Origin of the sequence: Thiohalocapsa marina (genome assembly GCF_008632335.1) — a bacterium.
GTDB lineage: Bacteria > Pseudomonadota > Gammaproteobacteria > Chromatiales > Chromatiaceae > Thiohalocapsa > Thiohalocapsa marina.
Map to the genome: position 1 here is coordinate 1 of NZ_VWXX01000019.1, position 57,671 is coordinate 57,671.

Genomic DNA, 57,671 nt, shown 5'->3' on the forward strand with positions numbered 1-57,671 from the left:
GCGGATAAGCGAAGCGCATCCGCCGTTGTGGCCTGTGGCGGATGCGCTTCGCTTATCCGCCCTACCGTGCATCCGTGTAGGTTATTTCTGAATCGTGCCTTTGGGCGACGCAGTATCGGCCTTTTGGGTCATGGCCTCGACCGCTGCGCGATCCGTTTCCGGCACCCTTGCCACCGCCTCGGCCTGGGTCTCGGCGACGGCGGCCTTGGCCTGGTCCAGGATGGGGCGGCAATGGCTGCTCAGGCAGACGTCGAGCTGATTCATCACGCAGCCGGCGGCCGGGATGTTGGCATCATCCGATGGAAAGGCCTGGGACAACTGGTTGACGTATTCGTCGTTGGACAGGTCTCCGCGGTAGAGTTGCGCGGTGAGGTCCCGCACCTGCGTGTCGGTGTCCAGCAGGGTGTCGAGGGGCGTGCCGCCGATGCTGTGGTCGGCGCAGTTCTGGCGCACCAGCGCGAAGAATCCGGCCTCCGTTGGCGACTTCAAGGCCGTCGACAGCCCCATTAGCGGGTTGCCGGCGGTGCCGTCGGAGGCGCAGCCGCCGATCAGCAGCAGGCCGCAGACGAGACCGGTGGTGGCGGCGAGGCGGGGCGTGGGCAGATGGAACATCGGTTGTCCTCGGTTACAGAACGGATTCGCCGTCCATTGTAGCGCCATCCCGCGGCTGCTGGCGGGCAATAGCCGTGGCAGACCATCGCCATTCCACAGCACAAGAGGCACCCATGAACCGGCTGACCATACTGTTCCCGCTCTGGGCGCTGCTATTTTCCGCGCTGGCGTTTTGGCGCCCGGAGTGGTTTGCGGGCGGCAAGCCGCTGATCGTGCCGCTGCTGGGGATGGTGATGTTCGGCATGGGCATGACGCTGACCTGGCAGCACTTTGCCGAGGTGTTGCGCCGTCCGGGCCGGATCGGCCTGGGGCTGGCGCTGCAATACCTGGTGATGCCGCTGGCTGCCCTGGGCATTGCACTGGCGTTGCAACTGCCGCCGGAACTGGTGGCGGGCCTGGTGCTGCTGGGCGCCAGCCCCGGCGGCACGGCGTCGAATGTGGTGTGCTATCTGGCCCGCGGCGATATCGCGCTGTCCATCACCCTGACCACCCTGTCCACGTTGCTGGCCATCGTTGCCACGCCGTTGCTCACCTGGCTGTACGTCGGCCAGCAGGTGCCGGTGCCGGTGGGCAGCATGCTCTGGTCCATCTTCAAGATCGTGCTGCTGCCGGTGGCCCTGGGGGTGGCGGTCAATGCCGCGCTTGGTCATCGGCTGGCGGCGGTCAAGTCGGCGTTTCCGCTGCTGTCGGTGGCAGCCATCGTGGCCATCATCGCCATCATCGTGGCGCTCAACCAGTCCAGCCTGGCGTCTGTCGGCATCCTGGTCGCCCTGGCGGTGGTGTTGCACAATGCGGTGGGGCTGGCGGCGGGGTACTGGGCAGGGCGGCTGCTGACCCGCGACGAGCGCACTGCCCGGACCCTGGCCATCGAGGTCGGCATGCAGAATTCCGGCCTTGCCGTGGCCTTGGCGGTGAAGTATTTCTCCGCCGCGGCGGCCCTGCCGGGTGCGCTGTTTTCCATCTGGCACAACCTGTCCGGCTCCACGTTGGCCGCGTTCTGGTCGCGCCGACCGGCGCCATCCGTCTCCAGGACCCGTGGCGGGTCGACTGGGCTACAATCCGGGTCTGGCCAGCGCGACTGATGCGCACAAGACACCACCTGCTGACGATGTCCAAGCCCATGCCCAAGTCCATCCCCAGGCAGATGCCAGCGTCCAGGCCGATGACCGGGCCCATGTCCGGGCCGATTTCGGGGCCGAAGCCCATTCTGGCCCGCTTTCGCCTGCTGGCCGCGCTCTGTGCCGGATTGCCGATCGCAGGCCCAGCCGCGGCAGAGCCGCTGTTCTGGACCTGTAACGGCTGCCACGGCCCCGACGGCATCAGCCGGGGGCCACACATCCCCACCATCGCGGGCCTGAACTTCCAGTACTTCTATGCCACGATGCAGGCGTTCCGCAAGGACCGTCGCCAGAGCTCGGTCATGGGGCGGATCGCCAAGGGCTACAAATCCGGCCAACTGCAGCGCATGGCGTTGCACTTCGGCAGCTATCCCTGGGTTGGCACGACGGAACCGGTCGACCCGGAGCGAGCGCAACGCGGGCGCGTGCTGCATGCCGAGCATTGCGAGGAGTGTCACGAACAGAACGGCCATTACCAGGACAAGGAAACACCCCCGCTGGCCGGACAGGCCGGGGGCTATCTCCTGCACCAGATGCAGGACTACCGCAAGGCCGGCAGCGGAATGCAGCAGCCTCCGCTGATGCAGGAGCGCCTGGAGAAGCTGTCGGATGCGGACCTGATGGCACTGGGCGCGTTCTACGCCAGTGATCTGACGCGGGAATCCGCGGAGCCGGCGCCGGCCGAGGAGACGGCCGGCACCGAGTAAGGGAGCCGCAGGGCCGGCGCGATTGCCGGTCCCGCGGACAACCGTCGGTCAGTCGAACGGCTGCGGTTGCGGCGTATTGGCGGCGGAAGGCGGCAGGATCGGCATCGCGAAGCTGGGCTGGTCGCCGGTCATGCTCTTCAGGAAGGCCACGATCTGAGCATTCTCTTCAGGCGTGAAGTTCTTGCCCAGCTGAATCCGGCCCATGGTGTTCACGGCCTCTTCCAGGCTCCAGGCGGCACCGTCGTGGAAGTACGGGTAGGTCAGCTCCACATTGCGCAGCGTCGGCACCTTGAAGCTGAACCGGTCCGCGTCCTTGCCGGTCACGGCATAGCGGCCCTCGGCCGGGTTGTCGGTCTGATACGGCTCCACCAGGCCCATCTTCTGGAAGGTGGTGCCACCGGCGGCGGCGCCGTTGTGACAGGCAACGCAGCCACTGTTCTTGAATAGTTCGTAGCCGGCCACCTCATCGGCGCTGAGCGCGTTCTGATCGCCCAGCAGCCACTTGTCGAAGCGGGAATTCGGCGTTACCAGGGTCTTCTCGAACTCGGCGATGGCCTCAGTGACCTTGTCGATGTCGATGCCGTCCTCACCGTAAACCAGCTTGAACTCGTTGACGTAACCGGGAATCGATTCTAGCACGCTGGTGGCCAGGGTGTGCGTAAAGGCCATCTCGCCGGGGTTGGCGATGGGGCCGCCGGCCTGTTCCTTCAGGTCCGCCGCGCGGCCGTCCCAGAACTGGGCGACGCTGAGGCTGGAGTTCAGTACGGTCGGCGAGTTGATCGGGCCCTCTTGCCAGTTGTGGCCAATGGAGGTCCGCAGGTTGTCGGAGCCGCCCATGCTCAGGTTGTGACAGGAGTTGCAGGAGATGAAGCCGGACTTGGACAGGCGTGGGTCGAAATACAGCTTCTTGCCCAGCTCCGCCTGAGCCAGGTTGATCTCCTGGGCCGGGCGGATCGGCTGGATCGGCTCGCTGGCGAAAACGGCGGTGCTGGGGGCCACGGCAACCAGTGCCGCGGCCAGGACTTTCAATTTCATGGTGTGCCTCCTGGGTATAACGGATGACGGGCGGTGGCGGCACATCGCCAACCCCCCGGGCCCGTGTCAGAGTAGACCAATCCGATCGGACACCAACTGAGCCAGGTCAAGGTAACTAGGGGAAAGCGCCAGTGGCCTCCCGAAAAACCTGTGTACTGCTTGCCGGTTTCCCTTATTTGCCGCGTGGTGCGGTTACCTGACGGAGAGCGTACCGCTGGGCGCCAGCCCGTCATCTAGCCAGAGCCTTGCATGGGCAGCGGCAGGCATCAGCCCGATGGTGGAAACCATTGTGCAACCATTCTGATGTCTTCCATGCCTGCGTTAACTATCAAGCACATCCCCGCCGGCCTCTGTGAACAACTCAAGGCCAATGCCGCCGCCCACCATCGCAGTCTCAACGGCGCGTTGATCGCCACCCTGGAGCAGGCCCTGTTGAGCCACCCCCTGGATGCCAAGGGGCAACTGGCTGAAAATCGCGCGCTGCGTGAGCAAATGGCGCTGCCTGCCCTGGATCCGGACGAGATCCGGGAAGCGATCGACGCGGGTCGGCCATGATTGTTGTCGACACCAACATCCTCGCTTACCTGCTGCTGCCCACGCCTCGTACGGATGAGGCGGAATCGCGCTATGCGCGTGATCCGCGCCGCCGCTTTGGCGCTCGGAATTTCGCAACGTCCTGCTGACCTATTTGCGGAAGGAACTGCTGGGTCTGCATGCGGCCTTGCGCGTGCAGGAGCAGGCTGAATGGGTGCTGGCCGGGCGCGAGTTTGGCATGCGTTCCACACACGTCCTGCCGTTGGCCGCCGCCAGCGGATGTTCCGCCTACGATTGCGAGTTCGTCGCCATTGCCGAGGGGCTGCAGGTGCCGCTCTTTACCGCGGACAAGCGCGTACTCAAGGCCTTTCCAGCGATTGCCCGGCCATTGAGCGCCGGCTCCGAGTTGGTTCCTGGCGACACAGCAACGCACTGACGGCGGGCCGAGCGCGGGGCGTGCAAGCGATGTCGACGGCGGATAACGGGCGGGCGACCGCGCGGGGAGACGCGGCGCAGGCGGACCATTCAGAGTGGGAAAGGGTGGTCTTCTGGGGGGCTGAATGGTGGATCGAGTTTGAGGCTGAAGGCGAAACTCAAATAACTTCAGTGGTTTGAGGTCATCAAATGGCGGAGAGGGTGGGATTCGAACCCACGGACCCCGTAAGGGGTCACTTGATTTCGAGTCAAGCCCGTTCGGCCACTCCGGCACCTCTCCGGCAAGCCGTGCAGTATACCGGGTCAGAGCGCTGCTGTGAACCGCTTTGCGAGGCGGTGTGTGGGCTGTGCTTAGCGGCGGGCGCGGAAGAAGGCGCGGAGCAGGTCGGCGCATTCGTCGGCCAGGACGCCGCCCTCGCAGGCGGTGCGATGGTTAAAGCGGTGGTCGGACGGCAGCAGGTCGAACACGCTGCCGCAGGCGCCACCCTTGGGGTCGTCGGTGCCGTAGACGACGCGGGCGATGCGGGCATGCACGATGGCGCTGGCACACATGGGGCAGGGTTCCAGCGTGACGTAGAGCTCGGCGCGCGGCAGGCGGTAATTGCCTACGCGTTGCCCGGCGTCGCGCAGGGCCTGGATCTCGGCGTGGGCGGTGGGATCGTGGGCGGCAATGGGGCGGTTGTAGCCCTGGCCGATGAGGCCGTCGTCCAGCACCACGACCGCACCTACCGGGACCTCGCCTTCGGCCGCCGCACGCTCGGCCATGTGCAACGCCTGGCGCATCCAGCGCGCGTCGCGTTCGCTCACTCCCACTCGATGGTGCCGGGGGGTTTGCCGGTGATGTCGTAAACCACGCGGGATACGCCGGGAATCTCGTTGACGATGCGCCGGCAGACCTGGTCAAGGAAGTCGTAGGGCAGGTGGGCCCAGCGCGCGGTCATGAAGTCGATGGTCTCGACGGCGCGCAGCGCGATCACGTGCGCATACTGGCGGTTGTCGCCCACCACGCCGACGGAGCGCACCGGCAGGAACACGGCAAAGGCCTGGGAGACCTTGTCGTAGAGGTCTGCCCGGTGCAGTTCCTCGATGAAGATGTGGTCCGCCAGGCGCAGGGTGTCGGCATAGGCCTTGTGCACCTCACCGAGGATGCGCACGCCTAGCCCGGGGCCCGGGAAGGGGTGGCGGTGGACCATCTCCGCGGGCAGGCCGAGCTCGATGCCGAGCTTGCGCACCTCGTCCTTGAACAGCTCGCGCAGCGGCTCCACCAGCTTCAGCGTCATGTGCTCTGGCAGGCCGCCGACGTTGTGGTGGGACTTGATCACCTTGGCCTTGCCGGTGCTGGCGCCGGCGGATTCGATGACGTCCGGGTAGATGGTGCCCTGGGCCAGCCACTTGACGCCGCTGGCGCCCTGCTTGAGCTTGGCGGCCTCTTCGTCGAACACGTCGATGAAGGTGTTGCCGATGCGCTTGCGCTTCTGCTCGGGGTCTTCGACGCCGGCCAGCCGGTCGAGAAAGCGCTTTTCGGCATCGACGCGGATCACCCGCACGCCCATGTGGCGGGCAAAGGTGGCCATGACCTGGTCGCCCTCGCCCAAGCGCAGCAGGCCGTTGTCGACGAAGACGCAGGTGAGCTGGTCGCCGATGGCACGATGCAGCAGGGCGGCGACCACCGACGAGTCGACGCCGCCGGAGAGCCCCAGCAATACCTGGTCGCCGCCCACCCGGGCGCGGATCTGGGCGATGGCGTCGTCGATGATGTTGGACGGTGTCCAGAGGTTGCCGCAGCCGCAGATGTCGTGGCAGAAGCGCTCCAGGATGCGCTTGCCCTGGCGGGTGTGGGTGACCTCGGGATGGAACTGCAGGCCGTAGAAACCGCGGGTCTCATCGGCGATGCCGGCGAACGGCGCGTTGTCGGTCTGGGCGATGGCGCTGAAGCCGGCTGGCAGGGTCTCGACGCGGTCGGCATGACTCATCCACACGTCCAGCAGGCCGTAGCCCTCGGCGCTGGTGTGGTCCTCGATGTCGCGCAGCAGGCGCGAGTGGCCGCGGGCGCGCACCTGGGCGTAGCCGTATTCGCGCTCGCTGGCGGCGGCCACCACACCGCCCAGCTGGGCGGCCATGGTCTGCATGCCGTAGCAGATGCCCAATACCGGCACGCCCAGCTCGAACACCACCGGATCCGCCCGCGGCGTCTCGGCCTCGTGCACCGACTGCGGGCCGCCGGACAGGATGATGCCGCTGGGGGCGAATTGCCGGATCGCCGCCGGCGCCATGTCCCAGGGGTGTAGTTCGCAGTAGACGCCGGCCTCGCGCACCCGCCGTGCGATCAGCTGGGTGTATTGCGAGCCGAAATCGAGGATCAGGATACGGTCGGCATGGATGTTGGCCATGGGGCAGGGCTCGGCGCTCAGTTTTCGATGCGGTAGTTGGGTGCTTCCTTGGTGATCTGCACGTCGTGCACATGCGACTCGCGCATGCCGGCGCCGCTGACCCGGACGAACTGCGGCTTGCTGCGCATCTCTTCGATGGTGCGGCAGCCGGTGTAGCCCATGCTTGAGGCCAGGCCGCCCATCAGCTGATGGATCACGTTGAGCAGGCTGCCCTTGTAGGGCACGCGGCCCTCGATGCCCTCGGGCACCAGCTTTTCCTTGTCGGCGCCTTCCTGGAAGTAACGGTCGCTGGAGCCTTCCTTGGCGCCCATGGCCCCAAGGGAGCCCATGCCGCGGTAGGACTTGTAGGAGCGGCCCTGGTAGATCTCCACTTCGCCGGGGGACTCGTCGGTGCCCGCAAACAGGCCGCCGATCATGACGCTGTTGGCGCCGGCGGCGATGACCTTGGCGATGTCGCCGGAGAAGCGCAGACCACCGTCGGCGATCAACGGCACGCCGGTGCCCCTCAGGGCCTCGCAGACATCGGACACGGCGGTGATCTGCGGCACGCCGACACCGGCAACGATGCGTGTGGTGCAGATGGAGCCGGGGCCGATGCCCACCTTGACCGCGTCGGCACCGGCCTCGACCAGGGCGCGGGCGGCGTCGCCGGTGGCGATGTTGCCACCGATGACCTGCACATCGGGAAAGTGCTGCTTGATCCAGCCGATGCGATGCAGCACGCCCTGGGAGTGCCCATGGGCGGTGTCCACCACCAACACGTCCACGCCGGCCTGCACTAGGGCGGTGACGCGCTCGTCGGTGCCCTTGCCGACGGAGACGGCGGCACCGACGCGCAGCCGTTCCTGTGGGTCGCGGGAGGCCTTGGGGAAATCCTTCGCCTTCTGGATGTCCTTCACGGTGATCATGCCGCGCAGCTCGAAGGCGTCGTTCACCACCAGCACCTTCTCGATGCGGTGCTTGTGCAGCAGGCCCAGCACCTCTTCGCGGCTGGCGCCCTCCTTGACGGTGACCAGGCGCTCGCGCGGGGTCATGATGGCCGACACCGGTGCGTCCATGCGGGTCTCGAAGCGCAGGTCGCGGCCGGTGACGATGCCGGCCAAGTGGCCGTTTTCGGTCACCGGCACGCCGGAGATGTTGTGCGCGCGGGTGATGGCCAGCACCTCGCCGATGCTCAGCCGCGAGTCGACAGTGATGGGGTCGCGGATGATGCCGCTCTCGTAGCGCTTGACCGACTGCACCTCGCGCGCCTGACGTTCGATGGACATGTTCTTGTGGATGATGCCGATGCCGCCTTCCAGGGCCATGGCAATGGCCAGTCGCGCCTCGGTCACCGTATCCATGGCCGCGGACACCAGCGGGATCTTCAGTTCGATGTCGCGGGTCAGTCGGCTGCTGAGGTCGACCTCGCTGGGAACCACCGTAGAGTGGGCCGGGACGAGCAAGACGTCATCGAAGGTGAGGGCTTCCCCGAGCATGCGCATATTGGGCCTCCGGTGCGTGGGAGAGAAGACGGCGGGTAACCGAGCATGATACTGCGGAAACGGCCTTGGGTAAATGACCGCCGCAACACCGGAGTGACGGCGGCGTGGTAGACTCGGAGCGCCAGCCGTCAGCCGTCAGCTTGCAAACTTCCAGCTTCCAACTTCTCAACTTCAGACTCATGGACTTCGCCCCCAGCGCAGAAACCGTCGTCGATTTCAGCCGTGACATCTGGAGCGTGTCGCGGCTTGCGTCCGAGGTGCGTGCGGTGCTCGAAGGCAGCTTCCCGTTGCTGTGGGTGCGCGGCGAGATTTCCAACCTGTCGCGGCCGGCATCGGGCCACATCTACTTCTCGCTCAAGGACGAAGGGGCGCAGGTGCGCTGCGCCATGTTCCGCCACAAGCGCCGCCTGCTGTCGTTCGAGCCCGCCAACGGCACCCAGGTGCTGTTGCGCGCCCGCGTCGGCCTGTACGAGCCCCGGGGCGATTTCCAGCTGGTGGTGGAGCACATGGAGGCGGCCGGCGAGGGGGCGCTGCGGCTGCAGCTGGAGCGGCTCAAGCAGCGCCTGGCCGCCGAGGGCCTGTTCAACGCCGCCCACAAGCGTCCGTTGCCGCCGTTTCCGCGCCAGGTGGGGCTGATCACCTCGGCCAGCGGCGCCGCCGTGCATGATCTGCTGACTGTACTGCGCCGGCGGTTGCCGCTGTTGCCGGTGCTGATCTATCCAGTGCCGGTGCAGGGCGACGACGCGGCCGGGGCCATGGTGGAGGCCCTGGGTCTGGCCAATCGGCGGGCGGACTGCGATCTGCTGATCCTGGCCCGGGGCGGTGGTGCGCTGGAGGACCTGATGGCCTTCAATGACGAGGCCCTGGTCCGCGCCATCCGCGCCTCCGCCATCCCCGTGCTCACCGGGATCGGGCACGAAGTGGACATCACCCTGGCCGATCTGGCCGCCGACCAGCGCGGCGCCACGCCCTCGGCGGCGGCGGAGCTGGCCGTGCCGTCCGCCGAGCAGCTGATGCAGCGGCTCGACGTGCTTCAAGCACGGCTGTTCGCGGCACAGCGCCGTCGGCTGGACGACGCCGGGCGCCGCATCGACCGCTCCATCCGCCATCTGCGGCTGCTGCACCCGATGGCGCGGCTGCAGCAGCTGGCCCAGCGGTTGGACCAGTGCGAGTTCCGCCTGAAGACGGCGACCCTGACGCGGCTGGGGGTGGCGACCGCCGCACTGGCGGCGTCGCGGGGGCGGCTGTTGCGGGCAACCCCGCGCTGGGCGGTGGAGTCATATCAGGCCCGGGTGCATACGCTGGACGAGCGCCTGCGCCATGCCGCCGCGCGCCTGCTGCCGGAGCGTGCGGAGCGCCTGTCTGCACTGGCGCATCGGCTGGACGCCCTCAGCCCGCTGTCCACGCTGGCGCGTGGCTATGCCATCGTGCGCCGGACAGACAGCGGCGAGGTGGTGCGCAATGCCGACGCGGTGCCTGACGGGGCGCATATCACGGTGACCTGTCAGCAGGGAGAATTGACCGCTCGGGTCGAGCGTGGCTGAACCGCCCGACGCGAAGCCCTGCGCCCCCAGCGACCGACCCGCAGCCAACGAGACCTGCCGCACCATGGACACCGCGCCCGACCTGTTCGGCTATCGCAAGCACTGGGCACACAAGCTCGGCACCGCGCCGGAGCTGCCCATGTCGCGCGACGAGATGGATCTGCTCGGCTGGGACAGTTGCGATGTCATCATCGTGACCGGGGACGCCTATGTGGACCATGCCTCCTTCGGCATGGCGCTGATCGGTCGGCTGCTGGAGGCGCAGGGGTTTCGCGTCGGCATCATCGCGCAGCCGGACTGGACCTCGGCGGATGCCTTCCAGGCGCTGGGGCCGCCGAACCTCTGTTTCGGCGTCGGTGCCGGCAACATGGATTCCATGGTCAATCGCTACACGGCCGATCGCTGCCCGCGCTCGGACGATGCCTACTCCCCCGGCGGGGCGGGTGGCCGGCGCCCGGACCGCTCGGTGCTGGTCTACGCCCAGCGCGCACGCGAGGCCTATCCCGGCGTACCGATCCTGCTGGGCGGCATCGAGGCGAGCCTGCGTCGGGTGGCGCATTACGACTACTGGTCCGATCAGGTACGCCGGTCCATGCTGGTGGACAGCAAGGCCGACCTGCTGGTGTTCGGCAATGCCGAGCGGGCCATCTGCGAGGTGGTGCACCGGCTGGCCCGCGGCGAGCCGGTGGGCGCCATCCGCGACGTGCGCGGCACCGCCTTCTTGGTGCCGGGCGGGGAGCGCCCGGACGGCTTCGTCGAACTGGATGTCCGCGAGCCGGACGGTCCGGGTGCAACACAGGCGCGCTCCGGAGCGCGCGCGCTGAGCCAGCGCCCGGCACAACGGGCCCGCACGGTGCTGCGCCTGCCGTCGTTCGAACAGGTGCGCGCCGATCCGGTGCGCTACGCCCATGCGGCACGCTGGGTGCACCTGGAGACCAATCCCGGCAATGCCCGCGCGCTGGTACAGGCCCACGGCGACCGTGACCTCTGGCTGAACCCGCCGCCGATCCCACTGACCACGGCGGAGATGGACCGGCTCTACGAACTGCCGTTCAGCCGCCGGCCGCATTCCGCCTACGGTGATGCGCGCATCCCTGCCTGGGAGATGATCCGTTTCTCGGTCACCATCATGCGCGGCTGCTTTGGTGGCTGCGCCTTCTGCTCCATCACCGAGCACGAGGGGCGCATCATCCAGAACCGCTCAGAGGCGTCCGTGTTGGCAGAGATCGCCGAGATCCGCGACCGCACGCCTGGTTTTACCGGCACCATCTCGGACATGGGCGGACCTTCGGCCAACATGTATCGGCTGGCCTGTCGCGATCCCAAAATCGAATCCGCCTGCCGGCGCCTGTCCTGCGTCTATCCGGAGGTCTGTCGCAACATGGCCACCGACCATTCGGCGCTGATCGAGCTGTATCGAAAGGCCCGAGCGGTGCCGGGCGTGAAGCGGGTGCTGATCGCGTCCGGGCTGCGCTACGACCTTGCGGTGCATTCCCCGGCCTATGTCCGTGAGTTGGTCACCCACCACGTCGGTGGCTACCTCAAGATCGCGCCGGAGCACACCGAGGGCGGTCCGCTGGCGCTGATGATGAAGCCCGGCATCGGCAGCTTCGAGCGCTTCCGCCAGATGTTCGACCGCTTCTCCCGCGAGGCCGGCAAGGAGCAATATCTGATTCCCTACTTCATCGCCGCCCACCCGGGCACCAGCGATGAGGACATGCTCAACCTGGCCCTGTGGTTGAAGCGAAACCGTTTCCGGCCCGACGCCGTACAGGCCTTTCTGCCAACGCCCATGGCGCTCTCCACGGTCATGTACCACACCGGCCGCAACCCGCTGAAACCGGTCGGGCCCGGCGCGGAGCGGGTCAGCGTGGCCCGCCGGCTGCGACAGCGGCGGCTGCACAAGGCCTTCCTGCGCTGGCACGACCCGGACAACTGGCCGCTGTTGCGCGAGGCCCTGCGCACCATGGGCCGGGCGGACCTGATCGGCAACGGCAAGCGACACCTGGTGCCGAGCTTCCAGCCGGCCGGGACCGGCAGCCGTCGGCCCGGTGACCACAGGGCAGGTCAGACGCCCAGCAAGCAAACCAGCCAGCAAACCGGCACGCTCCCCAGCAAGTCAGCCGTTAGGCCAGCCCGCAAACAAACCGGCAAGCCGGGCAGGAAATCCTCCATTGGTCCGGCGAATGGTCCGGGGCCTGGCTCGGGGCGAACGCCACCTGCGTCAGGACGGCGGCGCAAGCCCGGGCGGCCGCGGTAAAACCGGGCGCGCGACCGCTGTCGGTCTGGCCACTGCGTGCGCCGGGCAGGTCATGCAGGTCACATTGCCTGTAGTATGTCGACGGCACCCGGGGCTGATAGTCTGCGTCACACGGGGGGCACGCCCAGCATCCGCGGCAGCGCTTCTACGAGCTGCCGCGTGTAGGATGCTTTCGGTTGATTAAGGACTTTCGGTCACTCCGACACCCCGGATCCACCGGAGACTCATGCCACTGCTGAAACTGCAATTCGCCATCGCGCTGGCCTATGCCCTGCTCGCGGCGGCCGGCATGGTCTTGGCGATCCCGCCCGGCTACGCCAGCCCCCTGTTCCCCGCCGCTGGGCTGGCGCTTGCCGTCGCACTGCAGTTCGGGCGCACAGCATTGCCCGGCATCTGGCTCGGCTCCGCCGGGGCCAACCTCTGGCACAGCTGGCATGTCGGCATCCTGAGCCCGACAACGACGGTGCTGGCGGTCGTGATCGGCATCGGCGCCATGCTGCAGGCCTGGTTCGGCGCCTGGCTCGTGCGGCGCTGGCAGGGGGCGCGCTGGCAGGCCCTGGAGCAGGAGCAGGACTCGGCGCTGTTGCTGCTGTTGGGCGGTGTGCTGGCCTGTGTCCTGTCTGCCAGCGTCGGTACGGCGGCCCTGCTGGCGGCGGACCTGGTGCATCCCGCCGGGCTCGCATTCCAGTGGTGGAACTGGTACCTGGGCGACACCCTTGGCGTACTGATCTTCGCGCCGCTGAGCCTGTGCCTGATCAATCGCCACGACCCGGTGTGGCGGGAGCGGCTGCGCAGGATGGTGGTGCCCGTGCTGCTGGCCCTGGGCCTGGCGGTTGCGGCCTTCCATGGCGCGGCGCGCTGGGAGGGCCAACAGCAGCAGGATCAACTCAGTGCCGATGCCGAGCAGATCGCCAAGGGCATCAGCGCGCGCCTGATCACCCACCGCGAGGTGCTGGCGTCGCTGCAGCATTTCATCGGCGCCACGCCGGACTTCGATTATGAGCAGTTCCGGCTGTTCACCCAGATCACGCTGCAGGACAATCCGGACATCTTTGCCCTGAGCTTCAACGACCTGGTGGCCGATGCAGAGCGGCTCGACTATGAAGCCCGCATCAGCGCCCTGTCGCCGCTCGGTGCCTTCCAGATCACCGAGCGCGATGCGAACGGGCAGCTGATCCGTGCCCAGACCCGCCCGGAATACTTGGCGGTGCGCTACATCGTGCCGCTTGCGGGCAACCGCCCGGCGGTGGGCTACGACATCCACTCCGACCCGGTGCGGCGTGTCGCCATCGAGCGCGCCCGGGCCACCGATGCCATGGCCGTGACCGCCCCCATCCTGCTGGTGCAGGAGCAGCAGCAACGCGTCGGCCTGCTGGAGCTTTTGCCCGTGGCGGCGGCCTCAGACGACGGCCAGCCCGCGGCGAAGCCCCATCGCGGCTTTGCCGTGGCCGTGGTCAAGGTGGATCAGATGATCGACATCGCGACCCGTGGACGGGTGCCGGACAATCTGCGCTTCGAGCTGGTCGATCTCCAGGCGCCGCCAGAGCGTGGCCTGCTGTATCGCTCTGACGCGCCGGTGCCGGGACCCTCTCCGGTGACCTCCACGCCGGTCGACTGGAGCACCGATCTGCGCATGGGCGATCGCGACTGGCAGTTGCGCGTGGCGGTGACCGAGGCCTATCGGCAGCAGCATCGGCCCTGGCTGGCCTGGGCCATTGGCCTGGTGGGCCTGCTGTTCGCGGCGCTGCTGCAGGTGCTATTGCTGGGCATGACCGGGCATGCCGCCATCATCCAGCGCAAGAACACCCAGCTGCTGCTGGCCGAAAAGGTGTTCGACAACAGCGGCGAGGCGATCGTGGTGACGGACACGTTGGGTATGGTGCTGTGCACCAACCCTGCGTTCAGCCGCATCACCGGCTATGCGCCCGAGGAGATCGCGGGCCGGAACCTGCGACTGCTGCAGTCCGGGCGGCACTCACGGGACTTCTACCGCGACCTCTGGCGACAACTGAAGCGCTCCGGCCAGTGGCAGGGCGAGATCTGGAACCGCCGCAAGTCTGGCGAGCTGTATCCGGAGTGGCTGACCATCGCGACGGTCAGGGACGAGCAGGGCGCCCCGATCCATTACGTCGGCACCTTTTCCGACATCAGCGCTGCCAAGCAGGCACAGGAGCAGATCCAGTTCCTGGCCTACCACGACGCCCTCACCGGCCTGGCCAATCGCATGCTGTGCATGGACCGCATCGACCACGCGCTGGCCCATTCGCGCCGCCATGGCGGCCGCATCGCACTGCTGGCCATGGACCTGGATCGGTTCAAGCTGATCAACGACAGCTATGGGCACGAGGTGGGGGACCGGCTGCTGAAGGCGGTGGCGAAACGCCTGCAGCACATGGTCCGGGCGGAGGATACGCTGTCACGGCTCTCGGGGGATGAGTTCCTGATCGTCCTGTTCGACACCGGTGACGACCATGCCGTCTCCACCAAATGCGAGGCCATTCTGGCCAACCTGTCTCGGCCCTTCGATCTCGGCGGCCGGCAACTGAGCATCTCGTTCTCTATCGGTGTTGCCGTCTATCCGGGCGACGGCGACGATACCGCCACCCTGTTGCGCAATGCCGACACGGCGCTCTATCAGGCGAAGAAAAGCGGCCGCAACACCAGGCGCCTGTTCGACCAACAGATGAACCAGGAGGTTGTGCGCTATGTCGAGACGCGCGACGCGCTGAAGCTGGCGCTGGCGCACGGGGAACTGGAGCTGCACTATCAGCCGCAGATCGCCCTCGGTGCCCGACGCAAGGATGACCGACTGATCGGCGCCGAGGCACTGCTGCGCTGGAACCATCCCGAACGGGGCCTGGTGATGCCCGATGACTTCATCGGCGTGGCAGAGGAGAGCGGCCTGATCGTGCCGATCGGCGCCTGGGTGCTACGTCAGGCATGCCGCCAGGCAGTGGCCTGGCAGGCTGCAGGGCTCCCCGTGGACATCATTGCCGTCAATTTTTCCGCCGTGCAGTTTCGCCAGGGCAAGATCGATGCGGTCGTGTTCGACGCGCTGGAGGAATCCGGACTCGCGCCGGAGTGTCTGGACCTGGAGATTACCGAGAGCATCCTCCTTGAGGATCTGCAACGGGTGCTGGCGGCGTTGCAGCGCTTCGAGGCGCGCGGCATCCAGTTGTCCATCGATGATTTCGGCACTGGTTTTTCCAGCCTGTCGTACCTGCGGCAGTTCCCGGTGCATCGGCTGAAGATCGATCGGTCGTTCGTGCGCGACATCCTGAAGGATCCCGGCGACCGGGCCCTGGTGCAGACCATCATCCAGATGGCCCGGAATCTCAATCTGCGCAGCATCGCCGAGGGGGTGGAAGACCCGCTGGTGCTCGAGCAGTTGCGCGCACTGGGCTGCAACGAGGCCCAGGGCTACCTCTTCTCACGGCCCGCGCCACCGGAGGCCTTCACACGCTGGCTTGCGGGCCTGGGTGGCGGCAAGCCCTGATCCGGCGGCAAAATGCGACAAGGGCTGCATGCTGCCGCAACGCTCAAGCCGCTTCGGTTGCATGCAGACGCCTGCGTTTACGGGCGCGCAGCCAATTCGCGCCGAGCAGCAGGAAAAGGCCGCCTTCCATCAGTACCGCGCGCACCCGCGGCAGGTCCTCATGACCTTGGCCGGTCCGCCGCGCCGCTAGTGCGTAGGCAAGATCGATGAAGAAACGGCCTGCGCCGGTGGCTTCCAGGATCACACCGAACATGTTGAACACGATAAAAACGGGTTATCGTCTTTTCTTATCCGCGCATAGATCATGACAATGCACCAAGATAAATCAAAATCCGCCTCGCTTCTTCTTCGGCTCATGCTTGGTGCTTGCCTGCTGTTCGCCTGTCAAACACTCTTTGCGATCGACGCTGGGATGCCGAATCCACCTGCGTCACCAACCATCGTCAAGCTAGGCGTCTTTCTTGCGGACATTATCGACCTTAACGAACTGGATGAGACCTTTGAGGTCGAGATCATTCTTATTGCAGAGTGGCATGACCCCAGGCTGGCCTTTGATGCCGAGGCCGAGGGGATGAACCGAAAACTGTTTCAAGGTGAATTCCAGTTCAATGAAGTCTTCTCCGGCTGGTGGCCTCAATTCCTGATCGTCAATGAGGTCGGGCGTGGGGACACCAATGCCATTCACATCACCATCCACCCCGATGGAACCGTCCAATACAAGGAACAGCGTAATGTAACGCTCGAAACCCCCATGGATCTGGAGGACTTTCCATTCGATGTGCAATCGCTGGAGGCTTACATCATACCCTTTGGTGAATTCAGTGACTCTGTCCAGCTTGTCGTTGACGAGCGCGTTTTAGGGGCTACTGAAGAGTATGCAAAGACTCGCCAGAAAGTAAACATTGCACAATGGACGTTAACTAACCTGGACCTTGTCGCCGACAAGTTAGACCATCGTTATTATGGCGATAAAAAGGAGTTCTCAGAGATCAAGATGACGATCACCATGCAGCGCAAGTCTGCAAACATGATATGGAAGGTCATCATTCCTCTATTGGTCCTGGTATTGCTTATGTGGGCCATCTTCTGGATTGATGTTGACAACCTTGCCGACCGCCTCAATACAGCCTTTATCGGCATACTGACAATCGTTGCCTACCAATTCCTTATTGATGGAACCATGCCCCGCATCGACTACTTCACCTTTATGGATGCGGTTCTTCTCTACTCATTCATCTTCATGTGTCTCACCATCATCGAGAGCCTTGTCGTCTACTCGCTACACAAGGCAAACCATGTCGAAAGAGCCTTGCAGGTTGATTTCTACGTTCAATGGTTTTTCCCCATTGCCTATTTGGCCGGATTCTTGGTGTGTTACTTCTACTACTACCTCACCTAGCCCGGAACTGATCTATTGGGCGTCCTGACCCGCGCGGGAAATGCAGAATACTGAGATTTTTTCAAACGTAAAGCCATTTGACAGACTGCCTCTATGGAATGCAAGCGCACCATAGATAACCGTCGTCTAACGACGAAAGAAAAAGAAGCGCTACGTTTGCGCGTTCGTGCAAAGAAAGTTTACTTTCGATAGCCTTAGTAACGTCAGAGTAGGGCCCAGGGTTTAGGTCGCCGCCGACCAATCACATCACCCCAGGAAGCACGACTGAACCACGCACCGTCAGGATGGCGGCCGAGCCATTCCGCGCTGGATCATGCCCTTACCGAACTTGTCGCGAATCGCATCCAGCGTCTCGTGCAGCCGGTCGGCGTCTGAGCCTTCAGGGATCACGCCGCTGTCCGCAAACAGGTCCCCCTGCTCGGGCTCGCTGTGCCAGCCCGAGAGCCCGACGCCGATCAGCCGCACCGCCCGTCGCCCAAGCCAGTGCTCGGCCTGCAACAGCGCCCAGGCGGTGCGAAACAGCATCCGGTCATCGGCGGTGGCCGCGCGCAGCGTGCCCGAGCGGGTATGCGTCTCGAACGGATGCAGCCGCACCTTCAGCGTCACCACCGAGCCGGCGCGTCCCTCCTGGCGGGCGACATAGCCGACCTCCTGCGCGGCCCAGCGCAGCGTCTCGCGCAGCACCTCGGGATCGGTGACATCCGTACCAAAGGTCGTCTCCTTGGAGATCGACTGCCGTTCGCGTGCGGGATAGACCCGATCGTCGGCGATCCCCCGCGCCTGCTGATGCACCGCCGTACCCGCACGCGCCCCCAGTTGCCGGCGCAGGGTCTCCAGCGGCAGGCGGCGTATATCGCCGACGCTGTGCAGCCCCAGGCGCTCCAGCCTTGGCGCCGTCTTCACCCCGACCCCGCGCAGCACCGCGAGCGGCATGGGATCGAGAAAGGCCTGCACCTGCCCGGCGGGTACCACCGTCAGCCCATCGGGCTTATGGCTGTCGGAGGCCAGCTTCGCGATGAGCCGGTTCGGCCCCAGACCTACCGAGGCGGTCAGACCGACGGCCTCCCGGATCACCGCCTTGGCGCGACGGCCGATCGCCTCGGGCGGTCCGATCAGCCGCTGCAGGCCCGTGCAGTCGAGATAGGCCTCGTCGATGGAGACCGGCTCCACCACGGGCGAGAGCGTCTGCAGCACGGTCATGATCTCCCGCGACACCCGCGCATAGCGCGCCATGTCCGGGCGCACATAGACCGTCTCGGGCGGCAGCCGGCGCGCGGCGACGGCGATGGGCATGGCCGAGTGCACGCCATAGCGGCGTGCCTCATAGGAGCAGGTGGCCACCACCCCGCGCCCGCCCGGCGCGGCGCCGACCACCACCGGCCGACCGCGCCATTCGGGTCGGTCGCGCTGCTCGACCGCCGCATAGAAGGCGTCGAGATCGACATGCATGATCAGGCGAGGCATCGGGGGTGGGATCGGGATGGTGAACGCGAATCGAGGGTTGCGAAAGCCGCCAGTGTAGCCGGGTCCAACAACCTCAAGCACCTCGACCCGTGCCTGCCGCTCGGCGCGCTGATCGTCGTAACGGGCGTCTCCGGCTCTGGCAGGTCCTCGCTCGCCTTACCGGGTAGGTATAACCTCGACGATCTGTTTGTTGAACCTAAATGGAGCAGTTGAGCCCCTCATCCGGCGAATCTCGCCGGCTGAGGTCGTGCACCCAACGTGATTGTGTCGCCGTCGCCGGACTCAGGTCGGCGCCGGCAGCGGGGCTGGGGGCTGAAGCTGGCACCCATGGAGGAAGGCGGCGAGGTTGCGCCAGGCACGCTCGACCCAGTCGGCCTTGGCATGCTGATGGGTGATGACCAGGCGGCGCTGGCGCCCGTGCTCGATGGCGCGTGCCGGAGACTTGAGCAGCAGCCGGCGGGAGGTGATCGACTCGCTGTACTTGTCGGGCTCGGCCCGATCACCCAATGGACGCACGAAGATGCCGCGGCCAGCGGCGGCGGCCGACTCCATGCCCAGCAGCGGCGCGTTGCACTGTCCCCGCGCAGGGCACTGATGTGCGCGTAGCGCCAGTGGCCGCAGAGGATCGACAGCACCGCCGTGCCCGACACCTCGCGCTTGCTCGGCGCGTTGGGGCTCGTCCAGCGCACCGGGCACGCTTCCACCCACGGGTCGAACAGGCCGCTGACCTTCGGGTACTCAGTGAAGAACGGCCGCTGACCCAGCGGCGTGACCGCCCCCGCGGGGTCCCATTCGACATGCGATCGGCCACAGAAAGTGTCCAATGCGACCGGCCCCTCGGCCGGAACCAGGGCGCTGCAGTCGGATCCGGGCCGCCGCCGGGGCTCACCCGTTGGGTGAAGGGACATGTCCTTCATACACACCTCCTTGTGCAAAGATTTCAGCAAGCTAGACTTCACTCGGCAAGCTCTAACTGCTCTATTTAGGGTTATGTCCATGGGTGTCTGGTCAGGAGAATGCCGATGTCTTCGGCATTCCCCTTGCCATGGTATCAGTTACAGCCCATGGATCCGCCGCGGCCCATCGGCCCGTGAGCAGCCTTGCGCGGCCGGGCCCGTTCGAGCCGGGCCAGCTGATCCTCTGAGAGCACGGCAGCCATGCGCTCGCGCAGCTCGCTGCGGGTCAGGGTGGGATTGCCCTGTTTCTCGGCGAACAGGGCGTGAAGCTGCTGCGCCTGATCCGGGGTGAGGTCGAGCCGCTGGGTCATGCGGCTGATGCGGCGCTCGACGCGCTGCTGCATCCGCGCATCCCGCTGCTGGCGCTGCGCATCGGTCAGCAGCGCGTCAACCTGTTCGCGCAGGGCCTGTCGCTCGGCGGCGCGGCGTTGCGCGTGTTGCTCGAACAGCGCGCGCAGCTCGGTCTGCTGCGCCTCGGTGAGGTTCAGCTGCTGGGTCATGGCCTGCAGACGCTGCTCGGGGTCTCGGTCCGGCGGAGCGGCCAGCGCCAGCCCGGTCGTGAGTGCCGTGGCGAGCAGGGCGGTGCTGGTAAGTGCGATCGCTGAGCGTTTCATCATGGTCTCCTGAATGCCTGTGTTGGTCTTTCCGGAACCGGTGTGCCCGGTCCACGTAAGAAAGCCTACGCGGTGACCGTGCAACGCCCGTGCAGCGACTGTGCAAAAACCATGGATGTTGCAGCGACCCTGCCCCGGCTGCCCCGGCTGCCCCGGCTGCCTTAGCGGCGCTCGTCGCCGTAGGGCGCCGACGTCAGGCCGCGTGGTCCTCGTAGCGGTAGCCGACGCCATAGACGGACTGGATCAGCTCGCCCTGCGGATGCAGCTCGGCCAGCCGACGGCGCAGCTTCTTGATGTGGCTGTCGATGGTGCGATCCGACACGATGCGGCTGTCGGGATAGATGCGCGCCATGAGTTGCGCGCGCGAGAAGATGCGTCCCGGCGCCGAGGCGAGGGTCTGCAGCAGGGCGAACTCCACGGCGCTGAGCGTAATCTCGCGCTCGCCGGCACGCACGCGCAGCTGCTCCGGATGAAGCTGTAGCGCTGCTGTCTGCGGAGGTGTCGGCGGCTCGGGCCGCTGCCGCCGCAGCACGGCCTTGACCCGCGCCACCACCTCGCGCGGGCTGTAGGGCTTGCAGATGTAATCATCGGCACCGAGCTCCAGGCCGAGCAGGCGGTCGATCTCCTCCACCCGGGCCGTGGTCATGATGATGGGCAGCGCCGAAAACCCGCGCAGCTCCCGGCATAGGCTGAGCCCGTCGCGCCCCGGCAGCATCAGGTCGAGCAGCAGCAGGTCTGGTTGCTCCGCGCGGACCCAGTCGATGACACCGGCGCCATCGGCCAGATGCGCGGTGCGATAGCCCGCCGCGCGCAGATACTCGCCGAGCAGTTCGGCCAGGCGCGTCTCGTCCTCGACGATGAGGATCAGATCAGTCATCGGCCGTTCCTCGTTGCACATCCCGATTCGGCCCGGCTGCGGTCGAGGCCGAGGCCGATTCCAATGCTGGCAGTCTGATTCGAATGCCGAGCCCGCCCAGCGACGCGTGCTCGGCGCTGATCTCGCCGCCATGCGCCTCGACGATATTGCGCGCGATGGCCAGTCCCAGTCCGGCACCGCCGGTGCGGCGGTTACGCGAGGCCTCCACCCGATACAGTCGCTCGAACAGCTGCGGCAGCGCATCCTCGGGCAGCCCGGGCGGCCCATCGTCGAGCCGGATGAGGAGCTGATCGCGCGCGCGCGTGAGCCGCAGCGCAACCGGCTGACCCGAATCGGTGTAGGCGAGGCTGTTGTTCAGCAGATTCCCGATCAGCTGCGCCAGCCGGTCGGGGTCGGCATACAGCGTCCAGGGGCCGGGACCCTCGGTGGCATAGCTCAGGCGGAGCCCGGCACGCGCGAAACGCGCCCGATGGCCGTCGATGAGGTCCGCAAGCAGGCCGTCCAGGTCCACCGGCACGGGATGATAGGCCGGCGTGCCGGGCTCGGTGCGGGTCAGCTCGTTCAGATCGTCCACCAGGCGACCCAGGCGGAGCACGTCCTCGAGCAGGCCGGCCAGGGTCTGCGCATCGGGCCGCCGCAGTCCGTCCTGCAGCGCCTCGATGTTCGCCTGCAGCAGGCCCAGCGGCGTGCGCAACTCATGGGCGATGTCGGCCACCCAGCGCTGGCGGGCCGCCTGGTTGCGCTGCAGGGTCTCGGCGAGGGCATTGAGGTCCTGCGCCAGCCGACCGAGCTCATCGCGCGCCGCACTCGGCGCCCGTGCCTGGTAGTCGCCCGTGGCCAGCCGCCGCGCCGTGCGCTGCAAGGCCGTCACCGGGCGCGTCAACAGGGCGGCCGCGGGCAGGGCGAGCAGGGCGGCGAGCACAAGCATGCCGAGCGCGATGACCCAGATCTGCGCGCCCTGGCGCTCGCGAAACCGCCGCTGGGCGGCATCGCTGATACCTGGGCCGGGCAGCACGGCGAGGCTGCCGATGCGTTGGCCATCGAGCGTCAGTGGATAGCGGCGCGCCTGATCGAGCAGCTCGGCTCGCCCATAGATGGGAGCGTCATCGACGTCGAGCAGCATGATCCGCAGCGGCAACAGACGCTGCGGATGCATTATCCCTGGTCTGCGATTGCCCCCTGGTGCATCGGCCCCTGGTGCGTCGGCCCCGGGTGTGCCCAGCATGCGCGGGTCGGGTGGCCAGGGGCCGGGCTCCGCGAAGGCCTGGCGCAGTCGGGGCGGCAGGCGAGCGTCCTCGAACAATATCCCGAGCCAGAGCCGCCGATCCTGCTGGAGCTGGCTCCAGTCACCGTCGCGGGCGTACAGCGCCGCCAGCCGATCACCGATGCGCCCGATGTGCTCCTGCGCGCGGGCCTCCGCCAGTTCCTCGAGACCGCGCAGAAACGACCAATGCACGAACGCCTGCGTGCCGACCACCGCCAGCACGGCGGCGAGCAGCAGCGTGAGAAAGAGTTTGGCGCGAATCGACAGCCGGATCACCCCTGTCCCTCATCAAGTGGACGGGTTCGGTGCCGCGGTGGCGAAGTCACCCTTTCAAGCCTCGCTGAGATGGACGCGCGCACGGGCCATTGAGTCGCATGGCCCGTGGCTGCGCCGGGTTTCGCCCGGAGGTGTTCTGTCAGAACTCTTCGTCTCCACCGAACATGTCGAAGAAGCCGCCGCCTTCGTCCTCGGGCGTGGCAGCCATCCCCGCGTCGAGATCGGCGCTGTCGAGGCCCGGGTCCTCGGCCAGACCGGCATCCGCGCCTGGCGCGGCCTCGGCCGGGTCGGAGAAGAGGCCGGCGATGGCATTGCCAAGCAGTACGCCGCCGGCGACACCCATGGCTGTCTGCATGGCGCCAGAGAGGAAGCCACTGCCGCCCTGGCCCCGCTGCAATGCCGGTGCCGCCTGCGCCGCGGTTGGTTGCTGGGCCGAGCTCCAGCCGCCGGAACGCCCGGTGCCCGCCGCTTGAGTCTGCGCGCCCTGCTGGGTCGCGCCGGCCCCGAACAATCCGCCGAGGAATCCGCCTGCTGCCTGGGGGCGAGACGCCAATTCCTGTTCCAAGGATTCGACGCGTTGCTGCAGTTGCTGCAGTGCATGTTCCTGGACGATGACCGCTTGGGCCATGAGATAGGGGGCGGCCGGTTGCTGCCGCACCAGCGTGCCGATCAACGCCTCGGCCTGTGCATCGCGCGGTCCGGTCTGGGCTTCAGCCTGCCGCAGGCGGTCGAACAGGCCCTCGATGGCGGTCTGGTCTTGAGCATTCATCATCACATCTCCAAAGCCGAGCAACTGAAATCGTTAAAAAAGCCACATTGAAGTCAGGCTTGATACGACAATAATCAAGTCGGGCCCCGGCCCGGGGGGCGGCGTGGAGAAGCGGCTTCGCCGGGGCTGATCTGGGGCTGATCTAGTGCTGATCCGGGGCTGATCCGGGGCTGATCCGGGGCGAACGGGGCGAACGGGGCGAACGGGGCAAACGGGGCAGATGGACAATGCCCTGATCGCGCACCGGCCGCCCGGCTTCCTGTGGCTCATGAACTCGGCACAGCAGGCAGCGTCATCTTTCGCGACCACCGCGTTCATGACACCAACGCGCGGATAACACCTTTTGCCAGCGTTTCTACCAGACGACGCGGCACCTGATCGAACAGGCGAGCGATCTGCGGGCGACCCGCAGGCGCGGCCGTACACCGCCTGGATCAGGCAGTTCCAGCGTGATGCCGATGTCGCCGTTCATCAGATTCAGGCCATGGTCATTGCGGGTGATCAGCACCGGGCGACCGCCATACCAGTGCCGGTGATCAATGCCGTGGTTACTGTGTTCCTGTGGCCAGGATAGCGGGTTTCTGCGTGGTCATCGGGCTGGAGGGTAACGGTGTTGAGGCTGTCCGTGCTGAAGCAGCCACAGCCACGCAGCCACCCAGGTCCGTGTTGGCTCGATGTTTTTCCAGTACGGGGCACCTGGACGCGGCTTTTTCGTGTCTTTCCACGTTCTCACGAAAGTTTCCCCTGTGCCATTTCCACCCAACGTGCCACCACGCACGCTGACGCAAAGACGCCGTCGGTGGATGCGGGTTGCGTGTTCTCTATGGAACACCTAGACTCGATAACAGGCCGTACGAGTCCACCTGTCTCGGGTGGATCAACACGAACCGATTCCGCAATTTGGAGGCAACCCCATGAGTTTTCCTATCCGTCGACGAGACGCACTCGCTCCAGCGCTGCGGGTCGCGCCTGTCGTCGCTGTGTTACTGTGTCTGCCGGGATTGGCTAGCGGACAACAGTTCATGAATCAGATGTTGCAGGATTTCCAGCGCGCCGTCGAGGACGCACAGGGTGCGTCGCCCGCGGCGGCTCAGCCGTCATCCCCCGCTGTCAGTCCGGTACAGTACAAGCCAGCTGTGCGCTCGGCGCTGGAGCAGGCCTTCCGCTCCCTGTCGCCACAGGAGCGTGAGACAGTGCAGGAGAAGTTGCTGGCCGAGGGGCTGTACCAGTCCAGCATCGATGGGCTCTGGGGCGCAGGGACGCGACGGGCGCTGGAGACGTTCAACAGTAACCAAGCGGCGGCGGAATATGATCTGGGCTCGGCAGAAGATGCTGAACAAATGCTGCTTCATGTCTTGTCGCTGGGTGAGCCCGACGTCTTCAGATCGACCGGGGTCGAACTGCCGTCCGCCTACCTGGGCGCGTGGGTCACATCCCTGGATCGCTGCGAATATGACAGCGATTTCTATCTCCTCAATGAAGAGGGCGTGCTTCATGTGGGCACTTATGTTTGGATGGGGCGGGATGTCGAGGTGCTTCCCGACGGTGATGGGTACCTGCTGAAGGGGTGGGGCTTTTCCGAAGGGCTGCGGACGACGTTCGAGGTCCGAGTGAACCTTCTACCGGACGGCCGCCTCAAGGCGACTGGTGATATCGACACAATGGACGCGCCGATTTTCGTCAAATGTCCGCGATAACTGTCGGTTGACGTGGTGCCCGAGGTGGTGTCCGGGTACTCGGTTCGCATCAAGGCAATAACCCCAGCAAGCGCGGGATGGCGGTGATTGCATTGGACTTCACCTCGGTGGCGACCTGACCGAGCACCACGCGGTTGGTGCTGGACCAGGCGCTGACGCCCTGGCATCACAAACACTCGGGGCGTATGCAGTCGAAGGGTACGACACCGTGCTTGGCCACATACGCATACGCCTCGCGGTAGCGGGCCTTTTCCTCGTCCGTCAATTTGACGCCAACCCATTCCACCTGCTCGCTCATCCGACGCAGATCCATCGCCAGCAGTGTCACGTTGACGTCATCGCATTCCGAGCGTGGCTTGCCCTCCGTCTGACGCAAGCCCTTCTTCAGCCGATCGATTGCCAGTTGATTCTTGTCGCCAATCGTGCCCATAAGACCTCCTCTGAAAAAAACCTGCACGTGTGGCAGTGACGGGTGCGTGTCGCTGCCTGAAACCGCTCGGCGTCGCGACGCTCAGACAGCCACAAAAACTCCGCATCGCGCAGACCCCCCCTGCGCAATCGCCTTCAGGCGCCGTTGGCCTTTGCTGATATTGCGGTAGCCCATGCGTGCGAGCAGCTGTGTGGGCGACAGACCGAGTTCGGCTCGCCGCCGCTCGATCAGGCGATGGAGTGGGGAACTGGACCTGCTGGGCATGGAACCCCCCGAAGATGCGCGCTGGGTGATGACTGCACGCCGTTGGCTTATCCCTCGCCTTCAGTGTGGCACGCAGATGCGACAGGGCATGTCGCGGAACGGGGCAGAAGGCGCTGATGCAAGCAGCCTTGGTTCGGGAAAACGCCAAACGAAGTCCGCGCGGCATGCGACAGCCCCGGCCTTTTCAACCCCCGAGTCAGCGCAGGCCGCTGATGCGCTGCACCTGACGCCCGAGCGTTTCGCCGAGCACCTCGGCATTGCCATACAGCAGGGTGAACTGCGCGCTGGCGCGGGTGATCGCGGTGTAAAGCAACTCGCGGGTCAGCACCGGGTTGGTCCGCTCCGGCATCAGCAGAGCGGCATGGGCGAATTCCGAACCCTGCGACCCGACGAACCCCGCTCCCAGGGCGCTCGGCTGCTCGGCGGGCGCGAGCTGTTGCCCGGATGCTGCTGCAGGCGCTCGCGCGCTTCCTTCAGATCGGCCAGCAAATTGACCGACAACCGGCGCAGCGTCGCCTCCGGCATTCCCTGCAGGAGGTCTTCGTCGAGTTGCTGCAGATCGTGCTGGCTGAGCTTCATGTCCGGCGGGGAAGGTGCGGTGGCGTCAGCAGAACGCCTGGGCTGTTATGTCGCTACGCTCGCGCATCGGGCGCGAGCTGTCTTCCAGGCTGCTGATTTCGGCGGAGGGGTCTGAACGATTACCGTCCTGTTCGAATTCAAGGTGGTGGAGCTGACCGACACCGGCAGCGCGCTGCAGCAGATCAAGGACAAGGGGTATGCGGAGAAGTACCGCGCCGTACAACAGCCCATCCATCGTATCGGAGTGGCCTTCAGCTGCGACAAGCGCGCCGTGGTCGGCTTCGAATTCGAAAGCACCTGAAGCACACCCTCGACACCATGGGCTATCACCTAAAGATCGTCGCCTTGATCCGTGCTCGTGGCACCTTCGCGCGCGCTGTGCGCACGCACTGGTCGGTGGAGAATCAACTGCACTGGAGCCTGGATGCGCCTTCCGCTACGACGACTCGCGCGCGTGAGCCCAGAGCGCAGTGAACCTCGCTATCCTGCGCCATCTCGCACTGAGCCGGCTGAAAAACGACGGCGCCAAGCTCGGCCTGCAGAACGAACGCCTGAAGGCAGGCTGGATGAGCAGTGCCTGGCCAGGCTCCTCTTCACGCCAACTGATCCGCCGAGCAAGCTCAAAGCATTAGGATCATCGACTATTGGCCTGGAGTGAGGCGATTGCCCCGGATGCAATGACTGACGCCCGCCCGTTAGCCCGCAGCCGCCAGCGGGCGACGATATCGGCCGCACCCCCATGGATTTAATACAGCAATTTCTTAATTCTCCCGTTTCTCCGCCGCGGTTTCCATAAGCGGTGCATTACACCCCGACTGCTCCATCCAGTAATCATACGAGCCTGCTCCTCTCTCGATACCGTCGGCGGCAATGTACCGAATCTGGTTATCGGCCGAATTGAGCCCAAGGTACGTACCGATCATTGGATAGTACCTGTAACTGTAAGTGTAAGAGACGACATCAATACCACCCAAGGGAGGAAACATTTCCGAGAATTGCTGCTCCGCCCAATCGAACAGGCATTCCGTTGGCTTTGGTTCGCAACCTGCCTGCGGTAACCAGTCGCTCATCAGGCCAACGTCGTAAAAGCCATTCGAGTCCAGATAGTAAACATGATTGTCCACGCGCGAAACCCCGAGGTAGGAGTTGGTGTGCGCATAGAAGCGAAAATCGTAGGGGTCGGAGAATTGCGTCTCACGTCCGGCGGGAGCGAACATCGATGGATAAGAGCGCTCTGCCCAGTTCAACAAGCATTCCCCGGTCGATAATTTACCTAACACCCAATTCTCGAACTGAGATACCCGCGCATAGATGCCAACAAAATCTGGCCTGGCGCAGCCAATACCGAAGCTGGTTACACCGGCGAGGCGGTAACCTTTCAGGTTTGTTGGGTCCGGGTCCTCCACCACCATGGGACCACCACTGTCACCTTGGCATGTGTCGGTCCCGCCGATCCCAGGATAACCCGCGGCAATCATGTTCGGCGTAATGGATCCGGCACCGTACTCCTCGGCTGCTTCTGCATTGGAGACAACAGGAACTGTTGCCTCCTGCAAAATATCGCTTGAACTGCCGCCCTCAGAAAGAGCGCCCCATCCTGATATTTTGGCGGAAACACCCGGATCCTGTAAGCCGGCCCCTGCCAACTCCTGCGTCATGATGGGTACCGGCATCGCCTTGCTACCCGAGAGATCAATGGGGGCCGCGAGTTCCAGCAACATCATGTCGCTGTCCAATTCATTCAACTGACCGTAGTTCGGGTGCGGTATCTGCCGGAGTACGGCAATGTCCTGACCAGTCGCGCTATCCGTCTTGTTGGTAACGCCTGCGCGTATGTGAGTCAGACTGCTATTTTCACAGTGAGCGGCGGTTAGTACCCAGCGCTCACTAAGTATGCTGCCTCCGCAAAACTGGAAATTGCCAGACATGAGGGCAACTTGCCAGGGATAGTCTTCGATACTCGCATCCTGACCTCCAACGATCCGCTGGTTGTCCTGCGACTTTATCAAGTTATCGGCCAGGCCAAAATGCACTCCTGTTTGCGCGTATACCTCACTGCTTCCGCCTGAAAAAGTCGCTGCAGCGATAAAGGCAAAAGGTGCTATTTGCAACATCCTGATCTTCATATTTCATGTAACCTCTGTCTCGACGAGGATTCGCTTTTCTGCGTTTTGACCACATTGTGGATCGCTTACACTATACGCTAATCCATGGAAACTGAAAAGTGCGCGTTCAGCGATCGAATCTGCGGTCACCATGCCAGACGGGCGTGCGCTGACGCACTGGACCCACGCCGAGCTGGCCGCTGAGGCGATCGCCCGCGGCATCGTCACCTCGATCTCGCCGGACTCGATCGGACGCTTCCTGCGCGAGGCAGACCTCAAGCCGCACCGGGTGCGCGGCTGGATCAACACACCGCGCGACGCGCAGTTTGATGAGAAGTGCCGGGATGTTTGCGAGACCTACCGCTTGGTACCTGAGCGGGCTGCGGCTGGCATCGAGACGTGCAGCATCGATGAGATGACCGGGGTGCAGGCGCTCGAGCGCGCCGGTGTCACCTTGCCGTTGCGCCCTGGCTTGATTGAGCGGCGTGAGTTCGAATACATCCGCCATGGCACGCTGACGCTGATCGCGGCCTTCGATGTGGCCACCGGCCAGGTAACCTACCACCTCGGCCCAACACGCACCGAGCAGGACTTCGCGCAGTGGCTCGCCACTCTGCTCGCCCGACGCGGTGCCACCACCTGCTGGCACTTGGTCATGGATAACCTCAACATCCACTGCTCCGAGGCCGTGGTGCGTCTGGTCGCTGACGCCCGCGGTCTCACCATCGATCTCGGCGTCAAGGGCAAACATGGCATCCTCACGTCCATGGCCACCCGCGAGCGCTTCCTGCGTGACCCCAGCCATCGCATCGTCTTCCATTTCACACCCAAGCACGCCTCCTGGCTCAATCAGATCGAGCTGTGGTTCTCGGTCCTGGCACGCAAAGTCATCCGCCGGGGCAACTTCCTCTCGGTCGATGATCTGCGAGAGAAGATCACCGCTATCATCGACTTCTTCAACCCCCGCTGTCAGGATAGATGTGTGTGCCGCAGCATTGCGAAGCAATTGGCAGGAGGCTGATTGTGAAGTACTGGACTAAACCGCTAACGCGGTAGGGCGCGGCCGGCACGGCCGGAGGTCATTGTTCAGCGGGATGGCACCCTTGCCCGTGCAGGCCCCGGTGGCCGCGTCCAGCACCGCACCGCTGGCCAGACAAATCAGCGCCACCATGCGCAGGATCGGGAAGCCCAGTCCGGCCCGCTGGCCGCTCGGCTGCGGATATTGCGCTTGGTTGGCCTCGGTGTCGGCCAAGGTCACGGTGGCACCATCGACCAAACGCACGCGCCGACCGCGCCACAGCCACCAATCCGGCGTATCGCGTGCCATGACCTCGGCGGTGCGCCACGTCAGGGTCTTGAGCATCGCTTGCGGCAGCCGTGCCCGGGCGGCACAGTACGACGCGGTGTTCGTGCTGCACTCGGGCAGGCCCGCCACCAAACGCTTCACCGCAGCGTCGTCCACCGCCTGGCGACAACTGCCGTCGCTGCTGAGTACCTGCGCGAGGAACATCGACAATGTCTCCGTCGGTGGGAACAGGCGTTCACGATGGGCCGGCAGCAATGACTCCACATCGTCGAGCAAGTCCTTCCCGGTCAACAGGTTGAAGAAGGCGTAGGAATCGCTGCGCTGAGCCTCGGAGAGGATGCGGCGCTGTTGCCGTGACACGGCGCTGTGGCTAGGTTGCATGATGGCTGGACTCCCAAGGGTGATCGGTGTGGTTTGGTCACCGTTCACCGTATCACCCTTGCCAGCCTTCTCAAACGTTTTCAGCGAGTTGCCGCCTGGACTCCGCTTAAACTAGCGCCATTCCCCCATGACCCCGCTTGCCGCTGATCGCACCCTTGTCCAGCACTTCGCCGAGCTCGATGACCTGCGCTGTGCGCTCAAGCGCCGGCACACGCTCGGGGACATGGTCGTGATCGCCATCGCCGCGGTGCTCTGCGGCGCCGATGGCTGGGTGGCCATCGCCGCCTTCGGGCGCGCCAAGCGCGCGTGGCTGCAACAGTTTCTGGAACTGCCGAACGGGATTCCCGCACACGATACCTTCGGGCGGGTCTTCTCATTGCTGGAGCCGGCGGCGTTCGAGGCCTGCTTTCGCGCCTGGGTGGAGGCGATCCGCGAATGCATTCCCGGGGAGATCATTGCGGTGGATGGCAAGACCTCGCGCCGCTCGCATGATCGAGGCGCAGGTCTGGGCGCGCTGCATCTGGTCAGCGCCTGGGCCAGCGCCAACCGCATGGTGCTCGGTCAGGTGGCCACCGAGGCGAAGTCCAATGCGGTCACCGCCATCCCGCGCTTGCTGGAGCTGCTGCACCTGCAAGGCTGCATTGTCACCCTCGATGCCATGGGCGCTCAGGTGAAGATCGCCGCCTTGATTCGTGCGCGTGGCGCCGACTACGTACTGGCGCTCAAGGGCAATCAGGGGACACTGGCCGCCGAGGTCGTAGAGGCCTTTATCGAGGCCGATGTGCGCGACTACGCGGGGTACCGCTCGGAGGTGGTCGAGACGGTTGAAACCGGTCATGGTCGACGCGAGAGGCGACGCTATCGCACCCTGGGCAACCTTGAGGCGGTGCCGCAGCGCACGGCCTGGCAGGACATGAACATGATCGGGATGGTCGAATCCGAGCGCGAGGTCAACGGCAAGCTGACCCGCGAGTTGCGCTTCTACATCGGCAGCATCGGCCTTGAGGCGGCCACCTTCGCGCGCGCTGTGCGCACGCATTGGACGGTGGAGAATCAACTGCACTGGAGCCTGGATGTCGCCTTCCGCGACGACGACTCGCGCGTACGCGAGCCCAACGCGCGGGAGAACCTGGCCGTGCTGCGGCACCTCGCGCTGAGCCGGCTGAAAAACGACGGCACCAAACTCGGCCTGCAGAACAAACGCCTGAAGGCGGGCTGGGATGAACAGTACCTGGCCAAGTTGCTCTTCATGCCGCCCGATCTGCCGAGCAAACGCAAAGCATCAGGATCCACGAAAATTAGCCTCGAGTGATGCGATTGCCCTGGATAGTGGACCTGTTCGGGGGTGTCAATCCAGGCCACAGGGGCCCAGGATGCTGCGGTGTCGTGGATCATGTGGTTTGCCTGCTGCCGGTCGGGTGAAAAGAGACTGCTTGGTGCGCCTGGGATACACCGTTGATGAAATCAGCTGCATGCGCCTTCGGTCGCCTGGGCCCCCTTCAGCCGTTCAGGGCAGAGCGCTCTCGAAGCGTTTCACTCCACGAGCAGCCGCGAGAGCGCTGACCGATGGCCGGGCCGAAGCGGGCGGCGGGCTCGTACGGGCCCCGGCACTCAGGCCGCAACGGCCTGATCCACCCCCTTTAACCGCACCTCTGCCACCAGCCGCCGCAGGAACTGCTCCGGCGTCATTGCATGGCCCAGCAACGCACGCTGGCGGCAGACATTGGCCACGTCTCCGACCGTCAGTTGCTCCAGCGCGCGCAGGTGACAACTGATCAGCGCCGGAAGCGGCGCCTCGGCATCGCCGTAGACCTCGCGGGCGAACAGGCGCAGGCGTTGCTCGGGGCCCATCGGGCGGAAATGCAGCTTGAAGTCGAACCGGCGCAGCGCCGCGGCATCGATGCCGCTCATCAGATTGGTCGCAGCGATGAAGAGGCCGGGAAAGCGCTCCATCTGCTGCAGCAGCTCGTTGACCTGCGTGCGCTCCCACTGCCTCTTGGCATGCTGACGGCTGGCGAGGAAACTGTCGACCTCATCGAGCAGCACGACGCTGTGCACCGGATCGGCGCCGATGAAGAGTGCGGCCAGGTTCTGCTCGGTCTCACCGACATAGGGCGAGATGAGATCCGAGGCCTGGCGCACGATGAGCTCCCGATCCAGGGCCTGGGCCAGCACTTCGGCGAACTCGGTCTTGCCGGTGCCTGGCGGGCCGTACAGGCACAGCGTGCCGCGGCCACGCCGCTCGAAGGCACCCAGGATGTCGGCCGGGGTCAGATCGCCGTCCAGGTTCAGGAAGTCGGCGTCGAAGCGGGTCACGGACTCCCGCTGACGGGGCGCCGGGCTGCCGCGCAGCAGCTGACGCTGAGCGCTGATCACCTCGCGCGCCACCGCATCCGGATCGGCATCGGCATTGGTGTGCAGGGCGGTCAGCGTGCGGGCAACACCGAACTGCGCCGGCACCAGCTGGTCGTCGGCGGCCAGCTCATCGAGCAGCGCGGGCGAGACCCCCACCGGCCCCAGATGGCGCTCGACCATGCGCCGGCGTACCGAGCGCGGCGGCGTGCGAAAGGCCACCGGCAGCACGAAGCGGCGCAGGAAGGCCGGCTCCATGCGCTCGGCGTGATTGGTGATCCAGATCGCCGGCACCGCGTTGTCCTCGAGGATGCGGTTGATCCAGGCCTTCTGCCGACCGCCGGTGCGACGCCCCAGAAAGTCGAAGTGGCCATAGTCCGGCTCAAACACATCCTCCACCTCGTCGAACAACAAGAGCGCATCGCGGCGCCGGGCGAACAGGCGCTGGGCGAGCAGATAGGCCGACAGGCGGCCGCTGCGACTGAGCCCGTCGCCATCCTCGTCGGCGCTGCGCACCTGATACAGGCGCAGACCCTGGTGCGCCGCGAGGGCACGGGCAAACTCCGTCTTGCCGGTGCCGGGCGGGCCGTAGAGCAGGGCATTGATCCCCGGCGTGGCCGTCTCGCTCGCGCGCGCAAGCGACGCCGACAGACGTGTGGCAGCCGCGCTCAGATGCGGAAAATCCTCCAGCGACCAGTCGGCCGCGGGCGCCGGTTCGATCAGCAGGTCGAGCAGATCCTCGATGCACCCGAGATCGGCATCCAGCACCCGGCGCAGCAGGTCGCTGGGGCGCAGGAAATCCTCCAGGTCTGCATCGTCCTCATACGCGAGCAGACCCAGCCGGCGCAGCGCGGCGGCGGGATGCAGGCAGCGAGCGAGTGTGCCGGAATCCAGCTCGAGCACCTTCGCCAGCCGCACGCGCTGCAGGCGGGCGGAGTCACGCGACTGCTCGCGCAACAGCAGGCGCAGCGCTTGCGAGTTGATGTACAGATCCAGATAGTCGAGCACCCGCATTTCGGTCTCATCAAACGTCAGGGCCTCGGCCAGCAAGCGGATATTGGGATTGATTGGCCCGGCAACATCACTGCTCGCCAGCCGCCGTTCCAGCGCCCCGGCATGACCGCGAAACAGCTGCGACAGCAACAGCTCGGCGTCGTCGCTGTCGAGTTCACCGAGCACCAGCGACCCCTCACGCTCGAGGTTGCGCAGGGTGTCGTAGGTGGCCGGTTCGATGCGCGCCTGCTGCTGCCTGGCCCAGTTCGCCAGCGCCTGCGGATCGAGCAAGGGTAGCACCAGGGACATCAGCTCCTCGTTGCGGGCAATGCTGCGATGCAGGTTGCTGCGCGCGTGCCCGAGCGCATGGATGCTCAGCCCAAGGCGCGCGAGGCGGACGGTGCGCGGATCCAGACTGCTGAAATCGCTGCGCAAGAGGTCGGTTTTGGCAGGCATGGGGTGGACTTCTCCTGGGTCGATGCGTGACTGTGTGCTTGAGTAGGCGTGTGACTGCGGGTCACGGATTTGTGGCATGCTGCTCGGCGGCCTCAGTCACGCGACCAGGGCTCGAAGCGGCGACTGTCCAGATAGTAGGAGACGAAATCGCCGCGGGCCTTGCCCCGGTCCCAGAACATGCCGAGCACCAGATCGAGCGGTTCGCGGAAGTAGGCGCTGCCGCTTTCCTGCTCCCCGTCGTGGATCGGCGTGTCCAGCACCTCGAGCACCACGGCGGGGGTGTCGTAGCCTGGCAGGCGGCGGTTCTTCAGGCCGGGCTTCCAGCGCACCAGGTCACCGGGCTTGAAGACGTGGCGCACGCCGAGTTGCCGGTAGCGCTCCTGCAGCACGGCGCCGAGGTCGCCGTCGAGTTCCTCGAGCAGGTCCGAGAGGGGTTCGTCCTGCAGCAGATTGTTCGGTTGCGCCTCGCCGAGGCCGATGCGCTCGAGCAGATCCTTGGAAGACAGGGGGCGTTGTTTGCTGGGCATGGCGACTCCTGTTGGTCGATGATCCGGGCTGATGCGGCGGTGATGTCGAAACGGGTGCTGGGGCACGCTTCGCCGGTCCCGGCCGGTTCCGGCCGGAACCCGATCGCCCCGAACTGGGTTCCATTGAACCACCCGGATGCGTCATCCTATGTCGCGAACGGGTTTGAGACGGGCGTCTGCCAATCACGAGGGCACGGGCATGGCCGAGGACGAGCGCAGGTATCACAGCCGCATGCAACGGCTGAAACGACTGGAGCGGCTGCTGCCGCGACCGGGGACGGCGGATGCACAGTGCCTGGACGGGGCGCGCCTGCTGGAGATCCTCGGTGATGCCTACGAGGCCGCCAGCCCACAGGCGCGCCGGCGCGCCCTGCAGCGGGATCTGGAGACCCTGGTGAAGGAGGGGCGCATCCAGGCGGTGAACCCGGGCGGCAAGCCGCTGCGCTACCGGCGCCTGGAGGAGGGGCTGGATGACGACGCCCTGATCTGGGAATACACCCTGCGCCAGGTCAAGGACCTGATTGCCGAGGCCATCCCGCGGCGTCAGCTCGATCGGCTCTGGGAGCGGCTGCTGCACGAGATCGATACGCCGGTGCTGACAGAGCAGCAGCTGCGCGTGGTGTCCGACACCCTGCGGCTGCAACCGGTGGAGCTCTACCCCGATGTATTGCAGGCGGTGATCACCGCGCTGGCACAGCATCAGGCGCTCGAGGTCGTCTACCAGAATGCCGACGGCGAGCGCAGCACGCCGGTCATCCATCCGCAGGCCCTGATCCAGCGCGGGCCCATTCCCTATCTGTTTGCGCTGAAGAACGACGAGGACCTGGTGCGGCTGTACGCGCTGCACCGCTTCGCCGGCGCCCGGGTGCGCGAGGACCAGCGGGTGCGCAAGGCCGAGGGCTTCGACCTGGATCGGGCGCTGGCCGAAGGCCGGGTGGACTTCGGTCAGGGCGAACTGATCGACCTAGAGATCCGGGTGCGGGGCTACCTGACCCAGCTGCTGCTGGCCTGCCCGCTAAGCCAGGGACAGCGGGCCGAGGACGAGGCCGAGGGCGCCGCCTTCCAGATGCGCATCCATGCGCGCCTGCCGCAGACGGGCCAACTGCTGCGCTGGCTGCTCGGCGCCGGTGACAACCTGGAGGTGGTCCGGCCCGAGGGGCTGCGCCGGACCGTGGCGGAGCAAGCAAGAAAGATGGCCGCGATCTACTGAGCGCGTGCAGCCGACGCCCAGGGCGCGCGTTTTCAGGGGAACAGGATCAAGGCACGGGTAACCTTGCCGGATGACGACAGCGCGCGGATGCGGCAGCCTGCCCCGGATCACACTGGCCCGGATCGCGACGGGGACTGTCGCATCCGGATGTCATGCTACAGGCAAGCGATCAGCCGGCAGCGCGCGGTCACCCCGCCATGCCTGTCGTGTTCATACCGCGGAGGATCAACCCATGAAGACCACCATCCTGACGGCAACGTTGTTGTTGCTCGCCGGCTGCAGCTCGCTGCAACCGAGCCGTTACGAGAACTACTCCCGCGACGGCGAGAACCGCGTCGTCGCCCAGGGCCAGGCCGCCAGCAACGCCGCCTGGGTGCATGCCTCCTCGGCCACCCTCGGCGGCGGTAGCGGCAGCCCATCCGCCGCCTATGGCCCGCGCTCCGGTTATGCGGAGCGCGATGTCCTGGCCGAGAGCACCCGGCGCATCTACGAGGATAGGGTGCGCACCACCAGCTATGCGGTGAGCAGCAGCATCAACGAATCCATCCGCGATGCCCTGCGCTGAGGCCGCCGCGCTGAAGCGTCTCCATCCGTCGTCTTTATGCAAAGGAGCCAACCCATGCCAATACCACCCTACCAATGGCCCAACCGGGTGCGCTGGCTCACCGCGCTGCTGCTGATCCCGCTCGCAGCCGCCGCGCAACCCTGCCTCGAACTCACCCCCATGGCCAAGCGCGGCAACTGTCCCACCGGATACACCGCCAGCGGCGCGTATTGCATCCCCGGCCCACAGGCCACGCTGGCGCTGGAACGACGCGGGAACTGTCCCACCGGCTACCGCACCAGCGGTGCCTACTGCCTGGCTGGCCCGCAGGCCAGACTGGCCATCCCCAGGATCGGTTCCACCTGTCCGTCCGGCTGGCTGATCAGCGGCGACTATTGCCTGAAACGCTGAATCCAGGGTCAGTCCTGACCCTGATTCCGTCTTCGCTGGTGCCATCTCCCCTCACTCCACCGCTCCTGATTCCACCGCTCCTGGGCACGCCTCACCACCGATCGCCGCCCTCTTTGCCGGTGTGCAATGGCGCCAGCTGATGCGGCTCGGTAGTGCGCCAACCTAAACGACAGGCTTTGTCGCTTCTTTGGGGATACTGAGGCCCAGTGGCGCTTGTCCATCAGACGCCGTCTGATGCGCCACCGTCCCTGCAACCCGCGACACCCCCCAAAAAGGCGAGGTGTACTTCCTCGCCGGCGTCATTCACGGAGCATGCCCATGGCCTTTGGCTGTCCGCCGAAACATGTCGATTGGTTCTCGATCCCGGACGGGGAGGGTGATCTGCGGGCCATCGTCCGCGATAGCCTGAACGCCTTTGCCTGGTGGGTCATTCAGGACCACGGCCAATCGATTCGCGCCACGGTCGATCCGGGGCTGTTCTCACCCGGCCAGCGCGTGCAGATCGCGTTCGAATCCGAGCACGTCATCAGGATCAGCAGCGAGAGCGCATTTGCGCTGCCGTGCTATGACTGGGGCAAGAACAAGCGCAACGTCGAGCGCCTGCTCTCAGCGCTTCGGCGTCGCAGCCTCGCTACGCGGGACTGATACGGGCGCCTGTCGTGAAACAGCCGGCCGCGGGCCGGCCAAGCGGTTCAGGGTTCAGGCAGCACGCATTACTCAGGCCCGTCTGCGGTTCATCCCGCGCCGGATGCTGATCGTCGTAACGGGCGTCTCCGGCTCTGGCAGGCCCTCGCTCGCCTTACCGGGTCGGTATAACCTCGAGGATCTGTTTGTTGAAGCCTCCTGTCCCGAGTCCGGCTCCGACTGTCTGATAGGGACTTGTCAGATCTAGGCCACCCTTGCCAAGGGTGGCTGTCGTGGCATGTTCATTGGACTGGCCGACCCGATTGCGGCAACCGGCCTCGTTGCATCCAACAGGCCAGGCGGAGAATTTATCGGCAGATTCGGAATATTGTGAACACGGTGTGAAAGTCACTTCGAATCTTGGCCAAGCAGCCATCAGAAATCCGGTAATCATGAAGTTCCCGTTTCGGGTGGTCCGGTGTCGACCCATTGCTGACGGTCGATCTGAATCGCGCAGCGGTCGCCATGCCATGCTTTGCGGTCATCCTTCAAGGGTGTGGACCTCATTAAACGCCACTTGAAAGGGGCCCGACAGTCCTTGGGCGCGCGGGCGGATCAGCTCTGCGTTGTCGCCTCAATGCACGCATTCGCAATCATGACCAGATACCGCATGGTCGCTTCTGTCATCGGCGCAAGATCGCTGGCGGCGGCTGCCGAAGCCAGCAGATAGCCGTTCTCCCGCTTGACGATCCAACCCGCGGCCTCGAGGTCACGGATCTTCCGGCGCACCGTCTCGCGGGGGATGCCGCTGCAGTCGGCGATGGACTGCAGGTTGATCGGATCGGGCGCGTGCTCGTTTCTCCGCAAGACCGTGAAGTCGTCGTATGAAAGCCCATCAATGCGGCGCCGCGATAGGGTCCGCGAGCCAATGATCGCCAGCACCAGCATGCGATCCAAGTCCCCTCCGAACTGCCGTCGCAGCGCGATCAGGAGTGCAGTAAATTCCTCGACGTGTACCGGCCAGATGTGGCCGAAGTGGCGTGCAAGGTCTTCGTAGTCGAATGTCATGACTGAATTGGCTCTTTGGGGGAATGCCGCGGGACGGTGCGCTGCGTGATCGGCCGAGCGGGGGTGATGATTAGAGCGCCCATTTTGGGCGGTGAGGACATTGACGACAAGGTGCTTGCCCCCGAAGCTTGCCCGACCGCTGCCGGTCCGAAATGACCAGTGTGATTTCGCCCCAGGAGCCCACCGTGTCGACACAGATTCACCAGCCTCCATGCCGCCGTCGGCACTGTCCCAAGCGTGCCCGTGGCGGCCGGTTCACGGCCGTACTGCTCACGGTCGCGGCGCTTGGCGGCTGCAAAGACCAGGCACCGCCGACTCCGCCCATCGACCCGCCGTCGCGGCCGGCGGAGATCCTGGAGATCACGGCCAGCACTCTCGACTCCGGTCTGCACTTTCCCGGACGCGTGCGTGCCACCCAGCGGGTCGAGCTCGCCTTCGACATATCCGGTCGGATCGTTGAGCTTGCGGTCACCGAGGGTGAGCGGGTAGACGCAGGCGCGCTGCTCGCGCGCCTCGATCCCGCCGCGTTCGACACCCGGCTCGCGGCGGCACAGGTCGAGCTCGATCAGGCGACAGCGGACTACGAGCGGGTGCGCCAGCTCTGGGAGAAGAGCAAGGCCGTTGCACGCGCCGAGCTGGACCAGAAACGCACCGCCATGGAAGTCGCCCGCTCGGGCTATGCCGCCGCCCGCAAGGAGGTGGACGACACCCGTCTGGCTGCACCCTTTACCGGCGTCGTCGCACGCCGGTATGTCGAAAACTTTCAGACCGTGCAGGCCAAGGAGCCGGTGGTCAGCCTGCAGGATGTCGAAGCGCTGGAGATCGTCATCCACGTGCCGGAGCGCGTCGTGCGCGGCGAACCGCGCCGGGTGGCAGGCTATGCGCTGTTCGAGGGGATGCCCGAGCGGCGGCTCCCGGTGACGCTCAAGTCCTTTTCGACCGAGGCGGACCCGCAGACCCAGACCTACGAGGTCGTACTCGAACTGGCTCGCCCGGCCGATGTGCAGCTGCTTCCCGGGATGTCGGTCGAGGTCTTTCCCGACAGCGACCAGAGCGGCGCGGGCGAGACCGCCGTGCGCATTCCACTGAAGGCCGTCCTGGCCGGACCCGACGGCGCGCCGACCGTCTGGGTGGTCGACCCCGACAGCGCGCGGGTCTCGCGGCGGCCGATCACCGTCGGCCCGGTCAGCGGCGCGGACCTGCTGGTACGCGAGGGCCTGAAGCCCGGCGAGCGGATCGTCACGGCCGGCGTGCATCACCTGCGCGACGGCATGCGGGTCCATCCGCTATGAGACGTCGGAACGCGAAGGGCCGCCGACCATGAATCTCGCTGCCTACAGCCTGCACAAGCGCACCATCGCCTGGCTCGTCGCCCTGGTCGTGCTGGTCGGCGGCTGGATCGCCTACCAGCAGCTCGGCCGCTTCGAGGACCCCGAGTTCGTGATTCGCCAGGCAGTCGTCATCACGCCCTACCCGGGTGCGCTGCCGATCCAGGTGGCCGAGGAGGTCACGGACGTCATCGAGGGCGCCGTGCAGCAGCTGCAGGAGGTCAAGGAGGTCAGCTCCGTCTCCCGCATGGGCAGCTCGCTGGTCAAGGTCGAGATCGACATGCGCTTCGCCAAGAGCAAGGCCGAGCTGGAGCAGGTCTGGGACAGGCTGCGCCGCAAGGTCGCCGACGCGCAGCGGCAGCTGCCGCCGGGGGCCGGGCCATCCGTGGTCAACGATGACTTCGGCGACGTCTATGCCCTGTTCTTTGCGGTCACCGGCGACGGCTACCGACTGGAGCAGATCCACGACTACGTGGACCAACTCCGCCGCGAGCTGGCGCTGGTGCCCGGCGTGGCCCGGGTGGCGCTGCTGGGCGCGCCGCAGGAGGCCATCTTCGTCGAGATCTCGGCGGCCCGGGCGGCACAGCTCGGGCTCTCGGTCGATGCGATCGGCGAGCAGCTGCGCCGGCAGAACCTGATTACGCCGGCGGGCGATCTGCGCGCCGGCGAGCAGCGGCTCCAGATCAGCCCCACCGGCGCGGTCGACTCTGTCGAGGCGATCGGCAACATCGTCCTCGCCTCCCCTGGCGGTGCTCGGGTGATCTTTCTGAAGGACGTCGCCCGCATCGAGCGCGGGCGCGTGGAGCCGCCGCAGGCCCTGATGCGCTACGACGGCCAGCCGGCCATCGGTCTCGGGGTGTCCAACATCGCCGGCGGCAATGTCGTGGCCATGGGCGACGCCGTGCGCGCCCGGCTGGCGGAGCTGGAGGCTCAGCGCCCGGTGGGCATGGAGCTGAACGTCGTCTCGTACCAGTCCGACGCGGTGCGCGCGGCGGTCGACGGCTTCGTTGCCAATCTGGTCGCGGCGGTGGTCATCGTCGTGCTGGTGCTGATGCTGTTCATGGGCGTGCGCAGCGGCCTCATCGTCGGCGCCGTCCTCTTGCTGACCGTGGCCGGTACCCTGATCGCGATGTGGCTCGACGGTATCGCGATGCAGCGCATCTCGCTCGGTGCGCTCATCATCGCTCTGGGCATGCTGGTGGACAATGCGATCGTGGTCACCGATGGCATTCTGGTGCGCCTGCAGCGCGGCGAAGATCGCACCCGGGCCGCCATCGCCGTGGTCCAGGCGACCCAGTGGCCGCTGCTCGGCGGCACCGCCGTCGGCATCCTGGCCTTCAGCGCCATCGGCCTCTCGCCGACGGACATGGGCGAGTACGCCGGCTCGCTGTTCTGGGTGATCCTCTATTCGATGCTGCTGAGCTGGCTGTTCGCGGTCACGCTCACACCGCTACTGTGCGTCAGCTTCCTCAAGGTCAAGCCGCTGGCGGCGGATGCGGGCCTCGGCCCGGTGCTGTGGCGCTATCGCGGGCTGCTGGGCGTGGTGCTGCGCCACCGGGTCCTGACCGGGGCGGCGCTGATCGCGCTGCTGGTCGCCGCGGTCGGTGGTTTCGGTCTGGTGCCGCCGGGCTTCATGCCCGAGTCGGCGCGGCCGCAGTTCGTCGTCGATCTCTTCCTGCCCCAGGGCACCGACATTGAGGTGACCGCGGCGGAGCTGGCAAGGGCCGAGGACCATGTCCGTACCAAGCCGGGCGTAACCCACGTCAGCAGTTTCATCGGCCAGGGCGCGCTGCGCTTCATGCTGACCTACAGCCCGGAAGACCCGAACAGCGCCTATGGTCAGCTGCTGGTCGACGTCGATGACGCCGGCCAGATCGCGGCGCTGGTCTCGGAGCTGCAACAGGCGCTCGAGGCACGGCATCCGGACGCCGACATCAAGGTCTGGAAGTTCATGCTCGGGCGCGGCGGCGGCAAGAAGATCGAGGCTGCGTTCCGTGGGCCAGACCCCGCGGTACTGCGCCGCCTGGCGGACGCGGCCAAGACCATCATGGCGGGCGACCCCGAGACCGTGGCGATCCAGGACGACTGGCGCCAGAAGGTTCCGGTGCTGCGCCCGGCGGTCGACACCGTGGCCGCGCAGCGCGCCGGGGTCGGCATCACCGAGATCAACGCGGCGCTCAACCGCGCCTTCAGCGGCAGTCAGGTGGGGGTCTACCGCGAGGGCGATCGGCTGATCCCCATTGTCGCCCGCGCGCCGGCCCCGGAACGGCTGACGGCCGCGCAATTGGAATCCGTCCAGGTCTACAGCCCCACCGCTGGCCGTTACCTGCCGGTCGGCCAACTGGTAACCGGGGTGGAGGTGGAGTGGGTGGACGCCATGATCCGCCGCGTCGACCGCTTCCCGACGCTCAAGGCGCAGTGCGATCCGCCGCCGGGCGCACTGTCCGGTCCGCTCCTGGAGCGCCTGCGACCGCAGATCGAGGCCATCGAGCGGCCGCCCGGCTATGCGCTGGAATGGGAGGGCGAATACAAGGCATCCCGGGAGGCGAACGCGGGGCTGGCCCTGTCGGCACCCTATGGCTTCACGGCCATGATCCTCGCCGTGGTGATCATGTTCAACGCCATCCGTCAGCCACTGGTGATCTGGCTCACAGCGCCGCTGGCCATTGTCGGCGTGACCGTCGGCCTGCTTCTGTTCCAGGTGCCGTTCGAGTTCATGGCGATCCTCGGCTTCCTGAGCCTGATCGGCATGCTGGTGAAGAACTCCATCGTGCTCGTCGACGAGGCCGATGCCGAGCGCCGAGCAGGCAAGCTGGGGGTCGCCGCGGTGCTCGATGCCAGCGTCAGCCGCGCCCGACCGGTCTTTCTCGGTGCGCTCACCACCATCCTCGGGGTCGCGCCGCTGCTGGCGGACCCGTTCTTCGAGAGCATGGCTGTGACCATCCTATTCGGCCTGGCCTTTGCGATGCTCCTGACGCTGATCGTGGTGCCGCTGCTGTATGCGGTGCTGTTTCGGCTTCGCGGCGATGCGCTCGGTTAGCCGCCCCGACCGGGCGCGGCTACGCTCGGCAGGCGCGGTCATACTGACCCTCTCGCTGCTCGGGTGCGCGGCGCAGCCCGAGCGCGAGCGGCCGCTGCCGGCGGCGCTGGGACCCGAGGCCGAGATACCCGGCATCCTGCCATCCATGCTGGCGTTTGGGACAACCCAATCCGCCGAGCAGACCAGCGCCAAAGAGGCGGATTTCACCCAGACAACCTGTCAAGACCTCACCCGGCAGTCGGATGAAGAGCGCGCCTTTGCGCTGATCTTCTATGATGGCTACCTGGCCGGGCGGGCCAACACAACGACCATCGATGACACGGGGGTCTCCGAACAATTACAGCGCGTCCGCGAAGCCTGCACGGCCAATCCGCAGTCCAGGGTCATCGACGCCTTCACTGCGGCGCTCAGGTAGCGCGCACGGCGCATCCCAGTGCCGGATCGTCGCAGCTCGCGCACCTCGGGCACCGGGCGACGGGTGTGCCGGACCTGCTCCATTACCGGCGCACGGGCAAGCTGCAGTATCGGTTGCATTCCGCCCACGGCAATCCCTGTTACAAGTTTCTGTGTGCCGAGCTCAAGACCCGGGAGGTCGACGCTCAAGCGCGAGTGGCTGGCGCTTGAGTGGCGCAGCGTTTCTCTCCAATGGTCGACATGAAGTTGAGGGTCGGGTCCAGGGCCATGAGCGACGCCGAAAGAGACGGCCGCTGATCCGCGCAGATCAATCGTGCACGCAGCTGGCCATGTTTCGCCGCTGGTGCAAGCTGAAGAATCGCAACATCTCGCGGCCGGCGTCAGGCCCCCGCGGCTCGGTGTAGGAGCCGGCCGGGCTGCCGCCCGACCAGGCGTGACCGACGCCGTGCAGGATCCAATGCTCGATCAGCGGCGTGCCCTGCACATCAAGGTATTGGATCCGACTGTAACCGATCCCCGACGCGCTCCGCCCGTGGTTGGTGTGCGTGCGCAGTCTGGCGCCATCCTTGATCTGTTCGATGATTCGACTGGCGTTTGCGGGATGGACAAGAGTGTCGCCGTCGCCATGGAAGAGGATGGTCGGCATCAATGGGGCTGGGTGGTCCTGTGTCCGCCTGGTCGGTCGGGGCCGGTCGGGTTGAGGTGGCGCACCTGCGCGCATGAGCTCAAGGGCCGAGGGAAGGTCGTGGGCAACGCCTTGGGGCACCCCCGAATGGATACCGATTGCGGCGAACAACTCGGGGTACGCGAGTCCCATGATGAGCGCCTCGGCACCCCCGGCGGAGAGGCCCGCGACATAGACCCGCGTCGGGTCGACGGGATAGTCGCGAAGGATATCGCGGATGGCACCGGCGATCAGCGCGGGCTCGCCACCGCCACGGACCTGATCCCCGGGGCGGAACCAGTTCCAGCATTGGGTCGCGTTGGCTGAGGTCGACTGCTCTGGATAGGCGACCAGGAAGGACTGCGCCTCAGCAAGCCCATTCATCCCCGTTCCCGCCGCAAAGTCGTCAGCCGACTGGGTGCAGCCATGCAGCATCACGACGAGCGGGCGGGGGACTTCAGGATCGCCACTCGGACGATAGAGCTTGTAGTCGAGCTGGCCCGTCGTGCCGCGGTAACAATGTGTCTCGAAGCGTGCGCCCGGCGGCGGTACGAACGCCGGTGGCGTGCCGGACGCTCCTGCCGAAGGCTCCGGCGGACCGCCTCCGTGCAACGCCTTGAGCCGATCAAACAGTCCGAACAGGCTGGCTGGCAGGCCCTCATGGGCACGCCGGATCATTGCGGATAGATCGATCTTGGGCCAGCGGGTCATGATTGGGTCAGGCTTCAGAGGATTTTAAAAGTCTCGACCAGCATCTCACGTGCCGCCGCGGCGGAGCTGATGGTCCGTGGCAGCGCAATGCGGTGGAGACGGCCATCGACCCGCAGGTCGATTCCCTCGGCATCGATTCCCAGCATCTCGACGGCGTCGACGCCGGCAGCCATTGCACCAAGGTAGCCGCGCAGCGCATCCCGGTGGTCCCGGTTCATGTGCTCGACGATCTGCACCTGCGCCTCGCGGCTCAGCGGGTTGGGACGCAGGATGCGGTCGAGCCCGAACCAGCGCGCGGTCGCAAAACCACCGTTCCAGTGGAAGCGCAGCGGGGTGAATCGGTAGAAGCGGAAGCCGAGTTGCTCGAAGTACATCCGGGTCCGCGGAAAATAGGCGAAGTAGCGTTCCGCATCTTCGTCCGGCTCGATGCGGTGCATGTTGCCAATCGCACTGAGGCGGCCGCGCTGCTGGACATCGCTGTCGCCAGCCTCGGCGACCAGGAGGCCGCAGCGCGGATCGGCGTCGAGGTTCTTCGTGTGCTGAGACAGGTGGCTCAGCAAAAACAGCGGCAGACCGTTCTGGCCCAGGACATAGGGGACGACGGATCCGAAGGGGTAACCCGGAGATTCCAGCGAAAGGGTGGATAGGGTAGCCTCAAAGGCCCCTGCCAGGAGGTGGCGCGCCGCATGCGCCTGTTCTTCGCTATTGCTCATTGGTAAAGGGGTCAAAGGAGGCAAATGGTACAGCCTCTGGGATAAGCTGATCGAGCGCTGGTGGCGTCGTGGCAAGCCGTGGCCCGCTCGAAACAACCCCGAATCAACGCCAGCCGCTCAGCCCGGTGCCGTACCCACACGCCGCAGCACGCTGCGGATCACGGCCTCGAGCTCGGCGAAATCGATGGGCTTGACCAGATAGGCATCGGCCCCTTGCTCGAGTCCTTGGATACGATGCTCAATCTCTCCGAGCGCCGTGATCATGATGATGCCGCAGCGGCTGCGCCGGCGCAGTCGGGCGGCCAGGGCAAAGCCGTCTTCGCAGTCCTCGCCGAGCATGACATCGAGCAGGGCGACATCCACGGGAACTTCCGCCAGCACCTGATCCAGCCCCTCGCCATTCGGTAGCGCAATCACCTCGAAGCCCCGCAGGGACAGCGCCCCGGCGATCAGCTCGCGCAGGGTCCGAGCATCCTCCACCACCAATACCCGCACCCGCCCATCGCCCCGTGCGCTGGGGGGCGGCCATTCCTCGCTCGTAACGCCGGCGCGGGCATCGAGCGCCTCGTCCTCGCGACGCAGCAGATCCATCATCCGCGCCAGCTCCAGCGTCCTGTGGACACCCATCTTGCGAAAGATCGCCGTGCGGTGGGTCTTGATGGTGTTGATGCTGGCGCCAAGTTGGTCCGCGATCTGTTTGTTCAACAGACCCCGACTCATCAGCTCGCAGACCTCGTGCTGGCGCGGTGTCAGAAGCTCGAGGCGCGCGCGGGCCTCGCTTGGTGACGGCACGGTTGGTTGGTCTGGCATCGATTGATATCCGCGCATCGTGCGCCGGTTTGTAGCGCATTACCTGTCACCCGCAGGGGTGATTTACCGCGCTGCCTCGCCGGGCTAGTGTGTTACAGCTAATTTTAGCGTAATCCATGCTCAGTTTTCGGGCGTCTCGCCCGACGCCGATGCCTCGCACCGTTGAGTGGAGTGTCGCGCGCTGTTCTGGCGTTCGGCCAACGAAGCGCCGTGCTATCCGGCGTTTACCGTGCGGCGCAGAAGGCATCCGAGTGGATGCATGGCCAGCACGGCCACTGATCCACCGTCTTCCCAAGACTCGTAGAAACCAGTCCCGATGCCCGCCGGTCCGTTGCTGCGGCCATGCGCTGGGAATGCTGTTGTGTAGAGACCGTCACGATTGGTTATGGTGAATCCTCGCCCGTTTGCAAGCTCCCTCTTCAGCCTCCTGTTGGCCGCCCCGCTAGGGCTGGCGGTGACGCAGGCCCATGCCTATCCCTATCCCCCGGATTGGGACGGGCCTGACTGGGGCGCTGGCCAGGTCATCGAGGGGATCTCCCCATCAACCGAAGACCCGGCTCACGGCGGCCCGATCCATTTCGCCCCGGCCCCATGGCCATCCGAGCCCGAGGATCCCGCCAACTGCGGCGTGGACTGCGGCGACTGGAAGCCATATTCGCGCTTCCAGGCCGACATCAACGACCCGCGCGTTCAGGACCCGTCCAACGGCGGCACCTCGCCGCAGAACTACGTCAACATCGCCTCGTCCTGTATCGACAAGAACCTGCCCAGCATCTATTACCACCTGCGCAAGGGCGCGGCCGTGGATGGCAGCGAGGACGTCATCATGTTCCGCTGGCGGGTGGAGCAGATCGCCAATACCTATGCCACCGGCCCCAAGGCCGGCAGTTACGGCGCGACGGACCCCTGGAACTCCGCCCTCTGGACCGTGCTGTTCGACCTCGACGGCGACGGCTTCCGGGACGTCGCGGCCCATCTGGATGGCTCCTCCGGCGCGCCTTCGACCGCCATCGATCGGCTTGCGGGTATCTGGGGCAATGTTCCCACCCAGTCGGTCGATTACCTGAATGACCCCAGCATCAACCTGATCGCTCACAATCCGACGGCCTTCATCGGCGACAACAACCAGATACTGAATTTTGCCGGGAATCCCGCGAATCCGACCGAAGCCTGGCCCAACGGCTCCGATGAGACCCTCTGGGACTACGGGACCAGCCGCTCCAGGCTGGTCTACACCAACTCCTGCACCGAATACTTCATCGATTACCAGATCCCGGTGCGGATGCTGGATGCCTCGAGCACTGGGCCCAACCCAGACCTGAACGGCCCCAGGATCGACCGCGACACCCCGATCTCCATGCTGTTCTGCACCGCGAACAGCCTCAACAATCCCTTCCAGAAGGACTGCGCCCTTAACGCCAGCTTCATCGGCGATGCCTCCAGGCCCGCGCCGTTCGGGGACTACCTGTCCTTCAACAAGCCGACCCCTTACGCCCAGCCCATCGTCTCCAGCGTCAGCGCGACGCCGCCGAGTACCTGTCCTGGCAACTACACCCTCGCGGCCAAGATCCAGGACACCCTCTACGTCAACGCGAGCGGCTCAGTGGAGCCCTCCATCCAGTCGGTCGAGTTCTACTATTGGTACGACCAGGATGGCGATGGCACCACCGCCGGCGACCCGGGCAGCGCCTGGACCTATGCCGTCGATGGCACGCTGCAATCAGGCACCCTCAACACCTGGGCCGCGAGCTGGGATGCCAGCGGTTTATTGAAGGGCCGCTATCTGATTGGCGTGCAGGCGGTGGATGACGGGACCCTGCACGATCTGGATGTGCCGGATGCCCCCGTCAACCACCGGACCTTCTCCTACCTGCCGGGCAGCACGGACCCCGCCACCCAGGCCCAGATCTACACCAACGACTGGGGTTGGGACGGGCTGGCCAAGATCTGGGTGCAGGGGACCGATATCGGCTGGATCGAAGGCGAGGAGGGCGCTTTCCCCGATCATGATCCAACGATCACCCCCGGCGGCACCGAGGACTGGTTCGGCAACCCCGATGTGACCGGCGTGCAGACCGCCCTGATCGGCGTGGCCCTGAATGTCTGCGGCCTGTCTCCCGAGTTGATCAAGTCGGCCAATGTCGAGCAAACCACCATTGGCGCCGACGTTCAGTACAGCCTCTCCGTGGTCAACAAGACCGGCGGGTCGCTGACGGTCGACAGCATCACCGACACCCTGCCGGACGGCTTCAGCTACGTCAGCACCCAGGGCCCGGGCGATACGCCCGCCAGCAGCCTCTGCTCGGATTCCTGCCCTACGCCGACAACGGGCGGCGGCAACAGCTATACCTGGAGCTTTTCGACCCCCGCGACCGTCCCGGGCGGTTGTTCGTCTTCGGATTATTCGGCCTGTACCCGGACCCTGGTCTACAACACCAGGGCCTCGGCGACGGTGGGTACCTACAACAATGTCGCCAGCATGCTGACGGATTTCGGCAGCGTCGCCAGCAATCCGGTCCAGGTAGGCGTCGGTGCGCCGCGTCTCAGCCTCAGCAAGACCCCGACGGACGGCGCCGACCCGCCGAATCCCAAATACAGCGCCGCGCTCGGCGAGACCATCACCTACGTCATCACCTATTCCAACGACTCGCCGGTGACGGCCACCGGCGTCGTCCTCACCGACGTCATCCCAGACGGCCTGACCTACGGCAGTTGCACGGGTGGCTGCACGCGTTCCGGCGACACGCTCGACACGCTCATCTGGCAGATCGGCGATCTCGCGCCGGGCGAGGGCCCCTATACGGTGAGCTATACCGCCACCGTCACCGATCCCTATCCGGCGACGGCGCAGGTCCCCAACGTCAATACCGTCACCATCGACGGCGACAATACCGAGCCGGCGGAGGCGAGCGCCTCGGTCTTCGTGCAGACGCCCCGGCCGCAATTGGTGATCCAGAAGACCGCCAACAAGACGCTGGTGGACCCGGCGGGCACCAGCCCCGCTAATCAGGTGACCTTCACCCTGAGCTACGCCAATACGGGCGATGCCGCAACAACCGGCGTGGTGCTGTCCGATCCGATACCGGCAGGCTTCACCTTCGTGAGCTGTTCTGGCAGTTGCGCCCATCCGGGGGTGGGCAATAACGGCACGGTCTCATGGAACCTTGGCACGCTGAACGCGGGCGCAAGTGGATCCGTGACCCTTACCGCCCAGGTCAGCAACCCCTTTACGGGGACCGACAATCCGGTGACCAACACGGCGAGCCTCTCGTCGACAGAGATCACCACGCCGGTGACGGATAGCGCGGATGTGGGGGTCAGCCAGAGCCAGACGGAACAGCTCTGCCGCACCCTCTACCTGTCCGACCAGCAAGGCGATGTCGGCAACGATGGGACTCAATATCTCGCCACGACGGCGACCCCGACGGGGGAGACGAAGACGATCGCAAAGCTCGCGGATGACACGCTCAATACCGGCATCATCGAGATCGCCCGGTTCTACCAAGACCCGGTGTCCAGTCAACTCGTGACCTTTGACGGTTCTTCCACGCTTGGCGGGCAGCTCGATTACATCAAGTCCGCCTCGCTTGGCGGATCGGCGCAATCCAACTCGACCCTGTACGTCACCGTCTACGACTACGACCCGGCCGACGGCAGCACCACGCAAATCGCTCAGAGCGTCAAGACCGACAATGGCGCGCCAACCCCGCCGGTCACCCTGACGGGTGCATCGGCAACCGGCTCCCTGGCCAAAGGGCATCGCCTGCTGGTGGTGATGGGCGTGGATATGGCGTCCAATAAGGCCACGACCATCGAACTGCATGCCAACTCGGTCAACAGCTATGTGGAGATCTGCGCGCCGCCTCCGGCGAATCTGGTGCTCGACAAGACCGTCGACACCGCGAGCCTCGACGCCACTGGCGCCAGCCGCACCCTGACCTACACCCTCAACTATGCCAACACCAGCGGCGCGACTGGCACCACCGGGGCCATTCTCACCGATACCCTGCCGCTCTCTGGCGTGACCTACAGCAGCTGCGACTGGTCTGGAAGCCACTTTACGGGGTGCAGCTACAGCGGCGGCGTGGTCAGCTTCCATGATGGATCGGGTAGCGGGGTGAGCATTCCGGCCGGCGCGAGCGGCAGCGTCACCGTCACGGTCAACGTGGCGGATAGCCTGAGCGTGAGCAGCCTGACCAACACCGCCAGCATCAGCTCCGACCAGACCTCGGCCGTGGAGGCCACCGCCGTCACCGCCGTGGTCGGCGGCGAGGACCCCGAGGGAACGGCCAATCTCATCATCGCGAAGTCCGCCAGCGATACCCTGCTGCTCCCCGGCGACACGGTGACCTATACCCTGACCCTGCTGAACGCCGGCACCAGGACGGCGACCAACATCACCATCAGCGACGATTTCCCGGAGGCCGACTGGTTTGCCTATCAGGCCGGGAGCTGCACCGTGTCGGCGGGCACCTGTTCGCCCTCCGGTACGCCATCCGCCAGCCTGTCATGGGCGCTCGACAGCCTGGCACCGGGCACGACCGCGACCCTCAGCTTTACGATGGATGTCGGCACCTCGGAGACAACCTCCCCGCCGGATGGCGTCACGACCCGCGACAACCTGGCGACCGGTGCCTACGCGGGCTGTGAGTCGGAGTCCTGCGGCTCGACCAGCAACACCGTGACCGTCTCGGTCAGCACCAATCCCTATCTCGCCATCGACAAGAGCGTCTCGCCAACCGATGCCGACCCCCCGCCGGCGCCAGGCGATGTGCTGACCTACACCCTGCTGGTCAACAATACGGGCTCGGGCGGCGCGAGTAATGTGCAGGTGCGCGACCCCATCCCCGCCTACACCAGCTTCATCGCCGGCAGCATCACGGTGCCCCAGGGCTGGAGCTCCAGTTTCGACGCAATCAACAACCAGGTCCTGTTCGAGGTGGGCACCCTCCATGCCGAGAAATCCGCCAGCCTGAGCTTCCAGGTCAGGCTCAACAGCCCGCTGCCCGCGGGCGATTCGACCCTGACCAACATTGCCGCCGTCACGGCCAGCAATGCGCCGTCGAAAACCGACGACGCCGTCACCACAGCTCAGGCCGCCCCGGTGCTGACCCTCGACAAATCCGGTCCGGCCAGCGCCCCCTATCCGGCGGCCAGGCTGACGGCTGCCGCGAGCGCCAGCACGACGCTGTTCGTCGACGACATCGCCGCGTTCACGGTTGGCCAATTCATCCAGGTCGGCGCCACCCTGGCGCGCATCACGGGGCTGGCGGGCAGCGCCCTGATCGTGGATACCGCGATCACGGCGGCCGCGAATGCCGACGTGATCGGCGCCGTGACCTACAGCCTGACCTACCGCAATACCGGCGATGCGGATGCCTCCGGGGTAACGATCACCGACACCTTGCCGGCGGGCCCGCCGGGACTGACCTATGTCGCCTCCGTGCCTGAGGCCGACTCCGCTCCCGCGATCGGTGCTTCCGGTGTTGTGACCTGGAATCTGGGCGCACTGCCCGCCGAGGCCAGCGGCTCGGTACAGGTCATCGCGCTGCCCACCGGCCCGGGAACCGTGACCAATTCGGCCGCCATCGACAGCGCCGAGACCGACCCGGTCGAGGACGAGGCCCAGACCGCCTTTGGCGGACTCCGGATCACCAAGCGCACCACCACGCCCATCGCCGCCGCACCGGGCGAGGCCACCTACGTCATCGAGGTCACCAATACGCTGGACACCGCGGTCGCGGGCGTGACGGTCACCGACACCCTGAGTTCGGGCTTCAGCTACAAAAGCACGGATGACATCGTCGCGACCGGCGCGACCCGGACCAGCACCGAAGATCCAGCCGCCGGGGCGCAGCAACCGGTCTGGGGCACCTGGACCTTGCCGGCCAATGGCAGCCTCAGCCTCACCTTCACCGCCAATGTCGGCGATTCCGCTTTGTCGGCCGAGGAGCAGCCCGTAGGCCCCGGCACCTACCAGAACGAGGCCAGTGTCGCCACCACCACGCCGGGCGTCGGCATCACGCCGTTCGATCCCCTGGCCACCACCGCGGAGGACGTGACCATCCTCCCGGCCGATACCGGCCTTCTGGAGGGCGTTGTCTACCAGGACAACGACGCGGACGGGCAATTCGACGCCGCGACAGATACCCCACTGGGTGGCATCTCGGTGACGATCATCGCCGCCGACGGCACGGTCTACGTGGCCATCACCGACTCCGCCGGTTACTACAGCAGGATCGTGGCCGCGGGTGACACCCTGGTGGATGTCCAGAACGGCACGGTCCTGCCGGAACTGGTCCTGACGACCTCGACCGGGGACGATGGCACCGATCCCGCCACCGTCACGGTTCCCACGGGTGGCATCGCGACCAAGAACACCGGCTACGTGCCCGCGGGCGCGGACCTTGCGAGCATCGCCGGCAATGTCTGGAACGACGCCGACGCCGATCAGGCCGTCAACGGCGCCGAGGCCGGCATGATCGGCGTCCAGGTGATTCTGCGCGATGGCGATGGAGCCATCGTCGCGACGGAGTACACCGACGCGCTCGGCAACTACGCCTTCCCGAATATACCCCCCGGCAGCTATCAGGTGGACCTGGTGCCCCCGACGGGCTACCTGGTGACCACCGGCAATGATCCGGCCCCGGTGACCGTCGCGGCCGGGAGCACCGGGGAGGCGAACTTTGGCCTGCTGCGAGGCGTCACGCTCTCTGGCACGGTCTTCAATGACCTGGACGCCAGCAAGGTGCAGGATGGCACCGAAGCCGGCGTGGACCCGGACGATCTCAACGTCGTGATCACCGACAGCGCGGGCAAGGTGCTGGCGGTCAGCGCGGTCGCTGCGGACGGCACCTGGAGCGCGGACGTTACCCCGGGCAGCGGTTACCAGGCCTATGTCACGACGGCGAGTCCAACCCTGGGCGAGACCGTCACCCCCGCCGCGCGCTTGCCGGCCGGCTGGCTGGTGACCGGCGAGAACATCGCCGATACGGTCCAAGCACCCGCCAATGGCATCCTGACCGGCATCGACGCCAGCGCTGATCGCTCGGGATTGAATTTCGGCATACGCGCCGGCGGCAGCATCGGCGACTACGTCTGGCACGACACCAATCACGACGGCATCCAGGATCCGGCCGAGTCCGGCATCGCTGGCGTCAAGGTCATCCTCTATGACTCGACCGGCACGAACAAGCTCGTCGAGACCCTTACCGATGGCGCTGGCAAGTATCGCTTCACCGATCTCGCGGATGGCACCTACGTGGTCCAGTTTCAGCCCGCGGCGGCCTATACGCGGACCACGACCAATGCCGGCAGCGGCGCCCTGCAGGATAGCTTCGACAGCGATGCGGCCAATGGGGAATACAAGGTCACCGTGACCCTGACGGGTGGCACCACGAACCTGACCATCGACGCCGGCTTCTACATCGAGGACGCGAGCCCGGCCAGCATTGGCGACCGCGTCTGGTATGACAGTAACGGCGATGGCATCCAGGATGCCGGCGAGCCTGGGCTGGGAGGGGTCAGCGTCAGTCTGCTGGACGCCGACAATAGCAATGCGTTGGTGGCGACGCGCGTCAGCGACGCCGACGGCTCCTATGAATTCGCGGGTCTGCCGGCGGGCAACTATGTCCTGCAATTCGATGCGCCTGATGGCTACGTGCTCAGTCCGCAAGACGCCGGCAGCCCCAACGACGATGCTACGGACAGCGACGCTGATCCGAGCACCGGCTTGACCGCATCCATCCCCCTGACTGCGGGTCAGGCGTTGACCGACGTGGACGCTGGTCTCTCTCTGACTTCCGGCGATCCAGGCAGAATCGGTGATCGGGTCTGGTACGACGGCGGGTCCGGAACCCCGGCCAATGACGGCAACGGCGTCCAGGATGCCGGCGAGCCCGGCATCCCCGGCGTGTGGGTCAATCTCTACGACGCCACCGGCACGACCCTGCTGCAGACGACGCAGACCGACACCACGGGCGCCTACCAGTTCAATGGCCTGGCCGCTGGCGACTACGTGGTCGAGGTCGTGAAGCCGAACGCCAGCTATGACTTCAGCCCGACCGGCGAGGGGACCAGCGAGACGGATAGCGACCCCAATCCAACGACGGGTCGCGTGACCCTCACCCTGGCCGACGGCGAGGTCGTCGACGACATCGACGCGGGTCTGCGCGTACCTGACAAGGAACCGATCACCATCGGCGACTTCGTCTGGAAGGATCTGGACGGCCAGAAGGACCCGGACAGCGGGGAGGGCCTGGCGAGTGTCGAGGTCGTGCTCTACGACAATCTCGGCTTCCCGCTGGCGCGGCTGACCACCACGGCTGCCGATGCCAACTATGGCTTCACCGGCGTTGCCGCCGGCGGCAGCTATCGCGTCGCCATTGACACCGGCACCCTCGGCAATCTGATCCAGATCGCTGATCCGGATGTCACCCTGGACAACCGGACGGACCTGATCAAACAGGACCAGTCTACGGACGCCGCCGATTTCGGCTACCTGGCGCCGAGTGCTTCGGTCACCATTGTCAAAACCGCGGCTGATGGGGAGCCGCGCAACGACAGCCAGCAGCTCCGCAGCGGCGGCACGGCCAATTTCGAGGTCACCGTCACCAACAGCGGCAACCTGACCCTGACCAGCATCGCGGTCACCGATGCACTGACACCAGCCTGCGATTTCACCATCGCCAGCCTGGCGCCGGGGGCGAGCAGCGACGTCAAGACCTGCGCCAAGGCCAATGTGACGGCCAACTTCACCAACACGGCCAATGTCGAGGCCCAGCCGGTCGATGCCAGTGGCGATGCGTTCGGGGACACGGTCACCGACAGCGACACCACGGCTGTCGTTGTCATCGCTCCGGCCATTACCATCGTCAAGACCCCCGACTCCCAGACGGTGACTAGCGGTGGGACGGCCAGTTTCACCATCCGGGTCACCAACACCGGCGATGTCACCCTGACCGATGTTCAGATCAGCGATGATTCGACCTCCGCTTGCGCCAAGACCAGTACGGATATCGCTGGCCTAGGCTCTTTAGTGTCCGCCGCTTATGTGGAATACACCTGCGAAAGCTCAGCGCTGACCGCGTCATTTGTCAATACTGCCTCGGTCTCCGCCACGCCACCCGTCGGCGCCGCTGTCACGGACGACGATTCGGCCGCGGTCAATGTGGTCACGTCCGGCATCTCCATCTCGAAGACCCCCGAGGAGCAGACCATCCACAAGGGCGGCACGGCCGAGTTCACCATCACGGTGACCAATACCGGTGACGTGGACCTTACCAATGTGAGCGTGGCTGACCCGAACTCGTCGGACTGTGCGAAGACGATTGGAACGCTCGCGGCGAGCGACGAGTACGAGTACACCTGCTCGCTGACGGGTGTCGATGCGTCCTTCGACAATACAGCAACGGTCACGGCCGATGGCGGCCTCAGTGCCGATGATGTCGCGAAGGTCACAGTCATCGATCCGCAACTCAGCCTCACCAAGCTGACCAACGATGCCAATGACGACGAAGGCCCGATCACCGTGCGGACGGGCACCCTGGTCACCTGGGAATACATCGTCGAGAACACCGGCGATGTGGCTTTGACGAACGTCACGGTCGAGGATGCCCCGGAAGGGACCATCTCCTGTCCGCCCGATCAGGCGGCCGAGCTTGCGGTCGGCGCCTCCATGACCTGCCTGGGGTATGGTCTGGCGGGCGAGACGTCTTATTCGAACACGGCCACTGTGACCGGCACACCACCCTCAGGGCCAGACGTCGAGGCAACGGATGCCAGCGCCTACACGGGCTACAACCCCGGCGTGATCGGTAATCGGATCTGGCTGGACGAGAACGGCAACAGCATCCCGGATGCCGGCGAGTCGGGTATCGCCAACCTCAAGGTCGAGTTGAAGGACGACGGCACGCTCGTGGCGACGACCTACACCGACACCAACGGCGGCTATCTGTTCACCGGCGTGCCGGCCGGCGACTATCAAGTCGTGGTGACGCCGACCTTGAGTCTCCTTCCCACCTATAACGAGGACTTCGCGGCAGAACCCTCCGCCGGCGCGCTGGACAACCAGACCGCCGTGACCCTGGCGGCCGGCGTTCAGCACCTGACCGCCGACTTCGGCTACAACTGGGTGGCGCCGCTCGACAGCACCAGCCCAGGCGCGACTACGACCGGCGCCATTGGCGACCGCGTCTGGAGCGACGCCAACGGCGATGGCCTGCAAAACCCGGGTGAGTCGGGCATCGGCGGCGTGACCCTGACCCTGACCGGTCCTGGTGCCGACGGCATCCTGGGCACCGCGGATGACACCTCCCTAGCGACAACGCAGACCGACGCGGCCGGCAACTATATCTTTGACGACCTGCCGAGCGGCGCCTACGCGATCACGGTAGACACGACCACCTTGCCCACGGCTAGCGGCCTGAGCTGGACCCAGACCGGCGACCCCGATGGCGCCGGCGCCACCGATGGCAAGACCACCACGCCCATCCTGCTGGCCCCGGGCGATGTCTATGTGAATGCGGATTTCGGCTTCCAGCCGAATCAGGGAAGCAGCATTGGTGACCTCGTCTGGTTCGACATGAATGCCGACGGTCAGTTGGATGCGGGCGAAACGGGGGTCCCCGGTATCGGCATCGCGCTGGTGCAGGACACCAACGGTAACGACGTCTGGGATGCTGGCGAGCCCGTCATCGCCACGACCGTGACGGATGCCTCCGGGAACTATCTCTTCCCGGGGGTCCAGGCGGGCGATTATGTGGTGGCCGTCACCGATGCCGAGAGTCTGCTCTATTGGGCGCTGCCGAGCAGCGATCCGGATCTGCCCGGGGAGCTCAACAACGGCCTGGATCCTGATTCCAGGTTCGACCAGCAGGCCGCGGTCAGCGTCGACGGCACGTCGGATCAGCTCGCCATGGACTTCGGCTACATGGCCTATGGCATGCACAGCTACTCCGACATCCCTGGCCTGATCGGCTCCTCCGGTCTGATCGGCGACCTGGTCTTCCTCGACCGCAACGGTAACGGAGAAGCCGATCCCGGCGAGGGGCTTCAGGGCGTGCGGGTCGAGCTGTTTGAGCCGAGCGACCTTGACAATCCCGTCGCCTGGACGACGACCAATGCCGAAGGCGCCTATGCCTTCGGCCATGTCAATGTGCAGGCAACCTGGGTCGTCCAGATCGACCGCGCGACCCTGCCCAATGGTGGGGCTGGCCTGACCAACAGCATCGATCCTGATGGCGGCACGGCTGATCAGTCCGAGGTGTCGAACATCAGCGAGACCGGCAACCTCAACCTGTTGCAGGACTTCGGCTACGCGGCCGACAGCCCCGCCACCATCGGCGGCACCGTGTTCGACGATGTGGATGCCGACGGCGAACTGAACGCGGATGACGCGGAGGGCATGCTTCTCGCCAACGTGACCATCGAGTTGCGGGATGCCGCCGGCAATAGGGCCGCCTCCACCCGGACCGACAGTCAGGGCCACTACAGCTTCACTGGGCTGCCTGCGGGTACCTACAGCGTCCATGTGACCGACACCCGCAACCTGCTGGAGGGCTGGTGGCATAGCCTGGGCGACCAAGCCGCAGATGCCGACAACGAGAGCAAGTCGGATCCGTTCACATTGGAGGTGACAGCCGGACAGACCAACACCAACATCGACTTCGGCTACTACCGCCAAGGCGCGGCCCTGGGCAACCGGGTGTGGTCCGACACGAATGGCGACGGCATTCAGGACAGCGACGAGGCCGGCCTTGCCGGCGTGACGGTGCAACTGGTCGTGACCTATCCGAACGGCGGGAGCACCG

The 57,671-nt window shown here is 65.7% G+C and carries 42 protein-coding genes, 1 tRNA gene and 3 pseudogenes (1 of these 46 running past the window's edge); 22 read left to right on the forward strand and 24 right to left on the reverse strand.

Annotation, left to right across the window (positions count from 1 at the left end; genetic code table 11):
• Positions 1–81: 81 nt before the first annotated feature.
• Positions 82–612, reverse strand: a complete 531-nt coding sequence (locus F2Q65_RS12105; RefSeq protein ID WP_150093681.1) for a hypothetical protein — start codon at positions 610–612, stop codon at positions 82–84.
• Between the two features lie 113 nt (positions 613–725).
• On the opposite strand from F2Q65_RS12105, the gene F2Q65_RS12110 reads away from it, so the two are divergent.
• Positions 726–1,694, forward strand: coding sequence for a bile acid:sodium symporter family protein (locus F2Q65_RS12110; RefSeq protein WP_150093682.1), 969 nt, complete (start codon positions 726–728; stop codon positions 1,692–1,694).
• Between the two features lie 92 nt (positions 1,695–1,786).
• The gene (locus F2Q65_RS12115; RefSeq protein WP_150093683.1) at positions 1,787–2,437 is read left to right on the forward strand and encodes a c-type cytochrome; all 651 of its coding nucleotides are present in this window, start codon (positions 1,787–1,789) and stop codon (positions 2,435–2,437) included.
• A gap of 48 nt (positions 2,438–2,485) precedes the next feature.
• On the opposite strand, the gene F2Q65_RS12120 is transcribed toward F2Q65_RS12115, so the two are convergent.
• Complete coding sequence (locus tag F2Q65_RS12120; RefSeq protein ID WP_150093684.1) at positions 2,486–3,472, reverse strand: cytochrome-c peroxidase; 987 nt, start codon at positions 3,470–3,472, stop codon at positions 2,486–2,488.
• A 249-nt stretch (positions 3,473–3,721) separates the two neighbouring features.
• Here F2Q65_RS12120 and F2Q65_RS12125 point away from each other — a divergent pair, with 249 nt between their 5' ends.
• The 3 genes from F2Q65_RS12125 to F2Q65_RS12130 are packed head-to-tail and all read left to right on the forward strand — an operon-like array spanning position 3,722 to position 4,442.
• Complete coding sequence (locus F2Q65_RS12125) at positions 3,722–4,027, forward strand: FitA-like ribbon-helix-helix domain-containing protein (protein ID WP_150093685.1); 306 nt, start codon at positions 3,722–3,724, stop codon at positions 4,025–4,027.
• Positions 4,024–4,155 (forward strand): hypothetical protein, encoded by a 132-nt coding sequence (locus F2Q65_RS20210; protein WP_281291033.1) that lies wholly within the window; start codon positions 4,024–4,026, stop codon positions 4,153–4,155. Before F2Q65_RS12125 ends, F2Q65_RS20210 begins: the two co-directional genes overlap by 4 nt.
• A 5-nt stretch (positions 4,156–4,160) precedes the next feature.
• Entirely contained in the window at positions 4,161–4,442 is a 282-nt protein-coding gene (locus F2Q65_RS12130) for a PIN domain-containing protein (protein WP_246156184.1), read from the forward strand.
• Between the two features lie 189 nt (positions 4,443–4,631).
• Here the strand turns inward: F2Q65_RS12130 and F2Q65_RS12135 are convergent.
• From F2Q65_RS12135 to guaB, 4 genes are all read right to left on the reverse strand, one after another.
• Positions 4,632–4,721, reverse strand: a tRNA-Ser gene (locus tag F2Q65_RS12135).
• 71 nt (positions 4,722–4,792) lie between these two features.
• Positions 4,793–5,248 (reverse strand): tRNA adenosine(34) deaminase TadA, encoded by a 456-nt coding sequence (tadA, locus tag F2Q65_RS12140; protein WP_281291034.1) that lies wholly within the window; start codon positions 5,246–5,248, stop codon positions 4,793–4,795.
• On the reverse strand, positions 5,245–6,831 hold the full coding sequence (gene guaA, locus F2Q65_RS12145) for a glutamine-hydrolyzing GMP synthase (RefSeq protein WP_150093687.1): 1,587 nt from the start codon (positions 6,829–6,831) through the stop codon (positions 5,245–5,247). Before guaA ends, tadA begins: the two co-directional genes overlap by 4 nt.
• 17 nt (positions 6,832–6,848) lie before the next feature.
• Positions 6,849–8,315 carry an IMP dehydrogenase gene (gene guaB / locus F2Q65_RS12150; RefSeq protein WP_150093688.1) on the reverse strand — a complete coding sequence of 489 codons (1,467 nt, stop codon included), beginning with the start codon at positions 8,313–8,315 and terminating at the stop codon, positions 6,849–6,851.
• Between the two features lie 179 nt (positions 8,316–8,494).
• Here guaB and xseA point away from each other — a divergent pair, with 179 nt between their 5' ends.
• From xseA to F2Q65_RS12165, 3 genes are all read left to right on the forward strand, one after another.
• Positions 8,495–9,859: an exodeoxyribonuclease VII large subunit gene (gene xseA / locus F2Q65_RS12155; RefSeq protein ID WP_150093689.1), complete on the forward strand. Its 1,365-nt coding sequence runs from the start codon at positions 8,495–8,497 to the stop codon at positions 9,857–9,859.
• Positions 9,860–9,923: 64 nt separating this feature from the next.
• Entirely contained in the window at positions 9,924–12,119 is a 2,196-nt protein-coding gene (locus F2Q65_RS12160) for a YgiQ family radical SAM protein (RefSeq protein ID WP_150093690.1), read from the forward strand.
• Between the two features lie 226 nt (positions 12,120–12,345).
• The gene (locus F2Q65_RS12165; RefSeq protein WP_150093691.1) at positions 12,346–15,615 is read left to right on the forward strand and encodes an EAL domain-containing protein; all 3,270 of its coding nucleotides are present in this window, start codon (positions 12,346–12,348) and stop codon (positions 15,613–15,615) included.
• A 43-nt stretch (positions 15,616–15,658) separates the two neighbouring features.
• Here the strand turns inward: F2Q65_RS12165 and F2Q65_RS12170 are convergent, their stop codons facing one another.
• Complete coding sequence (locus tag F2Q65_RS12170) at positions 15,659–15,877, reverse strand: hypothetical protein (protein WP_150093692.1); 219 nt, start codon at positions 15,875–15,877, stop codon at positions 15,659–15,661.
• A gap of 42 nt (positions 15,878–15,919) precedes the next feature.
• Between F2Q65_RS12170 and F2Q65_RS12175 the strand changes: the two genes are divergently transcribed.
• A complete protein-coding gene (locus tag F2Q65_RS12175) occupies positions 15,920–17,014 on the forward strand; it encodes a ligand-gated ion channel (protein WP_150093693.1) in 1,095 nt (364 codons plus the stop codon).
• 279 nt (positions 17,015–17,293) lie between these two features.
• On the opposite strand, the gene dinB is transcribed toward F2Q65_RS12175, so the two are convergent.
• The 6 genes from dinB to F2Q65_RS12210 all read right to left on the reverse strand — a co-directional run bounded on the left by dinB (position 17,294) and on the right by F2Q65_RS12210 (position 23,234).
• Positions 17,294–18,478: a DNA polymerase IV gene (dinB, locus tag F2Q65_RS12180; RefSeq protein WP_150093694.1), complete on the reverse strand. Its 1,185-nt coding sequence runs from the start codon at positions 18,476–18,478 to the stop codon at positions 17,294–17,296.
• 282 nt (positions 18,479–18,760) lie between these two features.
• Positions 18,761–19,030 carry a hypothetical protein gene (locus tag F2Q65_RS12185; RefSeq protein WP_150093695.1) on the reverse strand — a complete coding sequence of 90 codons (270 nt, stop codon included), beginning with the start codon at positions 19,028–19,030 and terminating at the stop codon, positions 18,761–18,763.
• Positions 19,031–19,529: 499 nt separating this feature from the next.
• Positions 19,530–20,048, reverse strand: a complete 519-nt coding sequence (locus F2Q65_RS12190; protein ID WP_150093696.1) for a Spy/CpxP family protein refolding chaperone — start codon at positions 20,046–20,048, stop codon at positions 19,530–19,532.
• 193 nt (positions 20,049–20,241) lie between these two features.
• Positions 20,242–20,925 (reverse strand): response regulator, encoded by a 684-nt coding sequence (locus tag F2Q65_RS12200; RefSeq protein ID WP_150093698.1) that lies wholly within the window; start codon positions 20,923–20,925, stop codon positions 20,242–20,244.
• On the reverse strand, positions 20,918–22,465 hold the full coding sequence (locus F2Q65_RS12205; protein ID WP_246156186.1) for an ATP-binding protein: 1,548 nt from the start codon (positions 22,463–22,465) through the stop codon (positions 20,918–20,920). The genes F2Q65_RS12200 and F2Q65_RS12205 overlap by 8 nt, the downstream gene beginning before the upstream one ends.
• Positions 22,466–22,604: 139 nt before the next feature.
• On the reverse strand, positions 22,605–23,234 hold the full coding sequence (locus tag F2Q65_RS12210) for a DUF2076 domain-containing protein (RefSeq protein WP_150093699.1): 630 nt from the start codon (positions 23,232–23,234) through the stop codon (positions 22,605–22,607).
• Between the two features lie 1,022 nt (positions 23,235–24,256).
• On the opposite strand from F2Q65_RS12210, the gene F2Q65_RS12215 reads away from it, so the two are divergent.
• Positions 24,257–24,931, forward strand: coding sequence for a peptidoglycan-binding protein (locus tag F2Q65_RS12215; RefSeq protein ID WP_150093700.1), 675 nt, complete (start codon positions 24,257–24,259; stop codon positions 24,929–24,931).
• A 166-nt stretch (positions 24,932–25,097) separates the two neighbouring features.
• On the opposite strand, the gene F2Q65_RS12225 is transcribed toward F2Q65_RS12215, so the two are convergent.
• The 3 genes from F2Q65_RS12225 to F2Q65_RS12235 all read right to left on the reverse strand — a co-directional run bounded on the left by F2Q65_RS12225 (position 25,098) and on the right by F2Q65_RS12235 (position 26,204).
• Positions 25,098–25,361: a NinB/YbcN family protein gene (locus tag F2Q65_RS12225; RefSeq protein ID WP_150093701.1), complete on the reverse strand. Its 264-nt coding sequence runs from the start codon at positions 25,359–25,361 to the stop codon at positions 25,098–25,100.
• Positions 25,362–25,821: 460 nt separating this feature from the next.
• The gene (locus F2Q65_RS12230; RefSeq protein WP_150093702.1) at positions 25,822–25,974 is read right to left on the reverse strand and encodes a hypothetical protein; all 153 of its coding nucleotides are present in this window, start codon (positions 25,972–25,974) and stop codon (positions 25,822–25,824) included.
• Positions 25,974–26,204 carry a hypothetical protein gene (locus tag F2Q65_RS12235; RefSeq protein WP_150093703.1) on the reverse strand — a complete coding sequence of 77 codons (231 nt, stop codon included), beginning with the start codon at positions 26,202–26,204 and terminating at the stop codon, positions 25,974–25,976. Before F2Q65_RS12235 ends, F2Q65_RS12230 begins: the two co-directional genes overlap by 1 nt.
• A 127-nt stretch (positions 26,205–26,331) precedes the next feature.
• Between F2Q65_RS12235 and F2Q65_RS12240 the strand changes: the two are divergent.
• Together F2Q65_RS12240 and F2Q65_RS19490 are read left to right on the forward strand one after the other, a co-directional pair.
• Positions 26,332–26,505, forward strand: a pseudogene (locus F2Q65_RS12240) (PD-(D/E)XK nuclease domain-containing protein); the annotation flags it as partial.
• 169 nt (positions 26,506–26,674) lie between these two features.
• A complete protein-coding gene (locus F2Q65_RS19490; protein WP_170265676.1) occupies positions 26,675–26,836 on the forward strand; it encodes a hypothetical protein in 162 nt (53 codons plus the stop codon).
• Between the two features lie 129 nt (positions 26,837–26,965).
• Here the strand turns inward: F2Q65_RS19490 and F2Q65_RS12245 are convergent, their stop codons facing one another.
• Positions 26,966–28,330: a serine protease gene (locus tag F2Q65_RS12245; protein WP_150093705.1), complete on the reverse strand. Its 1,365-nt coding sequence runs from the start codon at positions 28,328–28,330 to the stop codon at positions 26,966–26,968.
• Between the two features lie 394 nt (positions 28,331–28,724).
• On the opposite strand from F2Q65_RS12245, the pseudogene F2Q65_RS12250 reads away from it, so the two are divergent.
• Positions 28,725–29,243, forward strand: a pseudogene (locus F2Q65_RS12250) (transposase); the annotation flags it as partial.
• A gap of 162 nt (positions 29,244–29,405) precedes the next feature.
• Here F2Q65_RS12250 and F2Q65_RS19980 read toward each other — a convergent pair.
• A pseudogene (locus tag F2Q65_RS19980) lies at positions 29,406–29,996 on the reverse strand (transposase); the annotation flags it as partial.
• 127 nt (positions 29,997–30,123) lie between these two features.
• Between F2Q65_RS19980 and F2Q65_RS12260 the strand changes: the two are divergent.
• A complete protein-coding gene (locus tag F2Q65_RS12260) occupies positions 30,124–31,308 on the forward strand; it encodes an ISAs1 family transposase (RefSeq protein ID WP_246156188.1) in 1,185 nt (394 codons plus the stop codon).
• A 299-nt stretch (positions 31,309–31,607) separates the two neighbouring features.
• Here the strand turns inward: F2Q65_RS12260 and F2Q65_RS12265 are convergent, their stop codons facing one another.
• Together F2Q65_RS12265 and F2Q65_RS12270 are read right to left on the reverse strand one after the other, a co-directional pair.
• Positions 31,608–33,797 (reverse strand): AAA family ATPase, encoded by a 2,190-nt coding sequence (locus tag F2Q65_RS12265; protein WP_150093707.1) that lies wholly within the window; start codon positions 33,795–33,797, stop codon positions 31,608–31,610.
• Between the two features lie 92 nt (positions 33,798–33,889).
• A complete protein-coding gene (locus tag F2Q65_RS12270) occupies positions 33,890–34,324 on the reverse strand; it encodes a hypothetical protein (RefSeq protein ID WP_150093708.1) in 435 nt (144 codons plus the stop codon).
• Between the two features lie 199 nt (positions 34,325–34,523).
• On the opposite strand from F2Q65_RS12270, the gene F2Q65_RS12275 reads away from it, so the two are divergent.
• From F2Q65_RS12275 to F2Q65_RS12290, 4 genes are all read left to right on the forward strand, one after another.
• The gene (locus F2Q65_RS12275; RefSeq protein WP_150093709.1) at positions 34,524–35,534 is read left to right on the forward strand and encodes a helix-turn-helix transcriptional regulator; all 1,011 of its coding nucleotides are present in this window, start codon (positions 34,524–34,526) and stop codon (positions 35,532–35,534) included.
• 232 nt (positions 35,535–35,766) lie between these two features.
• Positions 35,767–36,099, forward strand: a complete 333-nt coding sequence (locus tag F2Q65_RS12280) for a hypothetical protein (protein WP_150093710.1) — start codon at positions 35,767–35,769, stop codon at positions 36,097–36,099.
• Positions 36,100–36,153: 54 nt separating this feature from the next.
• Entirely contained in the window at positions 36,154–36,489 is a 336-nt protein-coding gene (locus F2Q65_RS12285; RefSeq protein WP_150093711.1) for a hypothetical protein, read from the forward strand.
• Between the two features lie 318 nt (positions 36,490–36,807).
• The gene (locus tag F2Q65_RS12290) at positions 36,808–37,134 is read left to right on the forward strand and encodes a hypothetical protein (RefSeq protein WP_150093712.1); all 327 of its coding nucleotides are present in this window, start codon (positions 36,808–36,810) and stop codon (positions 37,132–37,134) included.
• 594 nt (positions 37,135–37,728) lie between these two features.
• Here F2Q65_RS12290 and F2Q65_RS12295 read toward each other — a convergent pair.
• Complete coding sequence (locus F2Q65_RS12295; RefSeq protein ID WP_150093713.1) at positions 37,729–38,181, reverse strand: helix-turn-helix domain-containing protein; 453 nt, start codon at positions 38,179–38,181, stop codon at positions 37,729–37,731.
• Positions 38,182–38,366: 185 nt separating this feature from the next.
• Between F2Q65_RS12295 and F2Q65_RS12300 the strand changes: the two genes are divergently transcribed.
• From F2Q65_RS12300 to F2Q65_RS12310, 3 genes are read left to right on the forward strand one after another with little or no spacing between them, the layout of a single operon-like run.
• The gene (locus F2Q65_RS12300) at positions 38,367–39,473 is read left to right on the forward strand and encodes an efflux RND transporter periplasmic adaptor subunit (RefSeq protein ID WP_211354025.1); all 1,107 of its coding nucleotides are present in this window, start codon (positions 38,367–38,369) and stop codon (positions 39,471–39,473) included.
• Between the two features lie 28 nt (positions 39,474–39,501).
• A complete protein-coding gene (locus tag F2Q65_RS12305) occupies positions 39,502–42,549 on the forward strand; it encodes an efflux RND transporter permease subunit (protein WP_150093715.1) in 3,048 nt (1,015 codons plus the stop codon).
• Positions 42,536–42,964, forward strand: coding sequence for an HdeA/HdeB family chaperone (locus F2Q65_RS12310; protein WP_170265678.1), 429 nt, complete (start codon positions 42,536–42,538; stop codon positions 42,962–42,964). The genes F2Q65_RS12305 and F2Q65_RS12310 overlap by 14 nt, the downstream gene beginning before the upstream one ends.
• 306 nt (positions 42,965–43,270) lie before the next feature.
• Here F2Q65_RS12310 and F2Q65_RS12315 read toward each other — a convergent pair whose 3' ends face one another.
• From F2Q65_RS12315 to F2Q65_RS12325, 3 genes are read right to left on the reverse strand one after another with little or no spacing between them, the layout of a single operon-like run.
• Positions 43,271–44,338, reverse strand: a complete 1,068-nt coding sequence (locus F2Q65_RS12315) for an extracellular catalytic domain type 1 short-chain-length polyhydroxyalkanoate depolymerase (protein ID WP_211354026.1) — start codon at positions 44,336–44,338, stop codon at positions 43,271–43,273.
• 14 nt (positions 44,339–44,352) lie between these two features.
• Positions 44,353–45,126, reverse strand: coding sequence for a HugZ family pyridoxamine 5'-phosphate oxidase (locus F2Q65_RS12320; RefSeq protein ID WP_150093717.1), 774 nt, complete (start codon positions 45,124–45,126; stop codon positions 44,353–44,355).
• A gap of 42 nt (positions 45,127–45,168) precedes the next feature.
• The gene (locus F2Q65_RS12325) at positions 45,169–45,861 is read right to left on the reverse strand and encodes a response regulator (protein ID WP_211354027.1); all 693 of its coding nucleotides are present in this window, start codon (positions 45,859–45,861) and stop codon (positions 45,169–45,171) included.
• A 430-nt stretch (positions 45,862–46,291) separates the two neighbouring features.
• Between F2Q65_RS12325 and F2Q65_RS12330 the strand changes: the two genes are divergently transcribed.
• Positions 46,292–57,671, forward strand: partial view of an IPTL-CTERM sorting domain-containing protein gene (locus F2Q65_RS12330; RefSeq protein ID WP_170265680.1) — the 5' portion only. 4,478 nt of this gene lie beyond the right edge of the window; only the first 11,380 of its 15,858 coding nucleotides appear in the window; the start codon lies at positions 46,292–46,294; its stop codon lies off the right edge, out of view.

Coding starts and splice junctions, on each gene's coding strand:
- F2Q65_RS12105 (WP_150093681.1), bottom strand. CDS start 612: ATGTTCCATCTGCCCACGCCCCGCCTCGCCGCCACCACCGGTCTCGTC.
- xseA (WP_150093689.1), top strand. CDS start 8,495: ATGGACTTCGCCCCCAGCGCAGAAACCGTCGTCGATTTCAGCCGTGAC.
- F2Q65_RS12215 (WP_150093700.1), top strand. CDS start 24,257: ATGAATCAGATGTTGCAGGATTTCCAGCGCGCCGTCGAGGACGCACAG.
- F2Q65_RS12110 (WP_150093682.1), top strand. CDS start 726: ATGAACCGGCTGACCATACTGTTCCCGCTCTGGGCGCTGCTATTTTCC.
- F2Q65_RS12245 (WP_150093705.1), bottom strand. CDS start 28,330: ATGAAGATCAGGATGTTGCAAATAGCACCTTTTGCCTTTATCGCTGCA.
- dinB (WP_150093694.1), bottom strand. CDS start 18,478: ATGCCTCGCCTGATCATGCATGTCGATCTCGACGCCTTCTATGCGGCG.
- F2Q65_RS12230 (WP_150093702.1), bottom strand. CDS start 25,974: ATGCCGGAGCGGACCAACCCGGTGCTGACCCGCGAGTTGCTTTACACC.
- guaB (WP_150093688.1), bottom strand. CDS start 8,315: ATGCGCATGCTCGGGGAAGCCCTCACCTTCGATGACGTCTTGCTCGTC.
- F2Q65_RS12120 (WP_150093684.1), bottom strand. CDS start 3,472: ATGAAATTGAAAGTCCTGGCCGCGGCACTGGTTGCCGTGGCCCCCAGC.
- F2Q65_RS12325 (WP_211354027.1), bottom strand. CDS start 45,861: ATGCCAGACCAACCAACCGTGCCGTCACCAAGCGAGGCCCGCGCGCGC.
- guaA (WP_150093687.1), bottom strand. CDS start 6,831: ATGGCCAACATCCATGCCGACCGTATCCTGATCCTCGATTTCGGCTCG.
- F2Q65_RS12200 (WP_150093698.1), bottom strand. CDS start 20,925: ATGACTGATCTGATCCTCATCGTCGAGGACGAGACGCGCCTGGCCGAA.
- F2Q65_RS20210 (WP_281291033.1), top strand. CDS start 4,024: ATGATTGTTGTCGACACCAACATCCTCGCTTACCTGCTGCTGCCCACG.
- F2Q65_RS12275 (WP_150093709.1), top strand. CDS start 34,524: ATGGCCGAGGACGAGCGCAGGTATCACAGCCGCATGCAACGGCTGAAA.
- F2Q65_RS12280 (WP_150093710.1), top strand. CDS start 35,767: ATGAAGACCACCATCCTGACGGCAACGTTGTTGTTGCTCGCCGGCTGC.
- F2Q65_RS12175 (WP_150093693.1), top strand. CDS start 15,920: ATGACAATGCACCAAGATAAATCAAAATCCGCCTCGCTTCTTCTTCGG.
- F2Q65_RS12185 (WP_150093695.1), bottom strand. CDS start 19,030: ATGGAGTCGGCCGCCGCCGCTGGCCGCGGCATCTTCGTGCGTCCATTG.
- F2Q65_RS12310 (WP_170265678.1), top strand. CDS start 42,536: ATGCGCTCGGTTAGCCGCCCCGACCGGGCGCGGCTACGCTCGGCAGGC.
- F2Q65_RS12160 (WP_150093690.1), top strand. CDS start 9,924: ATGGACACCGCGCCCGACCTGTTCGGCTATCGCAAGCACTGGGCACAC.
- F2Q65_RS12290 (WP_150093712.1), top strand. CDS start 36,808: ATGGCCTTTGGCTGTCCGCCGAAACATGTCGATTGGTTCTCGATCCCG.
- F2Q65_RS12235 (WP_150093703.1), bottom strand. CDS start 26,204: ATGAAGCTCAGCCAGCACGATCTGCAGCAACTCGACGAAGACCTCCTG.
- F2Q65_RS12315 (WP_211354026.1), bottom strand. CDS start 44,338: ATGACCCGCTGGCCCAAGATCGATCTATCCGCAATGATCCGGCGTGCC.
- F2Q65_RS12270 (WP_150093708.1), bottom strand. CDS start 34,324: ATGCCCAGCAAACAACGCCCCCTGTCTTCCAAGGATCTGCTCGAGCGC.
- F2Q65_RS12305 (WP_150093715.1), top strand. CDS start 39,502: ATGAATCTCGCTGCCTACAGCCTGCACAAGCGCACCATCGCCTGGCTC.
- F2Q65_RS12125 (WP_150093685.1), top strand. CDS start 3,722: ATGGGCAGCGGCAGGCATCAGCCCGATGGTGGAAACCATTGTGCAACC.
- F2Q65_RS12115 (WP_150093683.1), top strand. CDS start 1,787: ATGTCCGGGCCGATTTCGGGGCCGAAGCCCATTCTGGCCCGCTTTCGC.
- F2Q65_RS12260 (WP_246156188.1), top strand. CDS start 30,124: ATGACCCCGCTTGCCGCTGATCGCACCCTTGTCCAGCACTTCGCCGAG.
- F2Q65_RS12285 (WP_150093711.1), top strand. CDS start 36,154: ATGCCAATACCACCCTACCAATGGCCCAACCGGGTGCGCTGGCTCACC.
- F2Q65_RS12210 (WP_150093699.1), bottom strand. CDS start 23,234: ATGAATGCTCAAGACCAGACCGCCATCGAGGGCCTGTTCGACCGCCTG.
- F2Q65_RS12265 (WP_150093707.1), bottom strand. CDS start 33,797: ATGCCTGCCAAAACCGACCTCTTGCGCAGCGATTTCAGCAGTCTGGAT.
- F2Q65_RS12190 (WP_150093696.1), bottom strand. CDS start 20,048: ATGAAACGCTCAGCGATCGCACTTACCAGCACCGCCCTGCTCGCCACG.
- F2Q65_RS12295 (WP_150093713.1), bottom strand. CDS start 38,181: ATGACATTCGACTACGAAGACCTTGCACGCCACTTCGGCCACATCTGG.
- F2Q65_RS12225 (WP_150093701.1), bottom strand. CDS start 25,361: ATGGGCACGATTGGCGACAAGAATCAACTGGCAATCGATCGGCTGAAG.
- F2Q65_RS12165 (WP_150093691.1), top strand. CDS start 12,346: ATGCCACTGCTGAAACTGCAATTCGCCATCGCGCTGGCCTATGCCCTG.